Here is a 57,671-nt window from a genome sequence, read left to right as displayed (position 1 = left end):
TTAGATCCAGCAGATCCCAATAATCTAATCCTGCACGTTTTACATGCTTATCGTCTATGGAAAAACCAAGAGGCTTAACCAAATGAAGCCTCGTACCCGTAGCCGCACAACTTCTTGCAATATTTCCCGTATTCGGCGGGATTTCGGGTTGAAACAAAACAATATTCAATGCCATGATTTCTACTCCTTTACTGCAATTTCAATTTCAATAACACCCATACTACTGACGAGTGGTATACATAAGGTTTTTAAATGGCCATTAGACACCGATAGATTTTCTCCTGTCAAAAGCGTAGGTGGTGTTATATCAATTGACACGCCCTCATTATATAACAAGGTCGCTGTATTCCCCATGATCATGTTTCCGAGCTCTGAAATGGCACTTTTGGCAATTTCATCAAAACTTTCAACCGGCATGCCACCCATCATTCCTGAAGCAACTTTTTTTGCAATCTCTTCATCCATGCTAATGATCGCTTGACCTTTCAATCCTCCCGTTAATCCGATCAAAATGGCGACATTTTGCGCCATAAAAGGTGATTCCTTTAAATAGATCTTGCCAAGCTCGCATGGAATCATTGCCATTTGCATCAAAATGTCTTTACTTGCCTTTATAAAAGGATTTATGAGTTCCGCCTTCATATACAAGATCCCCCTTGCTGGTCATTTTTGCTCTACATAATGTATTAAGCTATTATATCATAAATAATTGCAAAGTACATGCAAACTGTCGTTAATTGTCTTATTTAAAAATATAAAACAATCACTGATTCCCATGTATGTTTTTAATTCCATTTTTATCTAATATAATTTCTTGCTGATAAGCTGCTTTACTAAATATCCTTTCTGCTTCTTCTAATGATATACCTCGTAAATTCATTTTTTCGGGTTCAGCAACGCCAAATCCCTGCTGGTACAAACTATACAGATAATGGATTGCTTGCGGTAAAAACCCCAGTAGACGTGCTGCGATGGTATCTGTTGCTACCGGATCTGTCCCTGCTAGGATCAACGAGGGGGTATCTACTGCCTTTCCATCAGAGGGACCTGTTCCAATCATTGTTTTATCAGCACTTACAATTGTGATGTCTATTGGAATCTTCTTTGTAATGGCAGTAATAAAACCATGTAAGTCCTCATGGATTCCTAAAGATTTTTTCGGAAATCCATGAATCTCTGCCGGCGGCCAACTTAGGGCTATATTTTTGATACCTGCACTCATGGTTGCCTCTTCATGATGTTTCAGCTGTGTAAAGGAAATTAAAACATCAATTTCTTCTAATAATTGATTTATTTTTGTCGTACTCGGCCGAGGATGCTCTAGCGATAAATCAACATAGGGACCATAATTGAGGTCTACAAAAACTACCTCCTCATCTTGAATGACACGGTCATATCCTGCAAAAGCCATAACTTTCGGTGTTGGATCACCGCCCGAGCCTGTAGCAATATAGATCTTCGCAGGTTTTTTCTTTTTAAGATATCTTATAAGAGACTGCAGGGTTTCAGGACCTACTACAGTTCCGGTATAAGCTGGCTTGGCTTTTACCCAATTCGGTGTTATCGCGATAATATCTCCTTCTCTTAACAACTCATCCATCGGCAGCATTTCCAATGCTTCTTGAATGGATTCTTTCTCTTTGCTTCCTTTAGTAATGGCCACAATGGGCTTTTCTATTCTTCTCGTCTCTCGCATATTTTCACCTCGATATTTATTGATAAATCTATAAAGGCAGAGATTTACGCTAAATCCCTGCCTTTAGTATTCAAATAAAATAGTCAAAATATGCTCTATAATTTTTCATGCCAATCATCTCTGTTCTTACCATTTGACGATTTTATCTAACAACCATGGTCGGTGTATTTGTACTGCCTTCTTTGGACATAGCTCCTGGCAGCAGAAGCAGCGTATGCAGTGATTTAAATCTGCTACAGGCCGATTCTTTTCCATCTTGATAATTTTGGGAGGACAGCTCTCTTCACAATCCCTGCATCCAATACACAGGTCATGAAGAAAAACAGGCTTTGGCTGCAATAGCCGGTTAATAGGTCTCTCAATAAGCTTAGGCATTTTCCCTTTGAGAAAGCTTACGCTTCTTATACTAGGCACCTTGAAATCCCGCTTTATAAAAGCCTCTATAGAAGTGCCCAAAATTTCAATATCTGCCAAGGTCCCTCTGCAGATATTGCGTTCTATAGATCTTGCAATCGTAGGAACTTCACTAGGTGTTAAGCCAATTAAAGCGGCTCCTACAACATCTAAATGATAGGGACTTGGCGAAGCCAGCACTACACCAATCTCCCGTGGAATCCCTGCGGAAGGGCCATCCCCTTCCATTCCTACAATCCCATCCATAAAAGATAAAATCGGATTTGCATATTGACAAATGTCTAACAATGCATCTGAGAAATCTTTAATTTCAGGCATTTTAAAATGATACTCTGCCTTTAGCAATCCTGGAATCACACCAAACATATTCTTTACGGCTCCTGTATATAAGGCCATTCCATGGGTTTTTAATTTTGATACTGAAATGACTTTATCCACTTCTTCCAAAACATTGATAACCGTTAAATTTTTAAGTAGTTTTAGATTTTCGCCCTTTACTTCTATATGACTTATGTCATAATTTAAAACTGCACCACTTGCCTTAGCAGCTTCTTCCATACCACAAACTTTATAAACACCCTTCAAATGTTTTTCGCTAAAGGGGCCCCCTGGACTATCTCCAATGATTACAGTTGCACCATGCTGCACCAATATTTCTGCTAAAGCCTGCACAATTGCAGGATGCGTTGTGGCTGCTTCTTCAGGATTTTTTTTCATTAGCAAATTTGCCTTAAGCAGTACTTTATCTCCTGGCTGTATATATTGTTCCACGCCGCCTAATTGTACAAAGGCATCACGAATTGCTTTCCGTACAAATTCTATCTCATATGTACTGCAGGAAATCAACGCAACTTTTTCCAATTTGTCCACCTGCACTTTCCCTATGTATTCAATCTTACTTCAATGTACATATATGATACGCTATATTCTTTTTTGTTTCAAGTCCTTGTAATACCTAGGATTAAAGTATATCAAAAAGCTTTTTAAATTATTATAATGATTATTATTAAATTCTTTCAAATTTTTAAGATTGTGATATTTTTTTAAACAATATTTTATAAATATTTGAAATTTTTAGCTCAATTTTTCCCCATTAATTGACAAACGAATAACAATTATATATAATCAAAACAACAGATAGCAGTCAATGAAACCAGGGGGCGATTTTTTGAAAGATTTTACTCAAACCTTAAGAAGTTTGGAAATGAAGGTAACACCGCAGCGATTGGCGATCTATGATGTTTTAAAGAACTCGAAGGAGCATCCCAGTGCTGAGACTATTTATAAAAGGCTATCTCCAATCTATCCTACCATGAGTCTAGCCACAGTATATAAATCCTTGGAAGCCTTTAAGCGGGCTGATTTAGTGCAAGAATTGAATGTTGGAGAATACAGCTTCCGCTACGACGCATCGGTATCTCCTCATCCTCATATTATTTGTACGGAATGCCATAAGGTAGAAGATCTCGAAGAACACATCTTTTCTGACCTAACAGAAAAGGTTTTACAATATACTAATTATTCTATCTCTAAACAGCAATTATATTTTTATGGAAAATGCCCTCAGTGCAGAGAGAGCGTAGAAGCAGTTTAAAACTGTTTTCTACGCTTTCTTATTTCGATTTTTGTATAAATCCCCTGCTAAGTATTTGTGAAACCAGTATTTAGGAATGCCTAAGTACTTTTTAACTGCTTCTTCGAGTTCCCTATACCCTTTTTGGATTTGCTCTTCCTCCTCTGCACTCGCCCCTTCAAAACAGTAAAGTCCTTTTTCAACACGCTCGATCAGTTTTGGCTCTAAAAGCATGGGGCATATTGTATTTCCAAGCAACGCCAATACTTCTCTTGGTGTGCAGCCCTGTGTAGATATGTCATCGATATGTCTGCACAGCATTATAATTCTTCGATAATACTGCAGCACCTTTGACTGCTCAGAAATCATATTGGTCATTTTTTTATTATCATAAGCACAATAGCTGATTCTTAAAAGCAACAGTATCAGCAGCATAAACAAGCCCCTATTACCGTATTTAAACGCTTTCGCCTCTATGGAAACAGCTCCGTTCACAGGAACATATTTATCTTCTTCTCTTTTATTTATTAAATGTCTTGGCGTATTATTTTCCATCCCTTGTTCCACTTCATTTAGTTGGATTTCATATACAGCCTGTCTTGCTTCATTTTCCCGATATGCTTCTGCCGTCGCAAATGCTGGTGTTGGCTCATAGGCTATCCATCCTTGTCCTTCTATATAAGCTTCTACCCATGCATGGGCACTGCTGGCAGCCACTTCATAAATTCCTTTTTCATTTCTTTCTTTAGGTAGTACAAAACCTTCCACATATCGGGTAGGAATTCCGATGCACCTGCCTAAAACAGCTAAGGCAGAGGCATAATAGCTGCAATAGCCTTTCTTTGTTTCAAACAGGAAATAATCGACAAAATCCTTTCCTATAGGCAATACTGCACCATCCAATGTATAAGCATGATTCTCTCTCAGATAACCCTCTATATTTTTCATTTTATTGTAGTCGCCTTCTGCTGTGGCAGTTAATTTCTTTGCCAATTCTTTAACACGCATTGGAAGTTCATCCGGTATAGCCATATAGTGTTGTGGCACATTAGAGGATTGATGCATTTGTAGTTTTAGATCCTTTATTTGCAGTCGTGGAATCTCACTATATATGGTATAAGACTGAATCCTTTTGCTAAATAGAGAACCTCTGAGATATAATTCATAATCCTCATTGTAGTAAACATTGCCTGACGGCAGTAATACTTGAATGGGTCGGTACGGAGCATAAAGTACTTTTGCTTTCGAACCTACTAGTTCTATATCAACTTTCTGCTTCACAGAGGGGGTATCATCGGGAAACAGATTCGGTATTATGCCATCCTCTCCTATTTCTTTATACTCATGCCTGCTGCCCTTCCATCCTGTGCCCGTATAAATATCTTTGATATTTCCGCGAAGATATAAGGGGTACTCCGCCTTGACCAACATGACAATGCTTTCATCCCTTAAAATCGGTCCTCCCAATTGTTCTTTAAATATCGAGTTTTTGCTCTCCCCCAGTATAAATTCTTCTATTTCATTTTCTTCACTGCGCCAGTCCATTATATATGGAAGGCTTTCAGAAATCTTTTCTGCTAATCCATGAACTTGAACCGCCTTATATTGTAGTGGAATTAGATTTGCTAAACCTATGATACTGAAACAAACGAACAGACTATACAGCAGCCAACCTCTAATCGAGAAAATTCGTTCCTCCTTTCCATAAATCTTTTCTGCTAATCCACTTTGCCCATAATTATCAATAATTTCCAGCAGCATCAGAGAAAATAAATAAAGTTGTATATAAATAAAAGCCTGATCAACGTATCGGTACCATTGAAGGATAAAGTATATTCCCGGTATCAGCCGGATCCACTTTCTTTTTATAAATAGCATATAAGTAAGAACGAAATAATTCACTGTTCCAAACAATAACAGTGTTAGATAAGAAGCATATTTAATATGCATCTCCAACGGACTCCCTAAAATATAGAAAAGACTCCATTTCAAAAAATCGTATCCAATCTCCCATAGGACAATCTTTTTATATAAAATCATCCAAATGATTATGCCTCCGGATAAGAGGATTATTTGTGTCTTCTGTTTATTTTTTTTATATAAGTATATTACAGCCCACAAAGTCCCATGGTAGAAGAATATAGATTCAGCAGGCAAATCAAATTGGAGCGATCGAACAATTAAAAGGTTAATACTCCAGCTTAATAAAAATCCTGCTAAATATTTGACGCACCTTATTTTGCTGATGTCCATAGAGATCCCTCCAGTTTGCCCGGTAGTTCTTCCTGAAGTCCTATCTGTATTACATCAATCCTGTTTCTTTTTAAAAAGATTGTTTTCTTTTCAATGTCTTCTGACAGCTGATTAGAGATCAGCACCACAATTAGTTTAAGTCTTTTCTCCTTTAATCTTACCAGTTTATATACCAAGGTTTCTGTCAATTGAACGATCATCATCATCAAAGTAGATCCTTCAGACAACATTCGGCACTCGGTGCCAATAAAATCTTCTATGGTTATTCTTCCATTTGGCTGAAATCGCATTAGTTCTTTTAAGAAATATGGAAGCTTCTCAATCCCCCTACCCTCTATATAGGTTCGCTCCTGCCATTGAATATGAAGTGCAGTAGCAAGATCTTTTTTTAGCACATAAGCAATAACAGATGCTGCGGTTTCCACCAATTTTTCCTCAATCATTCTACCTGTATCTCCGCTAAAGCTGTTTCTTTCACCGTCTAAAAAGATATGTACCCTTGTATTACCGGAAAGTTCATAATTTTTTACATACAATTGATCCATTTTTGCAGACAGCTTCCAGTGTACTTTTTTAATACTATCCCCCTGCACATATTTCTGTAAACTCTCCAAGCTTGTATAGTCCTCATAGGTTAGATGGGGTACAGCTACAGTACCAAAGTATTCTGTAGCAGGAAAGTTCATTGATTGGACTTCTACTACACGCGGATAGATTTCCAGCATCATAATATGATCAAAGTCTACAGTTTTTTCAAAAATGTGAAATAAATCCCTTACATAAAGAACCAAATTTCCAATGTCATAAAACCCTCGATGACAACAGATCATTGATTTTTTGATGTTTAGGATTTGAAAGGGCTTGATAAAACAAAGTTCTCTAGGGATGTTGCCACTGCTCACTTGATTTGCGCCCTTAAATTCTATCTCTACATAAGCAATAGGCAGTATTCCTGTATTGTTCAACTTATATCCGATTTCTATTTCATCTCCTACACTAAAAGCTTTTTTATTGGTCCAGAAAAAGCTGCTAATGTGTCTTGTATAACCATAAACACTATAATAACTAAATAGTAATATAGTTATAAAAACTGTAAAAATAAAATAAGGCAGTCTTCCCCCTGCAAAAACAGCCCACAGCATAAGAAGCAAAAACAGTAATGCAAAATTCCTTCTATTTTTATTCATAACTTCTCACCAAGGGCACATTGACCTTTTTTATAATACTTTCAATAACATCTATGCTTTTATATCCTTTGAATTTAGCTTCCGGGGTCATAATTAATCGATGGGTTAAGGCCGAATAAATAATATTTTTTACATCGTCAGGCAATAAATAGCTTCTCTTTTTTATGTATGCATAGGCTTTTGCAGCATGATAAAGCCCAGCTGCCGCTCTTGGACTTGCTCCCAGAAGGATATGCTCATCTTCTCTCGTAGCACGTATAAGCTTAACTATATATTCCTCTATGCTGCCATCCACATAGATACCCTCTACAGCTTCCCGTGCTGCGCTAATTTCTATCGGTGAGACTACAGGCTCTAATTGATGAAATTTTTCCGGATCCTGTTTTCGCTGAATAACCTTTATCTCTTCCTGTAAAGAGGGATATCCCAAGGTGATTTTGAATAAAAATCTATCCAACTGCGCTTCCGGCAGTGGAAAGGTCCCCTCATATTCAATAGGATTTTGTGTTGCAATGACCATAAATGGATCTGAAATTTTATAGGTAGTGCCGTCAACAGTAATCTGTTGTTCCTGCATCACCTCTAATAGGCTGGATTGTGTTTTTGGGGATGTTCGATTGATTTCATCTGCTAATATAATTTGGCTGTGTATGGGGCCCTTTATGAACTGAAATACGCCCTCCTTTTGATTGTATATCGATACACCAAGCAAATCAGAGGGAATCAAATCCGGTGTAAACTGAATCCTGCTGAAGGAACAATCAATCGATCTGGCAAGTGCTTGAGCAAGGGTCGTTTTCCCAACTCCTGGAACATCTTCTATGAGAATATGTCCTCTGCATAACAATGCTATAACTATCTTTTCAATAGCTTCTTGCTTACCTACAACTACAGTTTCCATATTTTTCATGAGTTTGTCAATCAACGGTCCCACCCCATATATCAGAATTTTAAAAATTGTATGTATTTTAATTATACATAAATTTTATTCAAACTGTTTGTGGATAAAGGATTAACTTTTCGTAATAACAAAAAACTCACCATTAGGTGAGTTTCGCTATTTGCCACAGCATTTTTTAAACTTTTTACCGCTACCGCAGGTACATGGCTCATTCCGTCCGATGCTTTCCCCTTTTACAACGGTTTTAGAGCGCTTCTGCTCTTTTTCGATTTCTTTTCTTCTTTCAGGGCTAAGAATTTGGTCCCATTGCGGCAATGTATATAGATAATCTGCTTTTGCTGCCAACATGTTATAATACAATTTTTCCAGATCTATCTCTAGACGAATCCTGCTCTCTTCTGTCAGGTTTTCTAAAGTTAGAGAGGTTTTTAAACTGTCATTGATGCCATCCAAAAATCCCATAAAAAACACATGTGATGTTTCAAAGCTTTCTGCAAGCTCCTTAAGTTGACCCTCTACCGCATCATAAGGTTTGTCTAAAATCCTATCATAGATGTCTTTCTCCGTATTACAAAATTCTTTCCAAAAATTTGCTTCCGTCTCTTGATCTGCGTGCTTAAAAGCGGTTTCTCTCCATGTTTCAAATAAGCTCATTTATACTCTCCTTTTTATTTGTTGTTTTGCATCAGTGTGCGCTTTTAAATTAAATGTAGTTCTGCTGCAGGGACAGGCTTCGCGTCTGCCCGCTGTCCTTTTGGAGCAACAGAGTCGTTATCTTCTACATTTATATTCGGCTTTAAATGCATTTATCTGTACTAGAATTCCTTATATAATTCTCTTTAATGCCTCATAGCTCTGCTCAATGGTATAGTTTATGTCTGCTTTGCTATGGGACGCAGAAACAAAGGATGCTTCAAATTGTGAAGGGGCCAGATAAACGCCACGCTTCAGCATCTCCTCAAAGTATAGCGCAAATTTACTGGTATCACTGCTGGTAGCAGACTGATAATTCACTACCTCTTGATCCGTAAAAAACATGCATAACATAGATCCAACACGGTTAAAGCTTGCTTTTAACCCTAACTTTCTTACATTATCCTTCAAGCCTTCATCCAACAGCTTTGATTTTTCTTCCAGCTCTGTATAAATGGATGGGTTGTCCTTTAATATTTTAAGCGTCGTCAAACCGGCAGCCATGGCTAGTGGATTACCGGATAGTGTCCCTGCTTGGTATATGGGACCTGCCGGAGACATCATAGACATAATCTCTCTTTTCCCCCCATAGGCTCCTACCGGCAGTCCTCCCCCTATAATCTTTCCGAAGCAGGTTATATCCGGTTGTATCTTATATAAGCTCTGGGCGCCATGATAGGCTACACGGAAACCGGTCATCACTTCGTCAAAGATTAATAGTGCTCCATACTCTGCAGTAATGGCTCTCAGAAATTCCATAAATTCCTGTGCAGCTGGCACTACCCCCATATTTCCCGCTATCGGCTCAATGATTACGGCAGCTATATTTTCACCACGTTTTTGGAAAATCTCCTTCATTCCAGAAATATCGTTAAAGTTAGCCGTGATTGTGTTTTGCGCTATATCCGCAGGTACGCCCGGACTATCCGGCACACCATGGGTCAAGGCACCAGAACCTGCTCTGATTAACAAGCTATCTGAATGGCCATGATAATTCCCCTCAAATTTTACAATCATATTTCTACCCGTATATCCTCTCGCAAGTCGCAAAGCACTCATGGTAGCTTCCGTTCCTGAGTTAACCATTCTTACCATTTCAACTGAAGGTACCGCTTCACAAACCATTCTCGCTAATTCTGTTTCAATTTCCGTAGGTGCACCATAGCTGGTTCCTTTATCTATTGCTTCCTTTAATGCCCTTACAACCTCAGGATGCGTATGTCCTAGGATAAGGGGCCCCCAAGATCCTACATAATCGATATATGTATTCCCATCTACATCAAAAATCCTACTGCCTTTTCCTTCTCTAATAAAAGGTGGGTTTATCGACACAGATCGAAAAGCTCTTACAGGACTGTTCACACCCCCTGGAATTACTTGCTTCGCATCTTCAAATAACTGTCTTGATCTTTCTAGATTCATTATTTCGTCTCCCCCCTTAACCATCGGACAGCATCCTTTGCATAATAAGTTATAATGATTTCTGCACCTGCTCTTTTTATCGCTGTCAGCATCTCTAGTGCCGTTGCCTTTTCATCAATATAACCCTTTTCTGCGGCTGCTTTTAACATGGCATATTCACCACTTACATTATAAGCAGCTAATGGAATATTAAAACGGTCTTTTGCCCTGCGGATGATATCCAGATAAGCAAGGGCAGGTTTTACCATAATCATATCAGCGCCTTCTTGAAGATCCAGATCAATTTCTCTTAATGCCTCGTCGCTATTTGCAGGATCCATCTGATAGGTTTTTCGATCGCCAAATTGCGGTGCCGAATTGGCAGCTGCACGGAATGGCCCGTAAAAAGCAGAAGCGTATTTTGCACTATAAGACATAATGGATACTTCTGTATAGCCATTGTTATCTAAAATATCTCTTATAGCAGCAATTCTTCCATCCATCATGTCCGACGGCGCCACGATGTCCGCACCAGCCTTTGCATGTGATAAAGCTATTTTAGCAATAACTTGCGCAGAAGCATCGTTTACAACATAATTATTTTCAACAATACCACAATGGCCATGATCCGTGTATTGGCACATACAAACATCTGTAATGACTAAAAGCTCCGGGTTGATTTCTTTGATTTTTTTTATAGCTTTTTGCACAATTCCCTGCTCATGATATGCCTGACTAGCGCAATGATCCTTATGTTCCGGTAAACCAAACAGCAGAACCGCCTTGATTCCAAGCTCACTAATTTCTTGAATCTCCTGTTCCAGCTGATCTACAGAATAATGATAGTTACCAGGCATGCTGGATATTTCATTTTTTAAATTTTCACCTTCAACTACAAAAAGGGGATACACAAAATCATCCACATGTAAAACTGTCTCTCTTACAAGACTTCTAATTGCCCCATTTGCCCGTAATCTTCTTGGCCTGTTTACCAAGGTCATCATTCCCACCCCTTATCTTTGATAATATTTTCTGATTGATCCAACGAGCCCGTCAATCGTATATTCTTCAGCTCTGATATCTATCTTTAATCCTAATGACTTTGCAGTTTCCTCAGTGATTGGTCCAATAACAGCTAATTTTTTAGTGTCCAACAGCTTTTTGTTTTCTTCCCCAAGGATTTGTATAAAATTTCGAACCGTGGAAGAGCTGGTAAAAGTAATAATATCTACGCCTTCATTTTCGAGCAATTCTAACAATAGTCCTCTATTTTGCTCTGGGATAATGGTTCGATAGACATGGACATTGTCCACATTCGCCCCTAATCGTTCTAATTCTGTAACCAACAATTCTCTGGCAATATCCGCACGGGGCAGTAATACCTGATCCCCTTCTTTGATCTTTTCCTCCAGGCCTTCAATAATACCCTCGGCTTTGTATTCCTCCGGGATATATTCAATCGTAAAGCCCATATCTTCCAATGCTTTTGCAGTAGCTGGACCGATCGCACATAGTTTTGCACCATGAAGCAGCCGAATATCAAAATGAAGCTTTTTCATTCTGTCAAAAAAGGCTTGAACCCCATTTACGCTGGTAAATATAATCCATTGATACTTTTCTATTTCTCCTATCGCTTTATCGATCTCATCATAGTGTTCAGGTCTTTCAATCTTAATGGTAGGGAACTCAATGGCTTCTCCACCCAAATCTTCAATACGTTTAGAGAGAGAACTGGCCTGCTCTCTCGTTCTGGTAACAAGAACCCGCTTTCCGAACAAAGGCTTATTTTCAAACCATTGAAGCATAGAAGAAAGAGAGACTACTTCTCCAACAATAATAATGGATGGGTTGCTGATCCCTTTGAAAGCTACTTTTTCTTCAATGTCCGTCAGGGTACCTATTGCCATCTTTTGATACTGGGTCGTTCCCCGCATAATTACTGCCACAGGTCTGTTAGGATCTTGTCCAAATGCTAAAAGATTCTTGCGAATTTTTCCCAGATTATTTACACCCATGAGAAAAATCAACGTACCTTCTACCTTTGCCAAGGCCTCATAATCGATAACATTTTCTTCTTTTGTTGGATCTTCGTGCCCTGTAATCACATGAAAAGAAGAGCTTACATTTCTATGGGTTACCGGAATCCCTGCATAAGCCGGCACAGCAATAGCTGATGTAATTCCAGGTACCACTTCAAACTCTATTTGATTTTTAATCAGCTCCAGGATTTCCTCTCCACCTCTTCCGAAAACAAAAGGATCTCCGCCCTTTAGTCTGGCTACAGTTTTACCTTCTAAAGCTTTTTCTGCCAGCAGCTGATTAATCTCTTCCTGGCTATAGGCATGATTTGTAGGGGCTTTTCCTACAAAAATCAATTCTGCATCTTCTCTTGCGAAACAAAGTAATTTCTCACTGGCCAACCGGTCATAAAGTATCACATCGGCTTCCTTGATACACTCTAATCCCTTTACAGTAATAAGCTTATAATCTCCAGGCCCCGCACCGATTAGAAAAACCTTTCCCCCTGCCATACTATTCACCTACCTCAATATTCTTCAGTATTTTTTCTGCACCCTTTTCCATACTTTCTTTTGCTGCCTTGTTCCCTAGCTCCGTATATTCTTTTTCAGGAGCATCCATACTCAATCGTATGACTTCTCTTCCATCTGGGGATGCTACCACCGTATCCATATGAAGCATGCCCTCAGAAAAAACAGCATAAGCTCCGATCGGCACATGACAGCCACCTTTCAGTGCAGCCATAAAGCTTCTTTCAGCCTTAACAGCTACCTCCACCTCAGAATTATTTAATACTTGAACCAGTGAAGCAATAAAAGAATCTTCTTGACGAATTTGTATTCCTAAGGCTCCCTGACCCACCGCAGGTGTGCATATTTCCGTGGAAATATACTCTGTAACCTGATTTTTCCAACCCATTCTCAGTACGCCAGCTGCAGCTAAAATCACACCATCCAAATGAAGACTTTCAATCTTTCCAATTCTTGTAGCGATATTTCCGCGGATCGGTTCGACATGTAAATCAGGACGAAAAGCTAATAATTGTGCCGCCCTGCGTAAACTGCTAGTTCCAATTTTTGCACCAGCTGGGAGATTTCTCAGACTTACTCCATTTCTACTAATGAGAACATCCCTAACATCTTCCCGATCAGATATGGCACCAATCGTTAATTCTGGTGTCATTTCTGTGGGAACATCCTTCATACTATGTACTGCCATATCAATTTCTTTTTGTAGTAAGGCTGTCTCTATTTCTTTTACGAATAATCCCTTTCCTCCAATTTTATCCAATGTCTTATCTAATATTTTATCCCCAATTGTCTTTATTTCTACTACCTCAAAGGTAATATGGGGAAATTTTTCCTTAAGCCGTCTTATTACCCAATGGGTTTGGGTCAATGCTAACTCGCTGGCCCTAGAACCTACAATCACTTTCCTTCTATCCATAAACTTCACCTTTTCCCTATATGATCACGACTTACATCTAGCACATACTTTTATAAATACTTTCTATTTTCTCTCTCAAGTCCTGTTTGTATTCTATTGGATCTTGTTTCAGCAAATCACCATATACAACTGCTTCAAAAATTTCTCTTCTTTTTTGGGCATCCTCTACTTCATCTAAAACCTTTTCTCTCAGTTCTCCTAAAAGGCGAACAAACTCCGTGTAATCTTCCCCATATAGCTTTTCTAATTCTTCCCGGATCTTTCGGGATAACATAGGACTCTTGCCATTCGTAGATACCATAATGGATAAATCCCCCCGTTGTAAAGAAGCAGGAACAATAAAATCACATAAGTGTGGGGTATCCACTACATTAATGGGAATTTTCCATTGTTGTGCTTCTTCATAACACAGGCGATTTACTTCGGGATCATTGGTTGCTACATATACCAGATAACTATTCTCCAAGTCTCCCCGCTGATATTGCCGTGGAACCCAAAGAATTTGTTTTTCTGTTACTAAGGCCTTCAGGGAATTTGTCAGCACCGGACTTACGATTTTGACCTTAGGTCCGTAGGCCAGCAGTGAAATCACTTTCCTTTCTGCTACTTTTCCGCCGCCGACAACCGTACAATTTTTTCCTGTTAAGTCAACCATGATCGGATAATACTTTTTCATAGAATTCACTCACCTTACAAATCAAATCTTCTTTGCTTTCGAAAATATTCTGATAATCAACAGCAGGGCGTTTCACCAGGATCACTTTGCATCCGCACTGTTTGGCAGCCTCAAGCTTATTCAGCGTCCCGCCAATATCTCCACTGTCTTTGGTAACCAGAATATCTATATCATACATTTTAATGATTTCTATATTCATATTTTTAGGAAACGGTCCTTGCATGGCAATGATATTTCCTACATTTAATCCTAGTGCCTCGCACTTTTTTAAAACCTCTGCCGTAGGCAGCACCCGTGGATAAAGTCTTTGCTTTGAAAGTTTCCTTGTGAAAATATCCAAAGATTTGCTCCCAGTTGTTAGCAGAATGTTTCCTTCAGCAGTGGTAAGGTATTTTGCTGCAGCTTCCATACTATCCACGGTAACGAGCATATCATTATATTTTTCATAAGCACTTTCATTTCGTTGATATCGCAAATAGGGAATATTCCTGTTCCGACTGGCAAGCATGGCATTTTTTGATACATCTACTGCATAGGGATGTGTAGCATCTACTACGATCCGGATTGCTTTCTCTTGAATAATGGTCTCCATATCCTGTACAGTCATTCTTTTTATCAGAACATCACATCCGCTGTTATCGGGAATGAGACTTCCGCCATATTCCGTTGCCGTTGTTACCAGCAAAGGATATCTTTTTTCTGAAATCAGCGCAATGATTTCCCGGGCATCCTTTGTCCCCCCAAGGAGCATGATCATATTCTATAGCCCCTTGGGGTAATCATTTTTCCATCCTTTATATAAGTATTGCTATTCCCGACAATAACAACGGTCAGCATGTCAATCTCGTGGTTTAGCATATTTTCTAAATCCGTAAGGATAATTTCCTCATCTTTTCGCTTTGCATTTTTTACAATTCCCACAGGGGTGGTTTTAGCTTTATGTTTTAAAAAGATCTCTCTCGCTTCCTCTATTTGGTGCACACGTCCCATACTTTTAGGATTATATAAGGCAATAATGAAATCCCCAACAGCAGCACACTCTAGCCGCTTGCGTATTAATTCCCAGTCCGTTAGCAAATCACTAAGAGAGATTACAGTAAAATCGTGCATCATGGGTGCTCCAAGGGCCGCCGAAGCAGCACTGGCTGCTGTAATTCCAGGTACCACTTCAATTTCTATATCGCTCATTCTTTCATATTTTACTTCCAGCATGATGCCTGCCATTCCGTAAACTCCAGCGTCGCCGCTGCTGATAATAGCTACCTGATGCCCTTCCATAGCCTTATCCAGTGTTAAATTACATCGCTCTACTTCCTTTTTCATGCCGGAATCGATGACTTCTTTCCCAGCAACCAAATCCCTTATCAAATCAATATAGGTCTTATAGCCGATAATCACATCTGCCTTTTGAATAGCCTCTATGGCACGTACACTCATGTGCTCGCGGTTACCCGGTCCAATTCCTACTACATATATTTTACCCTTCGTCTTCATTTTTTTCCCCCTATCTTTTCTTACAGCTATAGCCGTTGATTCCAAATAACTCACTGGCAACTCGGGCATACAGTTCACCCTGCTGATCTTCTCCCGCTCTTTTCAAATTCAAAATTGGCTTCTTAATAATCTTTTTCATTAAGCTTCTCATGACGATTTCAATTAATTCCTTATCCTTCTTACTGGCAGTTTCCAACCTCTTCGTCAGACTCTCAAACTCTTCTGCCAAAATGGTCTCCCCATAAGTCTTGAGTCCTTCAATGGCAGGAAAAACCGGCAAACAGTGATACCAATTTTCAAACTTTATGCATTCTTCTATAATAATTTCTACTGCAACCTTAGCTGCTTCCATTCTTGATTCCATGTTTTCCAACGAAACTTTCTTCAAAGCATCCAATTCATACAAAGATACTCCTTTTAATGAACTAATTTCTGGGTCCACATCCCTTGGAACCGCAATATCTACGATACAAACCTTATTATCCTTGTTATAATACTTTTCGAATTCTTCTTTTTTAAGCACATAATGGGGTGCACTGGTAGAAGTAATAATGATGTCAATCTGCGGAATCATTTTGTAACGATCATGAAAATCTATCACGCCAACCTCAGGATACCGCTTGGATAGATCAATGGCATGACCCTTTGTCCGATTGGTTACATAAATCTCCTCTACACCCTTTGCCATAAGGTTTTCAATGGCAATCCTACTCATCTTTCCTACTCCGATCACCAATACCTTCTTATTATTCAAATCCTCAAAGATCTGCTCTATGAATTTTACTGCAATGGAACTAATGGAAAGAGAGTTTTCAGAAATTGCAGTTTCTCGTTTTATTCTTTTTGCTGTTGTAACGGCTTCGCGATACAGCTTGTTTAGAATCGCCTCTGTTCTGCCTTGTTCATGGGCAAAACGATGGGCATCCCGCACCTGCCCCAGGATCTGGTCTTCTCCTAGAACTAAAGATTCTAACCCAGCAGCAAGATGGAATACGTGCTTTACAGCTTCATCCGATGTATTTAAAAAAAAGTAATCTTCCAGTACATTCTCTTCAAGTGAAAAAAAACGATAATAAAAATTTTTCAAAGCTTGAACACCTTTTTCTACTTCTGTAACAACAGCTGTGATCTCGCTGCGGTTACAGGTAGATAAGATAACAAGTTCCTTTATATAGTGGTTATTTGCCAATTGCACATAGGCTCGCTCCAAGTCACTCTTAGAAAAAGCAACTTTTTCGCGGATTTGCAGGGGGGTATTTTTGTAATTAATCCCCACAACAACGATTTCCATAAACTTGTTCACCCTCTTTAACTACCGCGATTGTTATGCCTTGACAGGCTTTTTTTTCGATGATTATCGAACCCTTCTCACTGCTAATTAACGCTACCGGTTCACACACTGAACCTACACCAATGGCCTCTTTAACAAAAGAGGAAGCGGCAAACCGATCTTCTATTTTTAAAATCTCTTCGCGACTTACGATACGAAGCGGAACTTGAAGAAACTTTGCAGCCTCTATAATCCCTTGTTCCTCTTTTTTTACATCCACTGTTGCCAGTTGTTTAATACTGTTCATAGAAAGGCCTGCTTGACAAAATACATCAGCAATAGCCGCTAGAATTTCGTCCTTTCCCTTGTCCTTTCTACATCCCACTCCCACAATCAAATTCTTGGGTCTTAAAACTACCTTATCACAAGGCAGCAAATGCTGAATCTCTTTTTCAGTGATATATATTAACCCTCTTAAACTTTCATGATGCAGATCTGATTCTTGTATGAGCTTGACATTTGGAGGTAATGGCAAATCAATAGAAATCTCTGATCGTATACCTACCGCCTCGCCATTGACAATATGAGCAGTAATCTTTGTTGCTTCTTTAAAATCTTCTATTTTGCAGTTATAGCACATTGCCAATGTATCTACAGCAATACGGTCATTTACATCGGATGCTGTGGTAATCACAGGTGCCGCACCAAGAAAATCAGCAATTTTATGGGTAAGCTCGTTGGCACCTCCAATATGTCCTGACAATAAGCTGATTGCATACTGCCCCTTTTCATCAATAACAACAACACCAGGATCCACTTTTTTATCCCTTAAATGCGGTGCAATAGTCCGCACGACAATTCCAGAAGCCATAATAAAAACAATATACCGGTATTGAAAAAAAATTTTCTCTACAAATGCTGAAAAAGTACCCTCAATGCATCTATCGGTTTTTTCATCCGTAAAAAATTTTGGATGTACGTATAAATCAGACTCCACAAAGCAATTTACAAGCTTTCTGCCCAGTGCCGCCCCGCCTGCTGTCAGGGTAACAATGGCTGTTTTCATTCTTTCGCACTCCTAAATTCGTGGCTAAAATGCTTGTCGTAAAGCTTTGATTTTTCATAGTTATTTCCTAAAAAATCCCCTACTAATATCTGTGCTGTCTTACCAATGTCCGCATTTTTTACTTTTTCAGCGATATCTTCTAAGGTGCCCAGTACAATTTTTTCATCCTCCCATGTTGCCTTTTGAATAACCGCAATAGGTGTTGTCACCGGATAATGGGTAGATAAACGACGTACAACCTCATCAATCATATGTACGGATAGAAAAATACACATGGAAGCTTGATGTTGAGCTAAGCTTTCTAAGCTTTCTTTTTCCGGTACCTCTGTTCTACCTTCCATCCTCGTAAGGATAACTGTTTGCGTAACGCCCGGCAGCGTAAATTCTTTTTTTATCGCTGCAGCAGCACCTACAAAAGAACTCACCCCTGGAATTACTTCATAGGCTATCCCCTTCTCATCTAAAATATCCATCTGTTCACGGATTGCTCCATAAATGCTGGGATCTCCTGTATGCACTCTAGCCACTAACTTCCCTGCTCTTTCTCCATCATACAGTACCTCTATCACTTCTTCTAATGTCATAGATGCACTGTTATATACCGCTGCCGTTTCTTTTCTACAATCAATAATTCCTTTGTTTACTAACGATCCGGCATAAACGATAACATCTGCCTGCTTTACAATATTTTGGCCTTTAACCGTTATTAACTCCGGATCTCCCGGTCCTGCCCCAATAAAGTATATCATTCCTGCATCCCCCTCTTTTTAGCAATAATCATAGACAAATAATCAATTTTTTCATTCACCAGCTGCTTTAAATCGTAGGTTATACGCTCATCTGCATGGCCGCATTTTGAAATCATAACTGTATTATTTAATCGTTGATGTTTATTTAACTTTTCAACGGTATCTTCGAAACCTCTAGAAGGCTTCATTAAAATTATATTATCGGCATAAGTCAATAGCTCATCCATATGTTCGCATTTATATGCGGCTGGAATAATGGCAATCGTCTCTTCTCCTTCTGAAAGCGGTATTCCTAACCGGCTGGCGGCCGCACAAAAGGAAGGTATCCCCGGTACGGTCTCTACTTCGATTCCCTGTGCCTTGATACGGCGCATGACATATATATAGGTACTGTAAATCATCGGGTCCCCTAAAGTAATAAATGCAACATCCTTACCTTGATTTAAGTACAGCATAATCTCTTCCATGTTTTGATTCCAACTGCTGTCTAAAGCATCTGCATCATAGGTCATGGGAAATACTTGAAATTTGACCTTTTCCTGCTGGTGTACATGCCCTTTGATAATCTCATAAGCAACACTGCCTTTACCGCTGACAGTCTCTGGAGCAATGATAATATCTGCTTTATTTAAAATGTTCACAGCCTTTATTGTAACTAATTCCGGATCTCCCGGTCCTATCCCTAATCCATAAAATTTTCCATTCATCTTTCTTCCTCCTGTACCAGCCCTTGCCCCTTGCTGCCGGATATAATATAAATGGGGTTTAGCGCTTCCATTAGCGTATATTTTCTCAATTGTTTTCCTCTTGCTGTCTGGAGCGATATCACTTCTACATCTTGATATCCACATTCTCTCATAAATTGCGTAGCCTCATAAAGGGTTTCAATCGTAACGGCATTCACTACTACAATGCCTTCGTCCCTTAGTTTTTGATGACACAGCGTTAATATTTCCTTTAATTCTCCGCCACTGCCTCCAACGACCACACGGTCAAAGCTATCTATTGTTTCAAGCAGTTCAGCTCCGTTGCCATGGCGAATATCTAATTCTACTTGAAAACGATGACAATTTTGTTGAATTAACTGAATTCCTTCTATATTTCTCTCGATGGCAATGACTTTTCCCTGTCTGCATATATGAGCAGCTTCAATGGCAATAGATCCTGTGCCAGCACCTATATCCAACACTACTGAGTCTTCCTGCAGTCTCAGCTTGGAAATCGTTACTGCCCTTACTTCTTCTTTTGTCATAGGCACCTTTCCTCGAACAAATAATCTGTCCGGAATTCCAGGTGTTTTATAATTCCATTGGATTTTCTCCATCTTTTATCACCACCACTGACATATTAAAATCCTGCATTCCTAAAATTTCTTTCGGCATTCCCTGAAGAATCTGTTCATCTTCATAAGACAAATTTGATCCGACAACCATAGTCTTATTTTCAAATCCATGGGTTATCAGCATACTGGCAATTTTTTTAGGTGAGTTTACCGTATCTGTCAGTAGAACAACCTTTTCATGAGAAGCTACTATTTGTATTAAATCAAAGCTTCTGCCATGAAGACTCCCTATAAAAGCATCCTGCCAAGGCTCCCCGATCCGTGCCATCAAATATTGAAAAGAGCTAATTCCTGGTATCACAATCATTTCCGAAGCCAGAAAATGCTGCTTTAGTGTCTTGAGCATACTATAAAAACCTGTATCTCCCGATAATAGAAATGCGACCTTTTTCTCTTTACATTGTTCCTTTGCATAGGTGATCACGCCCTCTAAATCAGCACCTATATAAATTTTCTCTTTGTCCATCTCCTCAAAGTACTGAAGATTTCTTCTGCCTCCGATTAAAACATCACTTTCAAGAATTTTCTCTGTAGTAATGGGTAAAATGTATTCTTTGCTTCCAGGTCCCATTCCCAGCACATAAATTTTATGCATACGCGAACGCCTCCAGCAACTTTTTTCCATTCGGTCCTATACCTAAAATTCTTTTATCCATGGAGAACATAATAATTCCAACTTCCATGCTCTCATACACATGCTGCATACACTTCTGTTCTGCCTTTGTACACAGCATTGCATAAAGGGATTCATATCCATTTTCTTCTATTAACGTCAGGGCTGCCTCCGTGGTTACACAGTTAAAAAGCTCTTTTATCAAAGACTGTGGTGCACCTAACAATGCTAAATTCCCTGCTAGTATTTCAATCCTGCTATCGGCAACCTTACTGTGAGTATGAAAAATCCCTCCAGCTAGTTTGACAAACTTACCAATATGACCAATCATCAAAACTTTTTTAATTCCGTATTCAGTACATTTTTCTAACATAAAACCAACAAAATTACTGGTTTTTATCACTTTGTCCTTTGAAAAACCATAATGCTCGTAGGCCAAATCCCTCCCATGGTTTCCTGGTACCAAGATCACCTGATCCAGTCCCTCTTGCACTGCCATTTTTAATTCCAAGGCCAGGGATTCTTTAAAAGCTTCCTCTGACATGGGTTCTACGATACCTGTAGTTCCAAGAATAGAAATTCCTCCAAGGATTCCTAATCTAGGATTAAAGGTTTTTTTCGCAATAGCTTCCCCTTCTGGGACAAAAATAGTTATTATGGCACCTTTTCCTTCCGGTAAAACCTCTAAAACCTCTTTTTGGATCATTGCCCTCGGAACTGGGTTGATTGCCGGTTCGCCAGGAGGAACCTGAAGTCCAGGCTTCGTGACGATACCTACACCTTTTCCCCCTTTTAACAACACTCCAGGAGAATCTGTCAATTCTACTGCTGCCCCAACTAAAATTCCATGGGTATTATCCGGATCATCTCCACCGTCTTTTTTAATTGTACAACATGCAGTAGTTCCTTCAATTTTCCATGTTTCTATCTTAAGCGCTAGATTCCAACCCTTTGGCGTATTAATTTCGATATCCTTGATCGGTTTGCCCATTAACGCCATAATAGCAGCAGCCTTAGCGGCTGCTGCTGCACAGGATCCAGTCGTATATCCGTATCGCATTCTTTTTCCATCTTTTACAATATATTGTTCTAACATATACATACCTTCTTTTCGGGTATTCGATTCATTATTGCTTCAATTTAATTTACAGCATATAAAGCAGCGCATTGATAATCGCAGCCCCAACTGTACTGCCGCCTTTTCTTCCTCTGGTAATAATATAGGGCACATTAAGATGCTTAAATTCTTCTTTCGATTCTGCTGCGCCTACAAAGCCTACAGGTACACCGACTACTAAAGCCGGTTGAATTTTCTTTTCCTCAATAAAACGTTTTAGTTCAAATAGCGCAGTAGGTGCATTTCCAATTACAAATATTTGGTTTTTTTCGTTTTCTATTGCTTTTTCCATAGAAACCATTGCCCTTGTAATGCCTTTTTCTTTAGCCCTTTTTGCCACATCCACATCGCTGATATAGCAATGAACATCTCCACCCAGTTCGCCAAGTTTTGTTTTATTGATCCCAGCTTTGGCCATTTGCGTATCGGTTACAATATTGACGCCTCTACGCAGCGCCTCCTTAGCACTTTCAACTGCATCAGGAGAGATCACCAAAATATCTGCATATTGAAAATCTGCCGTTGTATGTATTACCCGTTTGATGATCCTCCCGATTTCTTCAGGAAAAGTTTTATTACCCAATTCCTCTGTAATAATCTCGAAACTCTTTTCTTCAATGAGATGAGGTACCTTAATATAATCCATTAACCTTCAATAGCCTCCTTTGCTCTATCATCAATAATTGCAGCAATTCTTGCATCCGCTCCGATATGCTTTGCCATCACAAACACGGTCTGGGGATATTTGTCTCTTAATTTTTCCAATTCTTCTGGAATATCAAACTTAACATGATTACCCAAGAATATAAACATAGGTACAATCACAATTTTCTCAGCACCTTGTTGAATGAGTACCTCAATCCCCTCTTCAAAGCTGGGTTTTGAGATCTGTAAAGACCCCATGCCAACCAATTCAAAACTGCTGATTTTTTTTATCTGCTCTACGATTTGAAAAAATATTTCATCTGCCTCTTGGGCTTGACTGCCATGTCCTAAAACGAATAATGCACTTTTCATAAGTTTATCCTCCTATTTGCTTTCTATTATTTTTGCGCCGCCTTCTACAATCCTCGTTATAAAATTACGATGATAGCTGTCAAAAACGCCCATGCTAGAAAATCTTCTCTTAACAACCTCCACATCGACTACTTCCTTGTCATATAAGATTCCAATGACCGTCCCACTATGTGCCACATTAACGCCATAGCATCCCAAGGCCAGGACACTGTCAATGATTTCTTCCAATTTGTCCTTTGGCAAAATACTTTGATTTGTCAAGGAACTCAAGGTTGCTGCTTTTCCAAGGCCAGTGATATCTTTCACACTGCAGCTTTCTTGAAAGATCCGATAGGCTTCTTCCACCTTGTTTTGGTTCTCCAATCTTTCCCTTGTATAATCATTTTTCCTAAAATCCTGTGTATCTAATATCTTCTCTGATTCCAAAACAAGAACATTTAGCCTTGGAATCCAATCATAGCTCTCAATCCGTATACCCTTCAAGTGATCAAATAACGTCAAAGTAGGAAAGATGGTGCTGTCAGTAGGCTCAATGGCAACACATAATTTTCCTAATTCATCGTTGTTGATCTCCTTGCCTAACAGGGTTGCAGTAGCCATAATAGAAGCAGCAATATCGGCAGTACTGCTGGCCATCCCCTTGGCAACCGGAATTTGTGAAACTACCTCTACTGAAAAGGTGTCCCCTATGCATCGAGGCATTCCAAAGTGTTCAAGGGTTTTATACATCCCTTCTACTGCTTTTTTTCGATTGATAGGTCTAATCGGATTTTTTGATTCTTCTATTGTTACCGCTGCATACATATCAACAGGATATGAAATTAACTTTTCACTTGTACCAATCACTCCCTGCAGCAGTTCTCCACAGGAAGCTGGACATATGGCTTTAATCTTCATAAATTACCTCTTTCAATGCTTGGATCAATTTTTCATTCGAAGCTCTATCTTTAATCGCAACACGATAAAATCGATCGGTTAAATTCTTGTAGTTGCCACAGCTCCTAATGAGTATTTTTTTTGAAAGTAGTACTTCCTTCAAGCAATTATCACTTTTACCATAACTGAAAAAAATGTAATTCGCTTCCGGCTTATATGCTTTAATGCCTTCAATGGCATTCAATGCCTTGAAGAGATTATCTTTTTCTTCACCTATCCAATTCTTAGTAGCTTGGATATAGGTTTTATCCTTTAGTACAATTTCTCCGGCCAAAGCTGCTAGGCTATTGATACTCCAAGGTTCCCTATTATCACGTATTCGCCCGAGGATGTTCTCATTGGAAGTAACAGCATAACCTAACCGAAGCCCAGGAATCGCGAAAAATTTTGTTAGAGCCCGAATCACGTAGAGGTGATTATATTCATGCATACAAGCAATCATGGTTTCCATTTCCCCTCCTTCAACAAAGTCTATAAAGGCTTCATCCACCACAAGGCGAATACCATGTTCCCTGCAATGTTGAAGAATCTCCATCATCTGTTGACGCTTTAGAAACTGTCCCGTAGGATTATTGGGATTGCAAAGTACCAAGAGGTCTATTTCTGGGTTGAGCATCTTCTTGAAGCCCTCATCTATTTGAAAACCATTATCTTCTTTTAAATAGTAATAATGCACTTCACTTTTTGCTTTCAAAAGCGCTCTTTCATATTCGGAAAAAGTAGGTGCCAGAATGAGGCTGTTTTTAGAATTTAAACTGGCTGCCAATGCAAAAATCAGTTCAGTAGCGCCGTTTCCTACAGCGATCCACTGCTGGTCTACTCCGTGATAATCTGCTATCGCCTTTACCAATTCCTTATATTCAGGATCGGGATAACGTTCAATGATATGTATATTATCCATTATAGCCTCTTTCAACGAGTCAGGAATCCCAAGGGGATTAATGTTCGCACTAAAATCAAGAATTTCTTCCATTTCAATGCCTCTCTCTAAAGCAACTTCATAAATATTTCCACCATGTTTTGCTACTTTCATCATCTGATCCCCCATTGTATATTTGCCATCCATCGTATAATAGAAAAAAAGAGCACGCCTATTGCCGATGCACCATACATTATTCTTATCGTTCGAAGAAGATCTTCCTTATCTAACTCCTTCAACTTATCACCTATGGTTGGTTTTTCCATCATTTGTCCAAAGTAAGAATTGGTTCCCCCGATTTGTATATTCAGTGCTCCTGCCACAGCAGCTTCAGGATAGCCGCTATTTGGACTCTTATGATTTCTTCTGTCTCGCTTTAATATTTTAAAACTGTTTAGCCAATCATATCTAAGCAACCCCGCAGATATAACGATGAAAAAAGCAGTCAATCTTGCAGGGATTATATTTGCCAAATCATCTAGCTTCGCGGATGCCCAGCCAAAATGAAGATATTTTTCATTTTTGTACCCTACCATGGAATCCAAGGTGTTCACAGCTTTATAAGCCATTCCTAAAGGCGCTCCCCCAATAAAAATATACATTAATGGTCCGATAATACCGTCGGAAATGTTTTCTGCAACGGTCTCAACAGCACCTCGTACGATTTCCTTTTCATCTAAATGGGTCGTATCCCTTCCTACAATATAGGATAGATACTTACGCGCCTCAAGGATATTGCCATGCTTTAATTGTGTATATACCTTTCTGCTCTCTATATCTAAACTTTTTGTTGCTAATATCTGAAAGATTAAAAAGGTTTCCACTATAAACCGAATGGTTGGATGAAGTTTTTGTGCAAACCACAGCAATAAAAATGTTAGCAAATAGCTGCTGCTTACAACAGCAACAAACAATAGGATTCCCCCAATCTTTTCCTGGGTCGCTCCTTTGAAAAATTTCCGGAGTTTTCGTTCCGTACTGCTAATTCCATTCCCAATAAATCTAATGGGATGGGGAAGCCAGTAGGGGTCTCCAAATACAAGATCACAAATATATCCAATAAAGATTTTGATCATCACTGTTCTCCGTTTAAGATACCATAGATCTTCTCCATGTCTATATTCTCACGCACAATTTGCGCCAGTTTATTATATTCAGCTTCTTTAAAAGCATGGAAACTTTCTGTAGTGCTCTCTTTTTCGTCTAGTCCCTTTGATTTTCGTATATTGTTCAACACTTTTCTAGTAAATGGAATGTTGTCGAAAATCCCGTGAATGTAGGTTCCCATCACGTTACCTTCTACATTGACACATCCATCCTTCAAGTCTACGGATTCACCTAGGCTGTTTGTGATTTGATTCATTACAATGCAATCGCTTCCAAGGGTTGTTTTGCCCATATGAATTTCATAGCCGGAAACGATCATTCCCTGTGTTCCCTCCAATACGCCAGGGAGTTGTGGTATAATCCTTGCGTCTACCTGCGTTGTCACTTTTTCAAGTTCAAAGACGGTTTCAACATCTAAGAGCCCTAGTCCGTTCATTTCTTCAATGGCACTTTCCGTACCATAAGGATCGTGGAGTTGTTTCCCAAGCATTTGATATCCTCCGCAAATCCCTACAATAAGCTTGCCGTCACGGTGAAGCTTGAGAATTTGCTCTTCTAATCCGGTTTCTTTCAAATATAGCAGGTCTTCGATGGTATTCTTTGAACCCGGTATAATTAAGATATCAGGATCTCCAATTTTCTCTCCCCGCATTACATATCTAAGCTGTACATCCTCTTGAGTTTCAAATACATTAAAATCAGTGAAATTAGATACATGAGGCAGATACAATACTTCTACCTTGATTTGACCTTCTTGCCTTTTTTGCGTATAAAAGCGTTCTGCTAAACTGTCCTCATCTTCAATCTGAACGTTATAATATGGAATTACACCTAATACTGGAATCTTTACGATATCTTCCAGCATCTGAATGCCAGGCTTTAAAATCTCTACATCTCCGCGAAACTTATTAATAATAATCCCCTTCACACGGCACCGTTCCTCTTCCGTCAGCAACATCATTGTACCAGCCAGAGATGCGAACACACCCCCTCGGTCGATATCTCCAATTAGAATAACGGGGGCATCAGCCATTTCTGCCATACCCATATTTACAAGATCATTCTCTCGTAAATTGATCTCTGCAGGACTTCCAGCACCTTCCAATACAATAATATCATGATCAGCCGCCAGGCTATCAAAGGTTTCTTTTATCATCTGTGCAAGCTCTGGCTTGAACGCATGATATTCCATGGCAGTCATGTTTTTATATACTTTTCCGTTTAAAACTACCTGACATTTTTTATCGCTGGTAGGCTTAAGCAGTACGGGATTCATTCGTACATCCGCTTCTACACAAGCAGCTTCTGCTTGAACTACTTGAGCTCTGCCCATTTCTAAACCTGCTCTTGTGATATATGAATTTAATGCCATATTTTGAGACTTAAAGGGCGCTACCCGGTGGCCGTCTTGCTGGAATATTCTACAGAAGGCCGCTGTTAAAAGACTTTTTCCAACTGATGAAGCTGTCCCTTGAAACATCAATTTCTTATTTTTCATGATGATCACCTCTCCCATCCATAAAATTTCTGCAGTTTTCAATGAAGTCTTTGGCAAGTTCTTTGTGGTTGTAAAAATGAATATGTGCATAACCTGCTAGTACATTCTGTTTTAGCAATCCACAATGCCATGAATTCACTGGTTCTCCACTTCTTTTTTTCACTACTTGATACCCATAATCTGCGTTTTGGGGAGAAGTAATAATCGATCGATGGAACTCATGACCTTTCACTCGGACAGGTATATGACTAATCACACAAGGTTTTTCGATGTTCACCTCTACATAACCAAATCGCTGCAGACGGTTGGTCATAGTCGTTTCCGCCTCAAAGATTCCCACCATTTCATGCCGCTTACCTTCCAATGTCGTTATGGCCTCTGTTAAATACATCAATCCGCCGCACTCCGCATAGGTTGGTATTCCCAAATCCACTAAATTTTTTATGTCCTGCCTCATGGTAAAATTTTTCTCTAATTGATCTGCAAATACCTCTGGAAATCCACCCCCAAAATATAAACCATGGATATTTTCCGGTAATTTTTCATCCTCTAAAGGACTAAAATAAATTAATTTTGCACCCAATTCTTCTAATAAATCCAGATTATCTTTATAATAAAAGTTAAATGCCTTATCTAAAGCTACACCAATATGTACCTGATCTATTGCTGCATTTTCTTTAGAAAAATATTGCACCGATTGAAGCGACTTTGTGTTTTTACTGGTTTCCATCAGCCGGTCAAGATCGATGGTTTCTCCTACCATGTCTCCAATTTCATCAATTTTCTTTCGCAGATCTTCTACCTCAACACTGGGAATTAGACCAAGATGTCTGCTTTTCAATTGAATAGCACTGTTATTTTTCATATATCCCAAACAAGGTATTCCTGTATACCTTTCTATAGCAGCTTTTAGCAGTTCATAATGCTTTTCGCCGGAAAGGTTGTTGATAATTACACCCTGAATGTTTACGTCAGGATCAAAGGCTTTATATCCCAATACCTGAGCAGCAGCACTGGCAGACATACCGTTTCCGTTAATAATAAGGATTACAGGAGCATTGAGTATTTTAGAGATATGGGCTGTACTTCCCTGATCCTTTTCAATCCCAAAGCCATCATATAAACCCATCACACCTTCTATCACTGCGATATCTTTTCCATAGGCATTTTTTACAAACAATTCCCTAACTACAGCTTCCTCCAGCATCCAACCATCCAGGTTACGAGAAGCATTTCCGGTAACAAAACTATGGAATGCAGGATCAATATAATCCGGTCCTACTTTGAAGGCTTGTACCCTATAGCCTTTTTTCTTTAATGCTGCCATGATACCGATGGAAATCGTTGTTTTGCCCACACCGCTTTGTGTACCTGCTAAAACAAATCTGGGGTAATTCATACGTACCCTTCCCTTCTTCAAGTAACATAAAAACCCTAACCAATTCGGTCAGGGTATGAACACACTATTGTATATTCTACTTTTTCCTTCCCGCCGAAGGTCATACAGCAGATCAAAACAGGCAGGTCTCCTGACTCGTGAATCTACTTACTTTCGGCGCCTTCCTTGTATATAACAAGTGGCTATTTGCCAATTTCATCCTCACTCACAGTAGCGGGGGCTGTGTCGGTCTTACACCGAACTTCCCTATTAAGTACTTCGACACCTGTTTGTATCATATTTACTTGTTATCATGGTATCAAATTTTTTGTCAATTATCAATAGATTTCTTAATATTTTCCTGGTTTTCTACAATATAGACATGTTTTTATGCAATTTATGCATTTTATGATAAATACTACCTTACTGGTTTAAGGCAGAAAGTACAGTATAATTGTCTAAAATTTCTATTTTCGCAATACCACAGTGCTCAATCTTATACCGCCAATAGTCCTGGATTCCTCTTCCTATGTAATGGGCTAGTATTGCTCTTATGCAGCCTGCATGAGATACAATAAGGATTCGCTTGCCCGTATTGCAGTTCACGATCTCTTCTATATACTGAATAATACGTTCATACATAAACTGCAGGCTTTCACCTTCTGGTACTGGATACTCCAACCAGTCCTTTCCCCAAGTAGCAGCTTCTGCCGGATACTGTTTTTGTATCTCTGTATAGGTTAAACCTTCCCACAAGCCAAAATTCATTTCTCGAAGATTTTTTGACGGCTTTATCTCCAGCTGATGATGGCGGTTAATCTGTTCTGCCGTCTGCATCGTCCTACTCAAATCACTGCAAAATATTTGATGAATCGGCTGATGTTTTAGCTTATCGCCAGCAGCCTTTGCTTGTAAGAGCCCTTCTGCTGTCAGATCTGGATTTGACCAGCCACAAAATTTTTTTTCATAATTTAATTGTGTTTCGCCATGTCTTACTAATATTAACTCCATAGATTCCTCACCAAATTAAATTTAATACAACTAAAAAATAAAAAAGATAAACCAGCTCCATAAGCTCACATAATGCACCTAGCGTATCTCCTGTCATTCCATCTATCTTTCCGGTAATATGGTGAATATACAGAAGGCTGAAAAGACAGCCAATAACCATAAAGGGTATGGACCAAAGATTTATTAAGCAGCATCCCAAGGTTATGACACCTGCGATCTGCAACTGTCGATTGGTGACTTTCCCAATATACAAATTTCCCATGCCATTCGGCCGCGCGTATTTGGCATATCTGCTGGAAAATACTAAGATGAACCTTGAAAATACAGGCATGAGCAAAAGAATTGCAGCTGCACGGGGTGGATCAATATTAGCGATGAAGGCAATCTTTAAAAGCAGTGTAATCAATATGGCTAAAGCTGCATTTGTTCCTAAACGACTATCCTTCATAATCTCTAGTATTCTGTCTTTTGGACGATTACTGTATATGCCGTCGAAGGTATCTCCTAGGCCATCTAAATGCAGTCCCCCTGTGATAAAGACTTCAATAGCTACAGCCATTACTGCTGCTAGGAAAGATCCCCCTAACCAAAGCCCCAGGTGGTAAAAAGACAAAACAAACATACCAATAATCAAGCCTACCAGAGGAAAATAAATAACCCCATCTAAGAAGTCCCTCTCCTCAACTTCTAATTGAACTTGTATGGGAATTCGGGTTAAGAACTGGATCATTAGAATCAGCCTTTTCATTATTGCTCAATTCCTTCCCTGGCATGAATCCCTTTTTGAAAAGGATGTTTAATCATTTTTATTTCAGATACATAATCTGCAAGTTCTACAATTTCCTGAGGTACATTCCTTCCAGTCAATATCAGCTCCATATGATCAGGCTTTTCCCGAATCAGCTGACAAATCTGTTCTATTGAAAGCAGCTTATTAGATAACACACCCATAATTTCGTCCAGAATCAACACATTACAGTGCTCTTCTTTGACCACTTTGACGGCAAAATCAAAAGCCTCATCAATTCTTTTCTTTAAATCTGCTTTTTCTTCTTCATTCAGCGTCCAAAAGAATTTCTTTATTTTATCAAAACGAAAAATTTGAAAATCTGGCGATAGCCGCTCTACACTATGTAATTCTCCTGAGTCTCCACCTTTCAAGAACTGTATCATATATACCTTATACCCGCGTCCTACGGTTCTTAAGGCTTGTCCTAATGCAGCCGTTGTTTTTCCCTTTCCATCTCCTGTATAAACCTGTATAAGTCCTTTATCTAACTTTTTCTCCATTTTGCATTTACTCCTTTACTTTATTTTCATGGGTATCCCAGAGACTGTAAAATAAACTTCATCCGCTTCTTGTGCGATTAATTGGTTTATCCTTCCGGCCATATCCCTAAATATTCGCGCTAACCGATTTTCCGGAACGATCCCCATACCTACCTCATTGGTTACCAAAATCAGCCAAAGTCCATATTCTTGACAGGATTTTAGCAATCCTACAAATTGTTGCTTAATACGGTCTTCCATCCTATCTATTTCCTCATGCTGCACGATTTCCCAATCTAGATTTTCATATTCAAACATTAGATTTGTTGTCATAACAGTAACACAATCCAATAAAATCGTGTCATGGGATTGTGCAATTTCCGGCACTAGGTTATATAGATCCTTATATGCTTCGTAAGTAGTCCATTGCTGGGGTCTACTCTCCCGATGCTTCTTAATTCTATCCTTCATCCCTTGATCAAAGGCGATTGCTGTTGCCAGATATGCCACGGGCCCCAAAGATTGCTTCGCTAAGTTCTCTGCGTAAGAACTCTTTCCACTCCTGGCACCGCCGGTAACCAATGTAATTTTCCCCTTCAAAATATCACCTCAAAATTCAGTAGTGTATAGGATTTAAATATATGCAAAAAATATGTCCCTGCTGCTTGAGGGACATTCTTTATATTATAACTAAACTATACCAGATTTTTAAATATTATGCAATTTCTTTCCCATGCCTATATTGATACGCGATAACTCTTCCCAGCTACCACCTGCTTATTTTTGATTCTACTGGTTTTTCCATCACTGTCCATGATTAGAAGGCTTACTGCACCGCTTTCTTTTGCATAAAAATCAATATAATAAGAAGCAGGATTATGATTGGTAAGCATAATCCACTGCAGTCCAGATTGAAAACGCTGTTGATATAATCCATTCCGTCTTTCCATACCGGAATATACTGTGTGAACCCCTTGATTTGTCAGGGTCTTTACCATAACATCGCCACTGCCCTCCACCAATATGCTCAAATGCCTTTCTATACGATCCTCTTGCTCACTAAATGCCACATCCTCTGGAACTCCCAGTTTTTTTCGAAGAACGAAGCTGCATTTTTTTAACATGTCTGTATGACTTCCATGAAAAATATAGGTATCTCCCTCAATCGCCAATACACTTTTCAGCATAACTGTACCGTCGCCCTCTACAGACTTGTAGGCTTCCAGAACTTTGCCATCTGCCCATCTTCCAATATCGTCTCTATAGTTTCTGTCCACATGCAGATATTGATTGGTTTCTATGCCTTTTGCTCCAAGCAAGGTTACTTTGATCCCTCTGCGAGATAGGATTCCTTCATCTTCATTCAGTGCATCTATAAAAGCATTTTGTTGTTGCATACTTGCATAAGGTACAAAGTTCATCCGTCCCATTTGATCTATTCTGTATAGATAGTGATTATATTTTTTCCCAGGAAGCAGGTCTCTTGCACCCAATAAGTAACGATGGATTGTTTCCATATCGTTTTCAGTACCATATACACGCTCAAGTATCCATAGATATCCTTCCATCAAGGTTCTGAAGATATTTTGCTCATAAGGAAGCTCTCCGCCGGACCAAAAATAATAAGCATCTACTGCGCCTGCATTGGGGGTTGCAATAATGATTAGATTATCAATGTCATTTTCATAGGCCTTGCCTTGCGCATAAGCTCTCGCAGCGAGACCGCCCATACTATGGCAGATTACATCAACTTGATCACTCCTTGTTACTTTTTTTGCATGATCGATAACCTTTTTCAAAAAATGTGTTGAGATATAATTGCAATCCTTTCTCCAATCGTAAAAGGCTATAAATAAATCCTTATTTCGAACATATCCTAATTCTTCAATACTTTTGATAAAAGGTTCATACACAGAGGAAGCCATTCCAAAGTTCCAGGCACCTGTTCCCGGTATAATCTCGTCACCCATCGAACCAAATAAGCCAGGAATAAATACAACGGGCTTTCTCTTCGATGTACGTGCTCTATTTTTCATCATTCGCAACAATCCCAGCACCATCATTGTTTTATACAAAGTACCCCCTCCTCACGCAGGATAATCAAATCAAAAAATAAAGCTGCTACATATTCGTAACAGCTTTTCCTTCGTGAATGGTAACGCCTTCAAGGGATAACAGCTTTCTCTTGAAATCTAAGCCTCCGCCATAACCGACCAAACTCCCGTTTGCACCAATAATCCGGTGGCAAGGTATAATGATGGGAATATTATTTTTATTATTTGCCATGCCAACAGCCCGAAAACCTTTAGGCGTTCCAATTTTTACAGCAATATCCTTATAACTGCAAACAGTACCATAAGGTACAGAAACCAATGCCTGCCATACCTTCTTCTGAAAAGGCGTTCCGACCAAATGAAATTTTGTATGGAACTCCTTTATATTTCCTTTTGCGTAGGATTTCAACTGATTTATTATATGCTCATTTTTATCATAGTTTTCTTCAACAAGATTAAATTTTTCATGCAGCCACTTAAAAAAGCTGCTTTCTTCTTCACATTCCAGCGTAAGTTTGCATAAACCTATATCGCTGGTTGCTACATAGAACTTACCCAAGACAGTAGCTGCCTTAGCATAGTACACGGTCGTCATTTATACCACCCGCACATCGTTTTTTAGTTTTTTAAATTCTTCCTTAGCAAGCCGCCATTGTTCTCTCGCTTGTGCTTCCAGTTTCTTATTTCTTTTAATCAAAGGATTCTCTACTGCCTTATTAAACCAGTCAATAGATTCCTCATATTTTCCTAGCCTCCGATTTAATTCTCCGATGAGATAGGTTAGAGATACTTCATCAAGATTGCCTATAGGCAGCGATTCATGTAAAAATGCCTCCTCAAAGCAGGTTTGTGCATGATGCAGGAACTCCCGTTCTCTTTCATTATTGATAAATCGATGAAACCAAGCCAATTTTAAACAAATATTTCCTAAAGCACCTTTTTTGTGATTTAGAACCTGCCCGCAAATTAATGCCAGCTTATGGGCTTCAATGGCATCATAAACGCTCCTTTCTTCTCCAAAACTTCGCTGTACCCACCTTTTTGTTATGGCAGTCTCGATCACTTTCTTTCCTTGCGGAGTTATATCCTTAAATACACTTTCCATGGCAGCATAACCGCACATGGGACATACATGGGCGCCATAAAACATTGGATTTGTGCTACTGTAAACAACACAAAAATCTGTATCCCGTTTTTCAATTCTACATGCTGAACTCTTTACTCTCTTCGTATGAAAAATATTTTTACACACAGGACATTGTATTTCTCTGTCAAATAAATCCTGATTCATCTGATCACCTCAAACATCATTAAGACTTCTACTATAAATATCGTTTTATAAAAATCGCAGCAGCATGATCACTTAGAAAAGGTATTACTGGGCTGGTTCAATATTGTTTTGCACTGTATTTGCGGACTCCTGTTTACTGTTCTTTACAGGTTGAGGTTTTTTTGTCCCTTTAACAATAATTTGTTTTTGAGGTCTGTAATAGTCTTTGGAAACTACATTTCTCTCAACTTCTACACCATTCTCATATAAAACCTTGTAAGTAGTTATTTTGTACCCGTCTCTCCCTTCTTGTTCAACACGCTGCATGCCTTGTAATAGGTTTGCATCATACTTTATCTCTGAACCTCGTTTTACAACTTCTGTTTCTTTCGTTTCAATTTTTATCAACCTGTTATCGGTCTTTAAACCATAAATTCTTATCGTCAATTGATTTCCATGGACGCTCGATTCAATATAAATAGGTTGAGAAAATGTATTTTGGAACTTAAAATCTAACACACCATAGGAAACTGTTGCATCTAAACCTTTTGGTACATAGGTAGAGGGAATACTATGATTTACACGTTCTACAATTTTTAGGTTGCTCATCAGAACCGAATTATAGATGGTGCTTGAAACTTGGCATACCCCGCCCCCTAAGCCTTCTACCAATTCACCTTTAAAAATAACAGGAGCATCCTGATAGCCTCGTTCCCTACTTCGGGGACCCACTCTCTCATTAAAGGAAAAAACATCATTTGGCATTAATACAGTTCCATTAATTGCATTCGAGGATAAAATGATATTTTGACTGCGGTTCTTATTTCCCGCATTGAACTGTGTAGTATAGACACCCAGCAAATCATTAATATAGCTAAGACTCTCTGAGGTAATTCTAGGAGATTGAACTTCTACCGGAAGCTCGATCGTAGTCTCAGAAGAATTTTTCCTATCCAATATAGCCTCTATGATAGAATGATTTGCTCTTTCTATATCCATTTGAAGGCCTGTGATTTCAGGTGTTATGGCAAATTTTCCGTTTGTTCGGGTTATAATTGCATTTTTTGCCGGTTTATCAATACTTTTTTTGATGGCAGATAATTGCTTTTCAATCTTTTCTTGATCATAAACAGGTGTCAGCATTATATTTTCAGGCCTGCGATAGAGAGAGATGATTTTTTGCAACCTCTCAAAATAGTTGCCTTCCCGCCCGATATTGTATGCTTCATTGACTGCTTTTGTAAAGTTGAGATCATATCCGATATCCTCACCAGTAAAGCTCCATACTTTATCTCCATATTTCAGTAGAATCTTTTTTTGAGTAACACTATCCTCAAAACGTTCTTCTGCCTTTTTTCTAGCCTCAGCAATAGATAGGCCGCCCATATCCATGTTTTCTATGGTTACACCATTATAGATTGTATCACGATGAATCAGAAAAAAAGTTATTCCTGTAGTAGAAACTAAAAAACTCAATAATACGATGATAATTCCTGCAACAAAGTTCTTTCGTTTTGTGCTGCTTGTAGCTTTTGCATCCATCTTTTTTTCCTCCCTTCCTGCGTTTTGAATTCTAATTTAGCGAGATCTGTTTGTTTTTATATTATTACATTTGACACACCTATATTACTAATATACATTATATTTGCTTGATTGAACATAATGTAATACAAATTTAATGCCCAACTTAAAGCTTTTCCGTTGTGGGATCTTGTCACCTATTCTTTGTACATGCATAATATGTAGTGGACATAGGTCCACGCGTAAATTTTTCCCCTTTCATGATGGAGGGAGATTTCTCCCTCCCCCTTTTCTATAAGTTTCGAACTTCTAAAAACCCATGTATAATCTTTAGTCTGTGTACATATACTATAATAGTAGAAATTTACCGACGCGGAGTAGAGCAATGGTAGCTCGTCGGGCTCATAACCCGGAGGCTGTAGGTTCGAATCCTGCCTCCGCAACCAAAAATAACTAGAGGATCGCTCCTCTAGTTTCTTTAAATTTATATTAGAGCTGATCGCCTATTCCCAATAAATTTCTATTCGATCTCCGGCTTGTATCAGATCTGTATAATTTGCTCTTTGATCATTCAGTTTTAAAATGAGAATTCCTTGGACTTTTGTACGATCAAAATCTATATAATTGAAAACATCTACAAAAATATAGGGAGTTTTCTTTGCAGCATTCAGTAAAATTGGTTCATTGTTTACATAAATCAGTATTTCATGATTTTCATCATCTTTCGGCTGATCTATGGTATTTTCCATTTTATACTCAGTATCAGCGCCGCAATGTATTATATCTTTTTCTTGCTCCGCTTCTATTTCTTCAATCCTTATTTGATCTTTATCTTTCAACAAATAGTCGCTTTGGACTTCCTCCCCATTTACAAATACCCTGCATAGCTCCATCTTTTTTTGGAATCGCAACAGTAATTCATCCATATGCTGAATCTCTCGGTAAGTAATCTGATCGCCTTCCTGAATAATGTAATTCAACGCTGCTGGCTTTCCATTTATAAGCGGTTCACCCATTAGTTTAAAATCCAAGCCATTGAATTGAACAGTTTTAGCTTCCATGAACAATTCATTTAAAGAGATTCTCACATCCTTACCATCGAAAGCAGGTTCTATTACGATATTGTCTCGATTTTTTATTTTCGTATCGAGACTTCCAAGAGCACCATTTATAAAGATTTTTGCTGCCTCACCCGGCTCTCCGGCAATAACTTTTTGGACACCATTCACAAAATAGTTTAATCCTTTCCCTCTTCGGCCGATTAGCTTTCTTGCATTATATCCAATTCGGATAAGGGCATCGGAAACATACATTTGTTTCGTATTCAACAGCTTGATAGCTGTTTCATTTACGTGAATATGGATAAAATCTTGTTCACGATCCTTCAAAGCAATCAAACCGATACCAATGGGCGTGATGAATTCGGGTCCTTCTAATTTTTCACACTGAAAAACTATATTTTCAATTATTTCCGTTCCTCTGACAACCACTCTTTCTTTTTGTAGTCCAAGCTTATTCGCCAGATGCTGTGTAAAGGTTGGAATCTGACTTCCGCCACCGATGCAAAAGACAGCGCTAGGTGCCTTTCCATTATAGTTAATGATCTTTTCAGCAATCTCTGCTGCCAAACCTTCAATAACATCAGAAATACGTTCAATAATTTCACTTGTAGTCATTTCATAGGGTATTCCTACAATATCACTAAAGTGGTGCTTTTCTTTTTTATTTAATGTTATTTTTAATTTTTCTGCGCTGTCAAAGTCTAGCAAGAAGGTCTTTGCAATTGCTTCTGTAATTTCGTCACCCGCTACTGAGGCCATAGCATAAGCCACCACAGTACCGTCCTGTGTTATTGCAATGTCAGAAGTTCCTGCACCGATATCTATTAGCACCAGATTTAACAAACGTAATTTCGGAGGAATCGCAACATGAATCGCAGCAATAGGCTCTAAGGTAAGATTCATTACATCTAACCCAATTCTTTCCATAACCCCATAAAGACTGTCTACTACTACATGAGGAAGAAATGTGGCCAGAATATCTGCGCCGATCTTGTCTCCTCTATGTCCTTTTAATGTGGTCATAATACCATCATTCAAATAATACGTGATCACGGTATAACCTACGCAATAATATTTCGTGTCTTTATCTGCTGATTCATGTTCCAGAGCTTGCTGCGCTTTTTGAATGCCTTCTATTTCTAAACTATCTATCACACGTTTATCGATGGTTTTTGTAATATCCAGTTCTCTGCTTACATGAACCTGATAGGTTTTTAATGCTCTACCCGCTGCAGCAATGGCTACTTGACGCAAGGAAAAACCTAATCTGCCTTCAAGATTATTTTTAACACACTCTGCTACTGCAGCAACCTTATCAATATCATGAATTTGTCCATCATACATAGATCTGCTTGGATGTTCTATGACTTCTACATCAATCACGGTAAATTGATCTTCTTCCCATCTGCCTACTACACCTACTACGTTTCTGGTTCCAATGTCCAGCGAAAACATCACTTCATGGGGACTGATTCTTTGTCCTCCAGCTTCCGCCATGAGCCACACCTCTTTTCGTCTTTAGATCCTTATTTATTATTCGTCATATTTTTACATTTTCCTTTTCTATTCTAAAGAAAAGAAGAACGAGATCGAATCTAGTTCTTCTTGGTTAATTCCTCATAATATAAACATTCTTCACTTATAGGACATTTTTCACATAACGGTTTCCTTGCTTTACAGATTCTACGGCCATGGTAGATCAACCAGTGGTGTGCATCAGACCACTGATCCTCCGGTATATTTTTCATTAATTGCTGTTCCGTATCTTCTACGTTATCACTATGAGCTAATCCAATCCTATTGGATACTCTAAAAACATGGGTATCCACTGCAATAGCCGGTTTCCCAAAAGCATTACTAATCACAACATTGGCTGTCTTTCTGCCTACCCCGGGAAGCTCCATCAACGCTTCCCTTGTTTGCGGCACTTCTCCTCCATACTTTTCCATAAGAATACGACAGGTACTTAATATGTTTTTTGATTTACTTCTATAAAAGCCACAACTGTGGATCCACTCTCCCAATTCTTCTTCTGTAAGGGCAAGCAGTGCTTGCGGTGTATTATAATGTTGATATAGCTTTTTCGTTACCTGATTCACCCGCACATCCGTACATTGGGCTGCCAGTATTGTCGAAATCAATAATTCAAAAGGTGTCCGATAATCCAACTCTGATACAGCATCAGGATACGTCGCTTCTAATTTCTCTAGTACTTGATGGATTTGTTTCTTATTTAAGACCTTATCTGCTTTCTTCTTCAAAATATCCTCACCTTTCTGTTTATTCCTTTGTTATCAATGGATATAGAAAATAAATACTATAATATTTCAATATGTAACTGTACAATCTCTACCCTATTATCCCCCTCAATAAACTTAATTATATTATCAATCATCTGATTTGCATGCTTTGTAGTGGTTGTTACACAGGCAACACCAATCACCGCACTCTTCCACTTCTCCTGTAGATCTATCTCTGCTATGGAAGCATTAAATCTAGACTGAAGTCTTCCAATCAGACTTTTTATGATATGTCTTTTTTCCTTTAGGGAATTTGGTTCAAACATCACTAATTCTACAGTACATGTCCCGATAATCATTCCCATCACCTCAATGTAGATTTAGATATTATATAAATTGCAATAAAGCTATTACAACTTATATATTATTATACAACAAGCTTTAAGAATCATGTGAATGAATAAATTTACTACGATAAAAAAATGACCGAAAATCATCCGGTCACTTTTTATACTCATTTTATATTAAATTCATTTCTTTTCCAACTTTTTCAAAAGCAGCAATGGCACGATCTAATTGTTCTTCCGTATGTCCAGCCGTTACCATGCATCGAACTCTTCCCGTTCCCTTTTGAACTGTAGGAAATACAATTCCCGAAGCGAATACACCATTATCAAGCAAGGTTCTGGAAAACTCCATCGTCTTTGCTTCGTCCCCAATAATTACTGGAGTAATAGGTGTTTGACTGTGACCAGTATTAAAGCCTAATTTCCCTAACTTCTCTTTGAAGTACCTGGCGTTTTTCCACAGCTTATCCGTATACTCGGTGGTTTCCATCAACATTTTCACTGCTTCCATAATCGCACCCACGGCAGCAGGCGGGAGAGCCGTACTGAAGAGGATAGGTCTTCCTCTATGGTTTAGCCATTCCTGAGCAGTTTTACTTCCTGCTACATATCCACCAATGACACCGATGGCCTTCGACAGAGTTCCAATGCTAAAATCAATCCTACCGTGCAGATGGAAATGATCTACTGTTCCTCGGCCACTTTCTCCTAATACACCAGAGCCATGGGCATCATCAACATAGGTCATGGCATTATACTTCTCCGCCAGAGTAGCAATAGAAGGTAAATCTGCAATGTCTCCATCCATACTGAACACACCGTCGGTAATGATCAGTATGTTTCTATATTTATCTCTACTTTCTTTTAATACTTTTTCAAGATGATTCATGTCATTATGTTTATAAACTGTCTTATCCGCTTTGCTTAATCTTGCTCCATCAATGATGCTCGCGTGATTCAGTTCATCTGAGATAATAATATCTCCGGCCTCTGTTACTGCTTGTATGGTTCCGGCATTGCAATTAAAACCGGATTGGAAAGTCATTACAGCCTCTTCCCGTTTAAATGTTGCTAAAAGGGTCTCCATTTCTTCATGAATATCCATATTTCCAATAATTGTCCTCACGGCACCTGCACCTACACCATATTTTTCTACTGCCTCGATAGATGCTTTTTTTAATCTTGGGTGATTGGCAAATCCCAGGTAATTGTTAGAAGAAAGATTAATCACTCTTTTTCCGTTAAGTACAATCTCAGATTCATTCGCCCCTTCTAAGATGGGCAGTCTTCGATATACTCCTTGATCTTTTAGTTCCTGAATCTTTTCTTGTAAAAAAGGTAATTCATGTATGCTGCTCATATTTATTTACCTCCTTGATTCTATAATAGCTTTCATTACATTTCATACTAACTATTGTTATATTTTATCTTTTTTCATTTTTTTATCCTACTTTCAATGCAGAAAACTTTGTCCTTTTAAAATATACCATATCCGATTGAGAAATTCCTCCATTTTATGAAGTCTTTACATAATTTTAATTATTAATAACTTGCTAATGATATAATATAAGCAGAAAAAGAGCGAATCCGCTCTATTTCCTAAAACCGCCATTATTTCCTCTTTAAGTTTTTTCCTGAAGCAGTGGATTGATTGTCTGAGTCAGCATATTTATGCAATTTCCCTTTAATACGCTCATATATATCAAGATACGATTTATCCGTTAGTATCTCTATTCCTTCTTCAATGCTGGATACAGGATAGATATGGAAAATTCCTTTTTGTACTGCACGAATCACCTCGTCCTTTAAAACCAGATCCTCAATATTTTGATAAGGAATCATGACTCCCTGATCACCTGTAAGACCAAAGTGGTTGCAAATATCGAAAAATCCTTCTATTTTTTCCGTTACCCCCCCAACTGGTTGAATCTCGCCTTTTTGGTTCACCGAACCGGTTACCGCAATGTATTGTTTGAGCGGTACATCTCCCAGACTCGATAACAGTGCATATAGTTCTGTACTGGAAGCACTATCTCCATCGATCCCGCCATAAGATTGTTCAAAGCATATCTTCCCTGTAAGGGAGAGTGGCACATCTTGAGCAAACTTTTCGCTTAAATAGCCCTCCAGAATCATTACCCCTTTATCATGGATACTACCACTCATTTCGACTTCCCGCTCAATATTAATAACTCCTTTGTGGCCAATAAAAGTCGTAGCTGTAATGACTGATGGTTTCCCAAACACATGATCACCCAGATTCATAACAGATAATCCATTAATTCGGCCTATTTTTCTTTCCTTAATATCGATAATGACTTTTCTTGTTTTGTACATCTCCAGCATTTTCTCTTCTATCATATTGTTTCGATAAATCTTTTCATCATAGGCTTTTTTGATATGTTTATCACGGATATACGGTTCCTTATCTACTTCTGCCCAAGCATCCGCTTCTATTAGCAATTCTGCAATTTTACTAAAGCGTGTTGATAACTTATTTTGATTTTCTGCGATTCTGCTGCAATATTCTATAACCTTAGCAACACCGGTTGCATCCAAATGCTTAATGTTTTTTCTTTTGCAGTAATAGCTAATGAATTGAGCAATTTTAAGCTCATTTTCCTTTCCAGTATCCATCTTATCATCAAAGTCTACCTTCACTTTAAAAAGCTTTTCAAATTCATCGTCCACTGCATAAAGCAGTCTCCACATTCAGTATTTAGATTTTTGATTGCATTCCATTTTTTAAACAGGATCTCGAAATTTATAGTGTATCTCAATGATCCTCCCTTGCTTATCCTTACTTTCAAAAACAATAATTTCTTTTATCAGTTTATCAATAAATCCATTCGTAGGTTTTTTAAAAGTAAATAGTTCCTTGATTCTTTCCCGAAGCCCTTCCCTCCATTGATCCATATCATGATTTACACTTGTCAGCTGCTCTTGCAAGAGGTCTTTTTTCTTTAATAACATTTTCCGTTTTTCTTCAATTTCTTTTGAAAAATTTAGGAACAACTCTTTTGATATATGTTCTTCCAATCGATCCTCATATAATTTTTTAAGCTTCCCTTCAATTCTTTTTAATTGATCTTCTGTCTCCGTCAAACGCACCTGTATGCCTTCTTTTTTCTTATTTACCGAAAAATCCATCCGGTGCACAGTCTTTTCAATTTTCAGTTTCTCGCTATAAGATTGAATATCTTCTTTAATTTTCAACAGCAAAAAATCCTCTTTAATGCTATGGGATGTACAACGGTTTCCACCTCGTTGGCCATTTATGCACCGATATCCCTGGTACTTTTTTTGATACCCCATTGCACCGCCACAATCTCCACATATAATTTTATGGCTAAATAAATAGGCTTTTTCTTGTTTTTTTATACCTGAGCTCCTTCTGTTCTCCATTTCCTCTTGAACCTTTAAAAATACATCTTTAGATACAATACCTTGAAATTCTCCACTATAAATCCAGTTCTCCTGAGGCAGCTTTACTGTTTTTTTAAGCTTATAACTGATTTTCTTATACTGTCCCTGGACCATGATTCCACCATATTTTGGATTGGTTAGGATTGATTTCACACCATTTTCATTCCAACGATACCATTTTGACAACGGAAAACCAATGCGTGAAGCTGGGGAAGGTATTTCTCTGTCATTTAGCTGATTTGCAATTCTCGTATACCCCCATCCTTTTAAATACAACTGAAATATTTCCTTCACCACTACTGTGGTTTCATCCTCGGCAGGTACTAGTTTAATGGTTTTTTGCCCATTTTCTTCTATGATCATTTTCATATATCCGTAAGGCGGCTTAGAACCAATATAGCTTCCGCGGATCATTCTCTGCTTTAGTCCATCCCGACTCCTTCTTGAACAATCTTTGATATACATTTCATTCAAAACATTTTTGAACGGAACAATATCATTGATCTCATCAACTGTATCTACATGATCTAATACTGAAACAAATCTTATATTGTTTATTTTAAAATAGTCTTCCAGATAGTAGCCAGCCAATATATAATTTCTCCCTAAACGAGATAAATCTCTGGTCAACACCATATTTATTTTACCTTGCTCAATATATTTTTTCATTTCATCGAAATCATCTCTCTCAAAGGTAGCACCGGATATTCCGTGATCTTGAAAAGTTTTCACAACCTCATATCTCTCTAAGTTCCCTTGATTGCTCTTACGAATCCATTCTTGCAAACTCTGAATTTGTGTTTGTATGGAGTCTTTTTGCTCGTCTTTCGTAGTAGAAACCCTTGCATAAATACCCACATACCAAATTTTCATTTTTATTCATAATCCTCCGTCGATTGATTTTCGCCTTTGGCAAGTTCCTCCATTACTATAGCTGTAAGAATCGCTTCCAGCTCTTCATCTCCATACTGGCGCAAGATTTTCGTTTTTTTGATATTCTCCATAACAGATTCCTCCTTCCTAATTTAAATTTATGTAGTCTAGTAGCTCAGTAGTATTCTGATTCATCTAAATTATTGTTTTTTTGAATAATTTTTCTTTGATTATGTCAATAATATAAAACGTATCAGTTCCTCAAAATACGCTTATGATTAGCAATTTATTCATGATTCATCTGTTCAGCAGAACATTTTTCCATCATGAAATGTTACAAAAATGAAAAAAGCTTATTGATTCTTTTCAAAAAAAGTAGTATTATTAACTTAATATTTTTTAGTAATTTTATAAAAATTTTAACAACTATGGAGGTGGAGTTAATGGCTCAATTGGTAGACTCACTAAACGGTATTTTGTGGAGTCAAGCACTTATTTATCTATGTTTAGGAGTGGGTTTATACTTCTCAGTGGCAACCCGATTCCTGCAAGTCCGTCACATCAAGGACATGGTAAAACTCCTGTTTGGAGGCCAGAGTTCAGAGCAAGGTGTATCTTCATTCCAAGCTTTCTCTCTTGCTGTTTCCGGTCGTGTAGGTACAGGTAATATTGCCGGTGTTGCTACGGCTATCGCAATGGGTGGTCCTGGAGCAGTATTCTGGATGTGGGCAATCGCTTTCCTAGGTGCAGGTTCAGCCTTCGTTGAATCTGTATTGGCACAGATTTACAAAGAAGAAGTTGATGGTGAGTATCGCGGAGGTCCTCAATACTATATCGAAAAAGGTATGGGTATGAAGTGGTATGCTTTGATATTCGCTGTTTCTACAGTAATCGCAATGGGTTTCTTCTTACCGGGTGTACAATCCAACAGTATCGCTGCTGGTGTTCAAAACGCATTTGGTATAAGTCCTGTTGTTACAGGCGGTATTATCGTAGCTTTACTCGCTTTAATCATCTTCGGTGGTGTTAAGCGTATCGGTAGAGCTGCTGAGTTAATCGTGCCATTCATGGCTACTGGTTATATCTTAGTATCTTTGATAATCATCTTATTAAATATTGGACAGCTTCCTGCAGTAATCGGCTTAATATTTAAGAGCGCATTTGCCATCGAGCCAGCTTTCGCCGGTATCATCGGTATGGCAGTATCCTGGGGCGTTAAGCGTGGTATCTACTCTAACGAAGCTGGTCAAGGTACTGGTCCAATGGCTGCAGCTGCAGCAGAAGTATCTCACCCAACAAAGCAAGGTCTTGTTCAAGCCTTCTCTGTATATGTAGATACACTATTTGTATGCTCCGCTACAGCTTTCATGATCTTAATTACAGGCTCCTATAATATCAATAATCCTGCAGGCGGTTTCTTAGTAGAAAAACTTCCTGGCGTAAATGTTGGACCTGCATTCACACAAAAAGCTGTTGAAACATTAATGCCAAGATTTGGTGCTCCATTTGTTGCGATTGCATTGTTCTTCTTTGCATTTACAACATTGATGGCATATTATTACTATGCAGAAACAAATATTGCCTACCTATTTAAAAAAGGTAACAACAGAAAGATCGCAATCAACATATTAAGAATCTTATTACTTGTATCTATCTACTACGGCGCTATTAGAACTGCTGAATTAGCATGGGGCCTAGGTGACATCGGGGTAGGATTAATGGCTTGGTTAAACATCATTGCTATCGTTATCCTTAGAAAGCCTGCATTTGATGCACTTAAAGACTATGAAGAGCAAAGAGCACAAGGAAAAGATCCAGTATTCGATCCAGCTAAACTTGGAATTAAAAATGCTGATTTCTGGACAGCTAGAAATAAGCAGGCTGGCAAAAGATAAGATAATCACTTAAAACCTCCCATACTGCGTAGGAGGTTTTTTTACATTTATAAAAATTGACCTATACACTGAATGTAGCAGTCGATACAAATATGGGTTACCAATCATGATCACCTTTATATTCACAGGTATCGGCTCTGGCTTTAGAGATGCAATATCTACAATACCTAATTGACTCCTGATGCTTTCTACGCTAATCTCTCCTGTTTCCAAAGTTCTTTTTAAAGTATCCCAGGATTGGAAATTTGATAATATTTGATTTGCCTGGAGAATCAGATAACCACCGTTAGCCCTATGGATTGCGCCAGGCTTTACCATTAAGAAATCCGTCTTCAAAGTACCCTGCTCGTTCTCGTACTCTATCCTTCCAACTAAATTATTGTAGTTTGGATTACTTTCTATAATAACAGGAGCACCTTCTGCATTGCTGTTGTCAACAAAAATGTTTACCTTGTACTTTTTTACGAAACTATTTTCAGATTTTCTTGTTAGTACCTCTGTTTGCTCATCCTCGGATAAATCAAAATCATCAATGTTCTCTATCACATCGTTTTGCACATTTTTTAAATACTCGAGAATCCTGCTATGTGCCTTATATTTATCATATAATTCATCTAACAAGGGCTCTACTACAAAAAGTCCTATTCTGCTTTCCAATTCCCGAATTTGCCTTTTGGCATCTCTTTCTAAAGCCTTCATTTTCCTTAAAATTTCGACTGCTTTTAATTGCACATATTCAGCCTTCTTTTCAATCATCTCTTTCTGTTCTTCTGCTAAGTCTTCAAATTCCTTATCGCCTACTACTTCCCCATCCAACATAGGTGCTAGCATAAATCCAGTACTTGTATTTTTAATCATAAAATCATTTTCTCTACTATACTCCGTTAATTGTTCTAATAACTGATTTCTTTCCTCTTGATATTTTTTAACGATTTCTGTTTTCTGCCGCTCATAATCATCTCCAGAAAATGCTTTAGGAATCTCTGTCAATAAATCCTGTACAAGTAAATTCATGTCTTCACAGAGTATTTTCCCCATTCCGGACGGCATACTTAAAGCAATTGGATGGCTCGGTTCTTGAAAATTATATACATAGCACCAATCATCCGGTGTATTTTCCTGGTGTGCCTTTTGCTCTACGACCTTTTGTACATAGCTTTTTTTCCCGGTTCCCTTTATGCCTACAACGAAAATGTTATATCTCAAGTTTTTAACCTGCAAACCAAATGCCATTGCCTGTACCGCTCTGTTTTGACCAATGATTCCTTCCAATGGGATTAGTTCTTCTGTGGTTTTAAAAGAAAACTGCTTGGGATTACACACCTTTTTTAATTTTGTATAAGGTAGTTCCCTGTATTTCGCCAAATTAACTCCCCCTCTGCGTAGACTTTCATGCTTTAATCTATTTTATTCACCTTCTTTGTCCTTTTCTCCATTAATTTATCGGGAAATAAAAAAAGAATCCTTCTGTTAGAATGATTCTAAAATAAAACAAATTCGCAGCGCAAGGTCTCCTCCAGATATAATAATATAAATGAATATTTTTTCTCTCTTCTTTTTACTGTTGGAGATCCTGGATTCAATAACAATATACCTGACTTTGTCTGCAATAAAGGTTGATGGCTATGTCCAAAAATAACAATGTCCACATTCTCATGTATGAAGCTGTTAAAAGCACGGTCAACGGTTCTGCCTTTCTCCCCATGTCCATGAAAAATACCTATCCTATACCCATTTAATTCTACGATGCACTTTTCTGGCAAATTCGTAACCATATCTCCGGAATCTCCATTTCCTTTTACTGCATATACAGGTGCAAAACCTTCTAATTCACTTAATACGTCTTGATGTTGAATATCTCCGCAGTGGAAGATGACATCTACATTTATTAGTCTTTGATACAAAAGTCTTGGCAGAGGTTTCTTCATACTCTTTAAATGAGTATCTGCTATTACAGCAACTTTAATGGGAATCATCTCCTAGGAATTCTTCTATGATTTCTCTTATTTCTTCATCCTTCTCATTCTCCAAATGCGCCTTTATGATGCTTCTTGCCAATTCAGCATCCAATTTTATAATCGCCCAAATTGCATATTTACGAATCATATTGCTTTCATCAAACAACAGCTTTTTTAAGTGTGGTATTGCTAAAGGGTCCTTCCTATTGGCAAGGGCTATAATTGCATTTCTGCGGATATTGTTCTTTCCCCGCCACCCGGCAGCAGTTTTTCCATACCTTACTTTAAAGGTTTTATTATCCATATGCAGAATCTCGATCAAATCTGGTCTATCGGAATAAGCTTCAGGAGAAAATTCTTGATGTTTTGTTTCTTCTACCGTATGATTATGAGGGCATACACATTGACAGGTATCGCATCCATAAAGTCTATTTCCCATTTTTTGACGCACCTCAGGAGTAATGTCTTCTTTTGTTTGCGTAATAAAAGACAAACATTTTTTCCCCTGAAGTTTGTAGCCTTCTTCCAATGCTTCAGCAGGACATGCCTGAATACAGGCGTTACAGCCAGCACATTGATCAGGCATGGGCTGATCCGGTTCTACCTCAAAATTCACAATCGCATATCCCAAAAACACCCAAGAACCATACTTTTTCGTAATTAACATATTGTTTTTTCCAAACCATCCCAAGCCTGCCCGCCATGCAACGGCACGATCTGATAAAGATCCTGTATCTACATATATTTTATATTGGAATGGCCCAATCAGTTTTTCTATATTTTGCATCAGCAACAGCAGCTTGTCCCTAAGAACCTCATGATAATCCCTTCCCCAAGCAGATCGTGCAATGGCACCTAAGGGCCGTTCCTTACCCTCTAGCAAGCGTGGTTTTTCTACATAATAGTTTATTGCAATTGCAATAATTGTCCGGGCATCAGGCATGATTTGTTTCGGATCAATACGTTTTCCAATGTCTTGTTCCTCAAATCCTGATAAATATCCTTTTTCCTTCCGCTCCATAAGAATTTCCTTGATTTCATTAAAGGGAGCAGCCGAAGTAAAACCAATTAAATCGATTCCGATGTCTTTTGCACAGATTTTTATCTTTTCCTTTAATCGGTTTACCACAAACTCACCACCAGCCGGTCCAATAATTATACAATTGATTATAGCACAAAAAGCACACTTCGTGTGCTTTAGGTTGAGTCTATTGGCTTGAAAATGCCGTCATAGCCTCTACAGGCCATATCCTATATTCAGCTCTTCCCTTAATTGATTTTATTGATACATATCCAAAGCATCTGCTATCGTTACTATCGTTTCTATTATCCCCTAATACAAATACCATCCCTTTTGGAACAACTCCTGCAGTAATAGGATAATCCCGGTCATCATATTCTTCAAAAGTTATATAATTTTCTTTTATAGTCTCTCCATTGATGTATATTTTTCCATCAATAATTTCAAATGAATCCCCTTCAACTGCAACCACTCTTTTAATAAACAATTCTTTTTTCCTGTCTTTTATTGGCGGTGCAAATATAACAATATCTCCCGGATGAGGATCATGTAACCGGTATTCTAATTTATTAATGAAAAGCTTGTCTTGATTATTTAAGGTAGGATACATAGATAACCCCTGTACAACGGTAAAACCAAAAATGAATTTTTCAAAGAAAAGTCCCAGCAAAATAGCGATTAAAAATATTCTTATCAACCGTATTAAATCATTAAGCATCGCATCACGTCCTAATCTATGTCTCCTCTGTATTGTCTCCAAAGAATAAGCCTTTTATAATGCTGATTCTTCATAGTCAAAATTTTTGCCTGATTTATTATATGAAGGATGTGATGTGATTTATTGCTAAAATGATAATTAATTTGTATATATAACTTTTTTAGCATCCAAAGCTTTCTATTTCATAATATAATATTCAATCAAAAGCATTACAATAAAGCCTGCAATGACGCCAAAGGTAGCTTTAACCTGGTTGCCATGACAATGACTCTCTGGAATCAGCTCATGAGATACGACATAATACATGGCACCTGCGGCAAAGGATAATGTAAAAGGCATATAGGGTTGGATTACACTTCCTGCCAATATCCCTACTGCAGCGGCAATAGGCTCTCCAATTCCCGCAAAAAAAGCAAATAAGATCGCCTTGCCTTTAGAATAACCTTTTTCTATGAGTGGTGCTGAAACTACTAGGCCCTCTGGGGCATTTTGTATACCCATAGCCATTGCAAGAATGATGCCTCGATCTTGACTGCCAGAAGCATAACCTACCCCTATCGCAAAGCCTTCCGGTATATTATGAATTGCAATGGCAGCAATCATCATAATTGTTTTTGCCAAGACTTTATTTTCAAAGTTTGTATTGCGTACCTGCCCCATGTTGATATTGGGAATGATTTTTTCTATTAGGCCGATCAGTATTGCCCCAGAAATTAAGCCAGAAATCACTTGAAAAATTGCATCTTCTTCCAAAGCAGGAAGTATCAAACTAAAGGATGCAGCAAACAGCATGATTCCTGCTGCAAATCCCAACAAGAAGTCTTCAAATACCTTTGAGATTTTGCTTACGAAAATTAACGGCAACGCACCAATTCCAGTACACATCCCTGCAAGTATGCTGGCAACATATCCGTTCATGTTTCTCACTTCCTACAATGTAGTTTACGTATTTGCTACGGCATATGATTCACTATAATATGTTTTGCAGTTTTTTTGTGAAGCATACTGGAAGGTAATATTTTCATGAGTCATAAAAAAAGATAGCAATCGCTATCCTTCGTAATGAGATTTCAATAATTTGATTTCTGATGCATAACCTTCTACCTCATTGGGTGTTTCCAATAAGACCGGTTTTCCTGAGACTGCTGGATGTTTAATAAATCTCACAAGTGCATCGAGACCAATAGTACCTTCTCCAATCTTTGCATGTCTATCTTTCTTACTGCCTAAGGCCATCATACTATCATTTAGATGAATTGCCTTTAATCGGTCTAACCCTATAATTCGATCAAAGCATAAAAATACATCCTCTAAAGAATTTACAATATCATAACCGGCACTGTAGAGATGGCAAGTGTCCAAGCATACCCCTATTCTATCAGAGTATTTCACTTTTTCTATGATTTGAACCAGTTCTTCAAACGTACCGCCTACTTCTGTTCCTTTTCCTGACATCCCTTCCAGTAGAATCATTGTATTTTCTTCTCCGGTTAATACATCATTCAAACCCTCTGCAATCCGATGAATCCCATAGTCTACACTACGGTTAACATAACTTCCCGGATGCAGGATTATGTATTGGCAGCTTTTAAAATGCTGCAACCTATCTAAATCATCTCGAAGCAGTGTCTTTGCCAAAACCCAAGTATCCTCTTTTTCTGATGCAAAATTATAGGTATAAGGTGCATGAGCTAATAAAGATAAAAAACTCTGTTTTTCACAAATCTGATCAAGATTTTCTATATCTTCCAAATCTAACGCCTTCGCCTTTGCACCCCTTGGATTTCTAGTAAAAAACTGAAAGGTATTTGCACCGATAGAAAGTGCTTCTTTAGCAGCTCTCTCATATCCCTTTGATATAGTTAAATGTGCACCAATATTCAACATGATTTCTTCCCTCCTTTAAAATGCTTATTCTATATATTTCCCGTTATTCTTCATAGAAAAACATCTTTTTACATTGTTATTAGATGCCACTTATCGCTGAGGCACCCATAAAAATAAAAAAGCAGTGAATACTCACTGCCTATCTAGACTATTTCTTTTTTCTAATTCGAGGGATAATAAGGGCTGATACTGAATAAGCCTTTGTATTTTCCCTAGTCTTATCCTTTTTGTCTTTGACAAAGTTTTCAATGGTTTCATTCAAAAGCATCTTAAATTCTTCGGTTTCCTCTACAGTTAGATAATAATCGTTGAAATGCAGCATTTGCTTGGGATGTTCCTTTTCATTAGCATTTTCCAATGCCTTATAAAAATCATTGCTGATATTTTCAAAAATCGACATAGACGCTTGATTGAGAGACTCTATAACACCCTTGTCTCCTGAATTCATGATACTTTTGTCAATTACAAAGGTCCTTGCCGCAGGCAAATAGTATTTCTCAATAATTCCAGATTTGACACGTTCATCTACCAATTCTAGAATTCCAACTTTTTGCAAGGTCTTAATATGATAGTTAATTTTCGCATGAGGTTCACCTAGCTTATCTGCTATTTGTTTTGCTGTAGCTGCCTGATCTTCTTCAAAACACTCAAGTATTTCAATCCGATAAGGATGTGAAATCGCTTTAATTTGCTCTAGCTCTCGTAATACCAAGACATCTTTCATGTCGCTTACCTCTCATCCTATTATTTTTCCGTTCTAAAAAACTATTGCGTACTTCACCCGTTTAAGTTTGCTCATTTTTATCAAAATTACTTTTATATGAAGTTTCGTATATTAATGCAAAAATATATATCTAATATTATAGTATGACTTGTTCAAATTGTCAAAAAACACTTTTCTATTTTTATAAAAATAATCTTCTCGCCTATGCTTCCATAATAAAATAGGTTATGTCATCTTCATTGGGAATATCTTTTGTTTTTATTCTAATTTCATCTAAAAGTACTTTATTTAAAGTTTCCAACGAATGATCCCGATTCTCTATGAGGATTTGCTGTAAATCTTCCAATGCTACAGGCACATGGTCTCTATAATCTTCTGTCAATCCATCTGTATAGAAAAGAACGCGGTCGCCTTTTTCCAGACACACCTCAGCTTTCTGAAAGTCCGGTTCAAACAAATCTCCAAATTTACAAATAGGAAATCCTATACTCTTGTCTAAAATATCTATTTCTCCATTTTTTCTTACTAGTATCGGCAGTGAATTCATTCCGCCTGAACAATAGGTAAGCACTTTTGTATTTTTATTATAGATTGCATAGAACATTACAATATGCATTTCGTTTGGAAAATCTGATTTATTAAATTCCATATAAATATGTTTGATCATTTTATTGGGTGATGGATTATTAACGAACCTACTTGGTATTTTAGATGGTTTCATTACACGATCTGCAAACAATGTCATCATGGCAGCGGAAATTCCATGGCCTGCCACATCTGCAATAAACATTCCGATGTTTTCCTCATCGACCGCATGAATATGATAAAAATCTCCACTAAGTTTTTCACAAGGTATATATTGGGAAACAAATTGTGTGCCATAAATATTCAGTTCCTTTGGCGGTAATAAAGACTGTTGAATTCGTTTTGCATATTCCAACTCCTCCATCATCTTTTCATTGACTCGTTGAACTTCTGCAGTTCTACGCTCAACAATCTTTTCCAAGTTTTTTGCATATAATTTTATCTGTTCTCTAGCTTTTTCCAGCTCAATATATGGATCATCCAAATTGTAGATAAAAATTGCCCGGAACAAAAGAAAAGAGCTAAGAATTTTATAAATATGACCTAACAAATTATAAGTGTCATAGACACTCTTGTAGATGGTAAACGCTGCTTCTGTAAAGATACCTACGATTAATCCTGTGGCAAATATGATAAAAATTTTATTATGGGTAATCCTGTAATCCTGTACATAGAAGAAAACTGTTATACCGAATACTGTCATAACCACATATTCAAGCAGAATTTTTAAATTTGTTAATCCCTGCCCTTCAATAAACAAAGGTGGAAACCATTCTGTTTGGTATGTAACAATATAAAAAAATCCCCACACAGCTACTATACTGGCAATTAAAAAATATCTGCGCGGCAGATAGGACTTAAGATTATATGGAACCATTCCAGATATCAATAATCCAAAGCCTAAGATCAGCCTAGACAACATCCAAAAAGTAGTTGCTTTTGGAATAGAGCTTTCTGTGAAAAAAATGGGCATTCCGTTATAACTCATCGTATGAAAAAAGTCTAAACAGCCCGTGACAAAGAAAACTGTAAAAAAAACCAGCAATCTTGCCCTATGATTTTTGTTATACGTATAATAGGTTATGGTAAATAAAATGAAAGATATAACAATACTGCTAAACTCTAAGAGGGTATGATATCCCAAAAACAAATCTGTTCCTAGAATTTTATAGATGATTATATCCAATAGCCCTACGATCTTAAAAACGACTAAGGAACTCACAGCTGTAAAAAAGAGATATATATAATTAAAGTCAAGTTTTCTTTTATTCTCTTTTATGCTTAACAAAGGATTCAACTCCTTTTGACAAAGATTTAGGATATATAAAAAATTTCTACATATCATCCTAGATTCCCTCTTTATTTTTCAGAAAATCTTAATTAAAATTGAATCTTTTAAACCAATTTTCCTTCTTCTCGATCACCTTACGAAAATAAAAAAATAGTGCTTTATTTAAAAGCACCATTCATTGAAAAAATGCTAAGAACTTCATAGCTTTCTGGAATACGATATTTTTTTTCTAGCCCTTTCACACTGGCACTCCATTTTCCATCCATTTCTTTTTGATGTGCCATAGCCTCCACATAAAACATTATGATTCCTCCATCAATTCTGCTTCGATTTAGACCATCTCGTTTTTCTTTCGTTACAGATAAAATCAATGTATTATCATCAATAATAAATTGCCATGGCTGTTGATTTGCCCATGAAGGCGCATACCGTACCCTCTCCAAAATGCATGCCAGGGGATGATTATCAACCGTTTGCTCCTTATTATTCCACTCTCCCCAATGCACTATCTCTTGAAGGTTGTTTCTCGCAGACTTTCCGTCTATAATGTTTTTCACCAATTTTTCGCTAATACCTATTCTTGAATATCCGATAGGCGTAAGAGCTAGCAGCAACTTGTTCTCGTCAAAGATATTTAACACTTCCTTTGCTTTATGCTGTTGATGGAGTACTTCAATCCAACAGGTGCCTAAACCTTCTTGATATGCCAGCACCATCAACTGCTCCATTCGATATCCCAGGTTCTCTAAACATCCTTCCTTATTTTCTGTTATGGCCGCGATATAATGAGGTCCTTCGATCGTCTTTCCAAAATATCCTGCATAACCAGCCATTTTCTTGGAGGCCTCATGTCCGTTCTCTATCAGTAAAAAATTAAGATCAATATCTTCATATAGCGGTTTAGTGCTTTTCGCTCCAGTGATGATTTTATTCAACAACAATGGATCAATTTTTCTTTTTTCATAGCTTCTAACAGAAGATCGATTATCCAATACCTGAATCAGGTCCATAGGCTCACCCTTTTTCATACATTAACAAATAAATTTATCAATATTAAAACATACTTAAAGAAAGCTCTTTAGAAATGTCCTGTAGTATTTTCAACCCACCCATGCTGTTACCCTTAGCATCCAATGCCGGTCCTACTACACCAATACCCATTCTGTTGGGAACTGCACACATAATTCCACCGCCTACGCCACTCTTCGCCGGCACTCCAACATTGATGGCAAATTCTCCAGATGCATCATACATCCCACAGGTTACCATAAAGGTTTTAGCGATTTGTGTAATCTCTTTTGGTACCACTTGCTCTCCCGTACCCAACATAACTCCTTGATTAGCAAGCAAGGCGCCGATTCTAGCAATATCCTCACAATCAACCTCAATAGAACACTGTTTAAAGTATAAATCTAAAATGCTTTCTACATCTCCTTCCAGGATACCCACATCTCTTAAAAAATAAGCCATGGAACGGTTTCGATCACCGGTTCGCTTTTCAGATAGATATACACTTTCATTTATTTTAAGATTAGGATTACAAGATAATTTGCGAAACAGCTCCAAAATCCTCTGAAACTTTTCCTCATAGCTGTCTCCTTGAATCAAGGAGGTAACTGCAATGGCACCGGCATTAATCATAGGGTTTAATGGTTTGGAAGGATTGATGGTTTCCAGCTTCCGCATGGAATTAAATGCATCTCCAGAGGGTTCCATACCAACCCTTTCGAAAACAAATTCTGCTCCTCTGTCCATTAGGGCCAACATTAGCGTAATTGGCTTTGATACACTTTGCATCGTGAATTTTTCTTCATAATCTCCTGCTTTGTAAACATTCCCTTCAATATCAACTACAGTGATCCCAAGAGCATTGGAATTAGCATTCATTAACTCTGGTATATAGGCCGCTACTTTCCCGAAATGGGTCCACTTCCTGTTTTTCTCTAATAATTCTGTTAGCAAAAGCTGCATGTCGCTCCCTACCCTTCTCTTATCTATTGCAACTTCTACTTTAAGACAAAGCATATCATTCGTCAATGCTTTTGTATGATAATCTTCTTAATATTTTCTAATATAGTATAATTAGAAAATAGTGTTAATCTTCATTATGAAAACAGCTTCCACCAATAAATTCTCGAATGATGGAGGTCTGTGGTATTACAGTCTCATCGTCAATGGACAGAAAATAACTTAAGAACTTGAGTAATCGCTTTGCTTCTGAAAATTCCTTCGCACTTTTATGAATCTCATTTAAAAGGGGTTCCGCATATTTTTTTAAAACAGCCAGCTCGTAGGTTAGCGCTGAATTAAACATTACATCGGCATCTTCTTGATAAGGAAAGATATTCTTTTCTTCACCCCTTCGTACTGAATTCCATCGACCAAGTGTATTAAGTGCCGAATGCCCTCTGTATTTGCTGTCTCGAACAATACGTCGCAGCAGTCGGGAATCTGTAGTTGGAATTCGATTATGATCATCAATATTCAGTTGGGTTAATGCGCTGATGTAGATCTTAAATTTCTTGTCATGGGGAATATCTTGTGTTAGCCGTTCATTTAATCCATGAATTCCCTCAATGATAATTGGATGATCTTCAGAAATCTTCATAATATTTCCGCGATATTCACGCAACCCTGTATGAAAATTGAAATAGGGAATTTCTACCTCATACCCATTAATTAGCTTCGACATATGATCATTAAACAGCTCAATATCTACAGCTTCCAAGGCTTCAAAATCATATTCTCCATATTCGTCTTTCGGTGTATGTTCTCGATCTACAAAATAATCATCTGTGGAAAGTGAGACCGGCTTTAGCCCGTTCACCCTTAACTGGATGGCTAACCGCTGGGCAAAGGTTGTTTTACCTGAAGAGGAAGGACCCGCAATGAGAATAATTCTTTTCTTCTTCTCTGTAATCATATCAGCAATTTGCGCAATTTTCTTTTCATGAAGGGCTTCTGCAACGCGAACCAATTCATCATAACTTCTATTCTCAATACGCTCATTTAAGTTGGCTACATAGCCAACATCCATGATTTTTCCCCATTTTTCAGCTTCTCTAAAAATACTGGCCAGTTTGCTTTGCTCTTGGAAATCAGGTATTTGCGTAGGATTACTTTTTTCAGGATATTGAATAATTACACCAGGATCATAATATTTTAATTTAAATATTTTAAGAAATCCTGTACTTGGTACCATATAACCGTAAAAATAGTCCTTTAGCCATCCACAACTGTAAATATTAATTTCCGGCTTTTCCCTATAGTTTAGCAGCTTTGTTTTTGCATCAAATCCCAGTTCATTAAAGATTCTTTTTGCATCCTCAATAGGGATACTATCTTTAATAAACAGAACATCTTCCTCAATAATTTCTTGCATTCTCGACTCTATTTTTACTATATCTTCTTCCACGATGGGTCTCTTGTAATGAAGTTCACAATAAAGTCCCTTACTCAAAGAATGCTCTACAGTTACTTTGCAGCCTGAAAAAATTTCCATCGAAGCACGTATAAAAACAAAGGCTAGACTCCTTTGGTAGATTCGGATGCCATCAGAATTTGTTAAATCTAAAAATTCCACATCACTGTCTTTATGTAAAACATACTCGAGTTCTCTCAATCGGTTATTCACTTTCGCAGCCACAATAATAGAAGGATGATCCTTTTCAACCTGTCTGCTGACCTCTAAAAGTGTTGTTCCCTCAGGTACTTCTATCTCCTTCTGATTTCCTATCTGTAACTTTATAAGCTTG

General features: G+C 38.1%; 57 protein-coding genes, 1 tRNA gene and 1 riboswitch (2 of these 59 cut by a window edge). Of the genes, 3 read left to right on the top strand and 55 right to left on the bottom strand.

Annotation, left to right across the window (positions count from 1 at the left end):
• From trmL to Gferi_RS24340, 4 genes are all read right to left on the bottom strand, one after another.
• Positions 1-175 carry the start of a tRNA (uridine(34)/cytosine(34)/5-carboxymethylaminomethyluridine(34)-2'-O)-methyltransferase TrmL gene (trmL, locus tag Gferi_RS24355; protein WP_069980714.1) on the bottom strand. Its footprint begins 296 nt before the window's first position, so the window shows 175 of its 471 coding nt (coding positions 1-175); its start codon is at positions 173-175; the stop codon falls past the left edge of the window.
• Positions 176-180: 5 nt separating this feature from the next.
• Complete coding sequence (locus Gferi_RS24350; RefSeq protein ID WP_069980713.1) at positions 181-642, bottom strand: chemotaxis protein CheX; 462 nt, start codon at positions 640-642, stop codon at positions 181-183.
• Between the two features lie 121 nt (positions 643-763).
• Positions 764-1,696: a DUF362 domain-containing protein gene (locus tag Gferi_RS24345; RefSeq protein ID WP_069980712.1), complete on the bottom strand. Its 933-nt coding sequence runs from the start codon at positions 1,694-1,696 to the stop codon at positions 764-766.
• Positions 1,697-1,822: 126 nt separating this feature from the next.
• Positions 1,823-2,980 (bottom strand): DUF362 domain-containing protein, encoded by a 1,158-nt coding sequence (locus Gferi_RS24340; RefSeq protein WP_236932653.1) that lies wholly within the window; start codon positions 2,978-2,980, stop codon positions 1,823-1,825.
• A gap of 298 nt (positions 2,981-3,278) precedes the next feature.
• Between Gferi_RS24340 and Gferi_RS24335 the strand changes: the two genes are divergently transcribed.
• Entirely contained in the window at positions 3,279-3,704 is a 426-nt protein-coding gene (locus Gferi_RS24335; RefSeq protein WP_069980710.1) for a transcriptional regulator PerR, read from the top strand.
• Between the two features lie 9 nt (positions 3,705-3,713).
• On the opposite strand, the gene Gferi_RS24330 is transcribed toward Gferi_RS24335, so the two are convergent.
• From Gferi_RS24330 to Gferi_RS24170, 33 genes are all read right to left on the bottom strand, one after another.
• Positions 3,714-5,633: a transglutaminase family protein gene (locus Gferi_RS24330; RefSeq protein WP_169833031.1), complete on the bottom strand. Its 1,920-nt coding sequence runs from the start codon at positions 5,631-5,633 to the stop codon at positions 3,714-3,716.
• Between the two features lie 284 nt (positions 5,634-5,917).
• Entirely contained in the window at positions 5,918-7,123 is a 1,206-nt protein-coding gene (locus Gferi_RS24325) for a DUF58 domain-containing protein (RefSeq protein WP_069980708.1), read from the bottom strand.
• Positions 7,116-8,048, bottom strand: coding sequence for an AAA family ATPase (locus tag Gferi_RS24320; RefSeq protein ID WP_330389504.1), 933 nt, complete (start codon positions 8,046-8,048; stop codon positions 7,116-7,118). Before Gferi_RS24320 ends, Gferi_RS24325 begins: the two co-directional genes overlap by 8 nt.
• A gap of 132 nt (positions 8,049-8,180) precedes the next feature.
• The gene (locus Gferi_RS24315; RefSeq protein ID WP_069980707.1) at positions 8,181-8,678 is read right to left on the bottom strand and encodes an SEC-C metal-binding domain-containing protein; all 498 of its coding nucleotides are present in this window, start codon (positions 8,676-8,678) and stop codon (positions 8,181-8,183) included.
• Between the two features lie 171 nt (positions 8,679-8,849).
• On the bottom strand, positions 8,850-10,139 hold the full coding sequence (hemL, locus tag Gferi_RS24310) for a glutamate-1-semialdehyde 2,1-aminomutase (protein ID WP_069980706.1): 1,290 nt from the start codon (positions 10,137-10,139) through the stop codon (positions 8,850-8,852).
• Positions 10,139-11,119, bottom strand: coding sequence for a porphobilinogen synthase (hemB, locus tag Gferi_RS24305; RefSeq protein ID WP_069980705.1), 981 nt, complete (start codon positions 11,117-11,119; stop codon positions 10,139-10,141). Before hemB ends, hemL begins: the two co-directional genes overlap by 1 nt.
• Before the next feature lie 12 nt (positions 11,120-11,131).
• Entirely contained in the window at positions 11,132-12,649 is a 1,518-nt protein-coding gene (cobA, locus tag Gferi_RS24300; RefSeq protein WP_069980704.1) for a uroporphyrinogen-III C-methyltransferase, read from the bottom strand.
• 1 nt (position 12,650) lies between these two features.
• Positions 12,651-13,583 (bottom strand): hydroxymethylbilane synthase, encoded by a 933-nt coding sequence (hemC, locus tag Gferi_RS24295; protein ID WP_069980703.1) that lies wholly within the window; start codon positions 13,581-13,583, stop codon positions 12,651-12,653.
• A gap of 37 nt (positions 13,584-13,620) precedes the next feature.
• Positions 13,621-14,259 carry a precorrin-2 dehydrogenase/sirohydrochlorin ferrochelatase family protein gene (locus Gferi_RS24290; protein WP_069980702.1) on the bottom strand — a complete coding sequence of 213 codons (639 nt, stop codon included), beginning with the start codon at positions 14,257-14,259 and terminating at the stop codon, positions 13,621-13,623.
• Positions 14,231-15,016 carry a cobalt-precorrin-6A reductase gene (locus tag Gferi_RS24285; RefSeq protein WP_069980701.1) on the bottom strand — a complete coding sequence of 262 codons (786 nt, stop codon included), beginning with the start codon at positions 15,014-15,016 and terminating at the stop codon, positions 14,231-14,233. Before Gferi_RS24285 ends, Gferi_RS24290 begins: the two co-directional genes overlap by 29 nt.
• Positions 15,013-15,753 carry a precorrin-3B C(17)-methyltransferase gene (gene cobJ, locus Gferi_RS24280; protein WP_069980700.1) on the bottom strand — a complete coding sequence of 247 codons (741 nt, stop codon included), beginning with the start codon at positions 15,751-15,753 and terminating at the stop codon, positions 15,013-15,015. Before cobJ ends, Gferi_RS24285 begins: the two co-directional genes overlap by 4 nt.
• A gap of 10 nt (positions 15,754-15,763) precedes the next feature.
• Positions 15,764-17,044: a glutamyl-tRNA reductase gene (hemA, locus tag Gferi_RS24275; protein ID WP_069980699.1), complete on the bottom strand. Its 1,281-nt coding sequence runs from the start codon at positions 17,042-17,044 to the stop codon at positions 15,764-15,766.
• Positions 17,019-18,089, bottom strand: coding sequence for a cobalt-precorrin 5A hydrolase (cbiG, locus tag Gferi_RS24270; protein WP_069980698.1), 1,071 nt, complete (start codon positions 18,087-18,089; stop codon positions 17,019-17,021). Before cbiG ends, hemA begins: the two co-directional genes overlap by 26 nt.
• Positions 18,086-18,838 carry a precorrin-4 C(11)-methyltransferase gene (cobM, locus tag Gferi_RS24265; RefSeq protein ID WP_069980697.1) on the bottom strand — a complete coding sequence of 251 codons (753 nt, stop codon included), beginning with the start codon at positions 18,836-18,838 and terminating at the stop codon, positions 18,086-18,088. Before cobM ends, cbiG begins: the two co-directional genes overlap by 4 nt.
• Positions 18,835-19,545: a precorrin-2 C(20)-methyltransferase gene (gene cobI, locus Gferi_RS24260; RefSeq protein WP_069980696.1), complete on the bottom strand. Its 711-nt coding sequence runs from the start codon at positions 19,543-19,545 to the stop codon at positions 18,835-18,837. The genes cobM and cobI overlap by 4 nt, the downstream gene beginning before the upstream one ends.
• Positions 19,542-20,162, bottom strand: a complete 621-nt coding sequence (cbiT, locus tag Gferi_RS24255) for a precorrin-6Y C5,15-methyltransferase (decarboxylating) subunit CbiT (RefSeq protein ID WP_069980695.1) — start codon at positions 20,160-20,162, stop codon at positions 19,542-19,544. The genes cobI and cbiT overlap by 4 nt, the downstream gene beginning before the upstream one ends.
• Complete coding sequence (gene cbiE, locus Gferi_RS24250) at positions 20,137-20,775, bottom strand: precorrin-6y C5,15-methyltransferase (decarboxylating) subunit CbiE (protein ID WP_069980694.1); 639 nt, start codon at positions 20,773-20,775, stop codon at positions 20,137-20,139. Before cbiE ends, cbiT begins: the two co-directional genes overlap by 26 nt.
• Complete coding sequence (cbiD, locus tag Gferi_RS24245) at positions 20,768-21,889, bottom strand: cobalt-precorrin-5B (C(1))-methyltransferase CbiD (RefSeq protein ID WP_069980693.1); 1,122 nt, start codon at positions 21,887-21,889, stop codon at positions 20,768-20,770. Before cbiD ends, cbiE begins: the two co-directional genes overlap by 8 nt.
• A gap of 49 nt (positions 21,890-21,938) precedes the next feature.
• Positions 21,939-22,556 carry a precorrin-8X methylmutase gene (locus tag Gferi_RS24240; RefSeq protein ID WP_069980692.1) on the bottom strand — a complete coding sequence of 206 codons (618 nt, stop codon included), beginning with the start codon at positions 22,554-22,556 and terminating at the stop codon, positions 21,939-21,941.
• Positions 22,556-22,927 carry a sirohydrochlorin chelatase gene (locus tag Gferi_RS24235; protein WP_069980691.1) on the bottom strand — a complete coding sequence of 124 codons (372 nt, stop codon included), beginning with the start codon at positions 22,925-22,927 and terminating at the stop codon, positions 22,556-22,558. The genes Gferi_RS24240 and Gferi_RS24235 overlap by 1 nt, the downstream gene beginning before the upstream one ends.
• Before the next feature lie 12 nt (positions 22,928-22,939).
• Complete coding sequence (locus Gferi_RS24230; protein ID WP_069980690.1) at positions 22,940-23,824, bottom strand: GHMP family kinase ATP-binding protein; 885 nt, start codon at positions 23,822-23,824, stop codon at positions 22,940-22,942.
• On the bottom strand, positions 23,814-24,899 hold the full coding sequence (gene cobD / locus Gferi_RS24225; protein ID WP_069980689.1) for a threonine-phosphate decarboxylase CobD: 1,086 nt from the start codon (positions 24,897-24,899) through the stop codon (positions 23,814-23,816). The genes Gferi_RS24230 and cobD overlap by 11 nt, the downstream gene beginning before the upstream one ends.
• Positions 24,896-25,858 (bottom strand): adenosylcobinamide-phosphate synthase CbiB, encoded by a 963-nt coding sequence (gene cbiB, locus Gferi_RS24220; protein ID WP_069980688.1) that lies wholly within the window; start codon positions 25,856-25,858, stop codon positions 24,896-24,898. Before cbiB ends, cobD begins: the two co-directional genes overlap by 4 nt.
• Positions 25,858-27,387 (bottom strand): cobyric acid synthase, encoded by a 1,530-nt coding sequence (locus Gferi_RS24215; protein ID WP_069980687.1) that lies wholly within the window; start codon positions 27,385-27,387, stop codon positions 25,858-25,860. Before Gferi_RS24215 ends, cbiB begins: the two co-directional genes overlap by 1 nt.
• Positions 27,377-28,786 (bottom strand): cobyrinate a,c-diamide synthase, encoded by a 1,410-nt coding sequence (locus Gferi_RS24210; protein ID WP_069980686.1) that lies wholly within the window; start codon positions 28,784-28,786, stop codon positions 27,377-27,379. The genes Gferi_RS24215 and Gferi_RS24210 overlap by 11 nt, the downstream gene beginning before the upstream one ends.
• Positions 28,787-28,889: 103 nt before the next feature.
• Positions 28,890-29,070: riboswitch (cobalamin riboswitch) on the bottom strand.
• A gap of 118 nt (positions 29,071-29,188) precedes the next feature.
• Positions 29,189-29,776 carry an alpha-ribazole phosphatase gene (cobC, locus tag Gferi_RS24205; protein WP_069980685.1) on the bottom strand — a complete coding sequence of 196 codons (588 nt, stop codon included), beginning with the start codon at positions 29,774-29,776 and terminating at the stop codon, positions 29,189-29,191.
• A gap of 7 nt (positions 29,777-29,783) precedes the next feature.
• Positions 29,784-30,524 carry an adenosylcobinamide-GDP ribazoletransferase gene (gene cobS / locus Gferi_RS24200; RefSeq protein WP_069980684.1) on the bottom strand — a complete coding sequence of 247 codons (741 nt, stop codon included), beginning with the start codon at positions 30,522-30,524 and terminating at the stop codon, positions 29,784-29,786.
• On the bottom strand, positions 30,524-31,066 hold the full coding sequence (locus Gferi_RS24195) for a cob(I)yrinic acid a,c-diamide adenosyltransferase (protein ID WP_069980683.1): 543 nt from the start codon (positions 31,064-31,066) through the stop codon (positions 30,524-30,526). Before Gferi_RS24195 ends, cobS begins: the two co-directional genes overlap by 1 nt.
• A 15-nt stretch (positions 31,067-31,081) precedes the next feature.
• Positions 31,082-31,645 (bottom strand): bifunctional adenosylcobinamide kinase/adenosylcobinamide-phosphate guanylyltransferase, encoded by a 564-nt coding sequence (gene cobU, locus Gferi_RS24190; protein ID WP_069980682.1) that lies wholly within the window; start codon positions 31,643-31,645, stop codon positions 31,082-31,084.
• 137 nt (positions 31,646-31,782) lie between these two features.
• Positions 31,783-33,120, bottom strand: coding sequence for an esterase/lipase family protein (locus Gferi_RS24185; RefSeq protein WP_069980681.1), 1,338 nt, complete (start codon positions 33,118-33,120; stop codon positions 31,783-31,785).
• 46 nt (positions 33,121-33,166) lie between these two features.
• Positions 33,167-33,694: a methylated-DNA--[protein]-cysteine S-methyltransferase gene (locus Gferi_RS24180; protein WP_069980680.1), complete on the bottom strand. Its 528-nt coding sequence runs from the start codon at positions 33,692-33,694 to the stop codon at positions 33,167-33,169.
• Complete coding sequence (locus Gferi_RS24175; protein WP_069980679.1) at positions 33,695-34,390, bottom strand: DUF2225 domain-containing protein; 696 nt, start codon at positions 34,388-34,390, stop codon at positions 33,695-33,697.
• A gap of 84 nt (positions 34,391-34,474) precedes the next feature.
• Positions 34,475-35,911 (bottom strand): VanW family protein, encoded by a 1,437-nt coding sequence (locus Gferi_RS24170; protein WP_069980678.1) that lies wholly within the window; start codon positions 35,909-35,911, stop codon positions 34,475-34,477.
• 350 nt (positions 35,912-36,261) lie between these two features.
• Here Gferi_RS24170 and Gferi_RS24165 point away from each other — a divergent pair.
• Positions 36,262-36,336, top strand: a tRNA-Met gene (locus Gferi_RS24165).
• Positions 36,337-36,393: 57 nt separating this feature from the next.
• On the opposite strand, the gene Gferi_RS24160 is transcribed toward Gferi_RS24165, so the two are convergent.
• The 7 genes from Gferi_RS24160 to Gferi_RS29060 all read right to left on the bottom strand — a co-directional run bounded on the left by Gferi_RS24160 (position 36,394) and on the right by Gferi_RS29060 (position 43,968).
• A complete protein-coding gene (locus Gferi_RS24160; RefSeq protein ID WP_069980677.1) occupies positions 36,394-38,448 on the bottom strand; it encodes a cell division protein FtsA in 2,055 nt (684 codons plus the stop codon).
• A 98-nt stretch (positions 38,449-38,546) separates the two neighbouring features.
• Positions 38,547-39,212 (bottom strand): endonuclease III, encoded by a 666-nt coding sequence (nth, locus tag Gferi_RS24155; RefSeq protein WP_069980676.1) that lies wholly within the window; start codon positions 39,210-39,212, stop codon positions 38,547-38,549.
• Positions 39,213-39,268: 56 nt separating this feature from the next.
• Positions 39,269-39,550 carry a DUF503 domain-containing protein gene (locus Gferi_RS24150; RefSeq protein WP_069980675.1) on the bottom strand — a complete coding sequence of 94 codons (282 nt, stop codon included), beginning with the start codon at positions 39,548-39,550 and terminating at the stop codon, positions 39,269-39,271.
• 160 nt (positions 39,551-39,710) lie between these two features.
• A complete protein-coding gene (locus Gferi_RS24145; RefSeq protein ID WP_069980674.1) occupies positions 39,711-40,898 on the bottom strand; it encodes a glycine C-acetyltransferase in 1,188 nt (395 codons plus the stop codon).
• 251 nt (positions 40,899-41,149) lie between these two features.
• Positions 41,150-42,229, bottom strand: coding sequence for a Lon-insertion domain-containing protein (locus Gferi_RS24140; RefSeq protein WP_069980673.1), 1,080 nt, complete (start codon positions 42,227-42,229; stop codon positions 41,150-41,152).
• A 54-nt stretch (positions 42,230-42,283) separates the two neighbouring features.
• Positions 42,284-43,837: a recombinase family protein gene (locus Gferi_RS24135; protein ID WP_069980672.1), complete on the bottom strand. Its 1,554-nt coding sequence runs from the start codon at positions 43,835-43,837 to the stop codon at positions 42,284-42,286.
• 2 nt (positions 43,838-43,839) lie between these two features.
• The gene (locus tag Gferi_RS29060; RefSeq protein WP_257785956.1) at positions 43,840-43,968 is read right to left on the bottom strand and encodes a hypothetical protein; all 129 of its coding nucleotides are present in this window, start codon (positions 43,966-43,968) and stop codon (positions 43,840-43,842) included.
• Between the two features lie 312 nt (positions 43,969-44,280).
• Here Gferi_RS29060 and Gferi_RS24130 point away from each other — a divergent pair, with 312 nt between their 5' ends.
• Positions 44,281-45,732: an alanine/glycine:cation symporter family protein gene (locus Gferi_RS24130; RefSeq protein ID WP_069980671.1), complete on the top strand. Its 1,452-nt coding sequence runs from the start codon at positions 44,281-44,283 to the stop codon at positions 45,730-45,732.
• A 9-nt stretch (positions 45,733-45,741) separates the two neighbouring features.
• Here Gferi_RS24130 and Gferi_RS24125 read toward each other — a convergent pair whose 3' ends face one another.
• The 11 genes from Gferi_RS24125 to Gferi_RS24075 all read right to left on the bottom strand — a co-directional run.
• Positions 45,742-47,097: an AAA family ATPase gene (locus Gferi_RS24125; protein ID WP_069980670.1), complete on the bottom strand. Its 1,356-nt coding sequence runs from the start codon at positions 47,095-47,097 to the stop codon at positions 45,742-45,744.
• A gap of 116 nt (positions 47,098-47,213) precedes the next feature.
• On the bottom strand, positions 47,214-47,708 hold the full coding sequence (locus tag Gferi_RS24120; protein WP_207645781.1) for a metallophosphoesterase family protein: 495 nt from the start codon (positions 47,706-47,708) through the stop codon (positions 47,214-47,216).
• The gene (gene queG / locus Gferi_RS24115) at positions 47,695-48,819 is read right to left on the bottom strand and encodes a tRNA epoxyqueuosine(34) reductase QueG (RefSeq protein WP_069980669.1); all 1,125 of its coding nucleotides are present in this window, start codon (positions 48,817-48,819) and stop codon (positions 47,695-47,697) included. The genes Gferi_RS24120 and queG overlap by 14 nt, the downstream gene beginning before the upstream one ends.
• 79 nt (positions 48,820-48,898) lie before the next feature.
• Positions 48,899-49,429: a signal peptidase I gene (gene lepB, locus Gferi_RS24110; protein WP_069980668.1), complete on the bottom strand. Its 531-nt coding sequence runs from the start codon at positions 49,427-49,429 to the stop codon at positions 48,899-48,901.
• A gap of 177 nt (positions 49,430-49,606) precedes the next feature.
• Complete coding sequence (locus tag Gferi_RS24105; protein ID WP_069980667.1) at positions 49,607-50,347, bottom strand: ZIP family metal transporter; 741 nt, start codon at positions 50,345-50,347, stop codon at positions 49,607-49,609.
• A 132-nt stretch (positions 50,348-50,479) separates the two neighbouring features.
• Positions 50,480-51,316 carry a deoxyribonuclease IV gene (locus Gferi_RS24100; protein ID WP_069980666.1) on the bottom strand — a complete coding sequence of 279 codons (837 nt, stop codon included), beginning with the start codon at positions 51,314-51,316 and terminating at the stop codon, positions 50,480-50,482.
• 148 nt (positions 51,317-51,464) lie between these two features.
• Complete coding sequence (locus Gferi_RS24095; RefSeq protein WP_069980665.1) at positions 51,465-52,040, bottom strand: winged helix-turn-helix domain-containing protein; 576 nt, start codon at positions 52,038-52,040, stop codon at positions 51,465-51,467.
• 202 nt (positions 52,041-52,242) lie between these two features.
• Positions 52,243-53,913 (bottom strand): MASE3 domain-containing protein, encoded by a 1,671-nt coding sequence (locus tag Gferi_RS24090; RefSeq protein WP_169833030.1) that lies wholly within the window; start codon positions 53,911-53,913, stop codon positions 52,243-52,245.
• Between the two features lie 161 nt (positions 53,914-54,074).
• Positions 54,075-54,926 carry a nitroreductase family protein gene (locus Gferi_RS24085; RefSeq protein ID WP_069980663.1) on the bottom strand — a complete coding sequence of 284 codons (852 nt, stop codon included), beginning with the start codon at positions 54,924-54,926 and terminating at the stop codon, positions 54,075-54,077.
• A 43-nt stretch (positions 54,927-54,969) separates the two neighbouring features.
• On the bottom strand, positions 54,970-55,887 hold the full coding sequence (gene glsA, locus Gferi_RS24080; protein WP_069980662.1) for a glutaminase A: 918 nt from the start codon (positions 55,885-55,887) through the stop codon (positions 54,970-54,972).
• A gap of 124 nt (positions 55,888-56,011) precedes the next feature.
• Positions 56,012-57,671, bottom strand: partial view of a nucleoside kinase gene (locus tag Gferi_RS24075; RefSeq protein ID WP_069980661.1) — the 3' portion only. Its footprint extends 11 nt past the window's final position; only the last 1,660 of its 1,671 coding nucleotides appear in the window; its start codon lies off the right edge, out of view — the gene reads right to left on this strand; it ends in the stop codon at positions 56,012-56,014.

This window comes from Geosporobacter ferrireducens (assembly GCF_001750685.1).
GTDB lineage: Bacteria > Bacillota > Clostridia > Peptostreptococcales > Thermotaleaceae > Geosporobacter > Geosporobacter ferrireducens.
Note: the sequence above shows the minus strand (reverse complement) of the source record. Positions and strands in the feature narration are given on the sequence as shown.

Coding starts and splice junctions, on each gene's coding strand:
- Gferi_RS29060 (WP_257785956.1), bottom strand. CDS start 43,968: ATGGAGAATATCAAAAAAACGAAAATCTTGCGCCAGTATGGAGATGAA.
- cobC (WP_069980685.1), bottom strand. CDS start 29,776: ATGGAGTTAATATTAGTAAGACATGGCGAAACACAATTAAATTATGAA.
- Gferi_RS24315 (WP_069980707.1), bottom strand. CDS start 8,678: ATGAGCTTATTTGAAACATGGAGAGAAACCGCTTTTAAGCACGCAGAT.
- hemC (WP_069980703.1), bottom strand. CDS start 13,583: ATGGATAGAAGGAAAGTGATTGTAGGTTCTAGGGCCAGCGAGTTAGCA.
- Gferi_RS24195 (WP_069980683.1), bottom strand. CDS start 31,066: ATGGAGAAAAAGTTAGATAAAGGACTTATACAGGTTTATACAGGAGAT.
- Gferi_RS24130 (WP_069980671.1), top strand. CDS start 44,281: ATGGCTCAATTGGTAGACTCACTAAACGGTATTTTGTGGAGTCAAGCA.
- cobI (WP_069980696.1), bottom strand. CDS start 19,545: ATGAATGGAAAATTTTATGGATTAGGGATAGGACCGGGAGATCCGGAA.
- Gferi_RS24235 (WP_069980691.1), bottom strand. CDS start 22,927: ATGAAAAGTGCATTATTCGTTTTAGGACATGGCAGTCAAGCCCAAGAG.
- cobD (WP_069980689.1), bottom strand. CDS start 24,899: ATGATGAAAGTAGCAAAACATGGTGGAAATATTTATGAAGTTGCTTTA.
- Gferi_RS24330 (WP_169833031.1), bottom strand. CDS start 5,633: ATGCATATTAAATATGCTTCTTATCTAACACTGTTATTGTTTGGAACA.
- Gferi_RS24085 (WP_069980663.1), bottom strand. CDS start 54,926: ATGGACCTGATTCAGGTATTGGATAATCGATCTTCTGTTAGAAGCTAT.
- Gferi_RS24100 (WP_069980666.1), bottom strand. CDS start 51,316: ATGTTGAATATTGGTGCACATTTAACTATATCAAAGGGATATGAGAGA.
- Gferi_RS24120 (WP_207645781.1), bottom strand. CDS start 47,708: ATGATTCCCATTAAAGTTGCTGTAATAGCAGATACTCATTTAAAGAGT.
- cobM (WP_069980697.1), bottom strand. CDS start 18,838: ATGATATACTTTATTGGGGCAGGACCGGGAGATCCGGAGTTAATAACG.
- cbiD (WP_069980693.1), bottom strand. CDS start 21,889: ATGTTAGAACAATATATTGTAAAAGATGGAAAAAGAATGCGATACGGA.
- Gferi_RS24160 (WP_069980677.1), bottom strand. CDS start 38,448: ATGGCGGAAGCTGGAGGACAAAGAATCAGTCCCCATGAAGTGATGTTT.
- Gferi_RS24145 (WP_069980674.1), bottom strand. CDS start 40,898: ATGAGCAGCATACATGAATTACCTTTTTTACAAGAAAAGATTCAGGAA.
- Gferi_RS24180 (WP_069980680.1), bottom strand. CDS start 33,694: ATGACGACCGTGTACTATGCTAAGGCAGCTACTGTCTTGGGTAAGTTC.
- Gferi_RS24105 (WP_069980667.1), bottom strand. CDS start 50,347: ATGAACGGATATGTTGCCAGCATACTTGCAGGGATGTGTACTGGAATT.
- cbiT (WP_069980695.1), bottom strand. CDS start 20,162: ATGGAGAAAATCCAATGGAATTATAAAACACCTGGAATTCCGGACAGA.
- cobJ (WP_069980700.1), bottom strand. CDS start 15,753: ATGAAGACGAAGGGTAAAATATATGTAGTAGGAATTGGACCGGGTAAC.
- Gferi_RS24230 (WP_069980690.1), bottom strand. CDS start 23,824: ATGAAGATTAAAGCCATATGTCCAGCTTCCTGTGGAGAACTGCTGCAG.
- Gferi_RS24150 (WP_069980675.1), bottom strand. CDS start 39,550: ATGATTATCGGGACATGTACTGTAGAATTAGTGATGTTTGAACCAAAT.
- Gferi_RS24175 (WP_069980679.1), bottom strand. CDS start 34,390: ATGAATCAGGATTTATTTGACAGAGAAATACAATGTCCTGTGTGTAAA.
- hemB (WP_069980705.1), bottom strand. CDS start 11,119: ATGACCTTGGTAAACAGGCCAAGAAGATTACGGGCAAATGGGGCAATT.
- Gferi_RS24290 (WP_069980702.1), bottom strand. CDS start 14,259: ATGAAAAAGTATTATCCGATCATGGTTGACTTAACAGGAAAAAATTGT.
- cobS (WP_069980684.1), bottom strand. CDS start 30,524: ATGAAAAGGCTGATTCTAATGATCCAGTTCTTAACCCGAATTCCCATA.
- Gferi_RS24285 (WP_069980701.1), bottom strand. CDS start 15,016: ATGATCATGCTCCTTGGGGGGACAAAGGATGCCCGGGAAATCATTGCG.
- Gferi_RS24345 (WP_069980712.1), bottom strand. CDS start 1,696: ATGCGAGAGACGAGAAGAATAGAAAAGCCCATTGTGGCCATTACTAAA.
- lepB (WP_069980668.1), bottom strand. CDS start 49,429: ATGCTTAATGATTTAATACGGTTGATAAGAATATTTTTAATCGCTATT.
- Gferi_RS24170 (WP_069980678.1), bottom strand. CDS start 35,911: ATGGATGCAAAAGCTACAAGCAGCACAAAACGAAAGAACTTTGTTGCA.
- cobA (WP_069980704.1), bottom strand. CDS start 12,649: ATGGCAGGGGGAAAGGTTTTTCTAATCGGTGCGGGGCCTGGAGATTAT.
- Gferi_RS24135 (WP_069980672.1), bottom strand. CDS start 43,837: ATGAAAATTTGGTATGTGGGTATTTATGCAAGGGTTTCTACTACGAAA.
- cbiB (WP_069980688.1), bottom strand. CDS start 25,858: ATGATCAAAATCTTTATTGGATATATTTGTGATCTTGTATTTGGAGAC.
- Gferi_RS24210 (WP_069980686.1), bottom strand. CDS start 28,786: ATGAATTACCCCAGATTTGTTTTAGCAGGTACACAAAGCGGTGTGGGC.
- glsA (WP_069980662.1), bottom strand. CDS start 55,887: ATGCAGCTTTTGCTAACAGAATTATTAGAGAAAAACAGGAAGTGGACC.
- Gferi_RS24240 (WP_069980692.1), bottom strand. CDS start 22,556: ATGGATTATATTAAGGTACCTCATCTCATTGAAGAAAAGAGTTTCGAG.
- hemL (WP_069980706.1), bottom strand. CDS start 10,139: ATGAATCTAGAAAGATCAAGACAGTTATTTGAAGATGCGAAGCAAGTA.
- Gferi_RS24325 (WP_069980708.1), bottom strand. CDS start 7,123: ATGAATAAAAATAGAAGGAATTTTGCATTACTGTTTTTGCTTCTTATG.
- cbiE (WP_069980694.1), bottom strand. CDS start 20,775: ATGCATAAAATTTATGTGCTGGGAATGGGACCTGGAAGCAAAGAATAC.
- hemA (WP_069980699.1), bottom strand. CDS start 17,044: ATGGAAATCGTTGTTGTGGGGATTAATTACAAAAATACCCCCCTGCAA.
- Gferi_RS24095 (WP_069980665.1), bottom strand. CDS start 52,040: ATGAAAGATGTCTTGGTATTACGAGAGCTAGAGCAAATTAAAGCGATT.
- cbiG (WP_069980698.1), bottom strand. CDS start 18,089: ATGAAAACAGCCATTGTTACCCTGACAGCAGGCGGGGCGGCACTGGGC.
- Gferi_RS24215 (WP_069980687.1), bottom strand. CDS start 27,387: ATGAAAAATAAGAAATTGATGTTTCAAGGGACAGCTTCATCAGTTGGA.
- Gferi_RS24350 (WP_069980713.1), bottom strand. CDS start 642: ATGAAGGCGGAACTCATAAATCCTTTTATAAAGGCAAGTAAAGACATT.